The organism is Pseudomonas sp. NPDC090208 (assembly GCF_044746785.1).
Lineage (GTDB): Bacteria > Pseudomonadota > Gammaproteobacteria > Pseudomonadales > Pseudomonadaceae > Aquipseudomonas.
Genome location: NZ_JBIVCU010000006.1, coordinates 144,974 through 202,644, shown reverse-complemented (window position 1 = coordinate 202,644; position 57,671 = coordinate 144,974). Strand labels below are relative to the sequence as shown.

Annotated in this window: 22 protein-coding genes (1 of these 22 cut by a window edge); 15 read left to right on the top strand and 7 right to left on the bottom strand. The window is 63.9% G+C overall.

The annotated features are described in order from the left end of the window. From ACIPL0_RS12860 to ACIPL0_RS12850, 3 genes are all read left to right on the top strand, one after another. Nucleotides 1-1,843 carry the 3' portion of a MacB family efflux pump subunit gene (locus ACIPL0_RS12860; protein ID WP_400597020.1) on the top strand. Its footprint begins 128 nt before the window's first position, so 1,843 of the gene's 1,971 nt are visible here — the last part of the coding sequence; the start codon falls outside the window, past its left edge; its stop codon occupies nt 1,841-1,843. Nucleotides 1,844-1,850: 7 nt separating this feature from the next. Further along, the gene (locus ACIPL0_RS12855) at nt 1,851-3,257 is read left to right on the top strand and encodes an efflux transporter outer membrane subunit (RefSeq protein WP_400597019.1); all 1,407 of its coding nucleotides are present in this window, start codon (nt 1,851-1,853) and stop codon (nt 3,255-3,257) included. A 263-nt stretch (nt 3,258-3,520) separates the two neighbouring features. Beyond that, entirely contained in the window at nt 3,521-3,982 is a 462-nt protein-coding gene (locus ACIPL0_RS12850; protein WP_400597018.1) for an REP-associated tyrosine transposase, read from the top strand. A 271-nt stretch (nt 3,983-4,253) separates the two neighbouring features. Here the strand turns inward: ACIPL0_RS12850 and ACIPL0_RS12845 are convergent, their stop codons facing one another. Next, nucleotides 4,254-6,407 carry a TonB-dependent siderophore receptor gene (locus ACIPL0_RS12845; RefSeq protein ID WP_400597017.1) on the bottom strand — a complete coding sequence of 718 codons (2,154 nt, stop codon included), beginning with the start codon at nt 6,405-6,407 and terminating at the stop codon, nt 4,254-4,256. Nucleotides 6,408-6,676: 269 nt separating this feature from the next. Further along, on the bottom strand, nt 6,677-8,302 hold the full coding sequence (locus ACIPL0_RS12840) for a PvdJ/PvdD/PvdP-like protein (protein WP_400597016.1): 1,626 nt from the start codon (nt 8,300-8,302) through the stop codon (nt 6,677-6,679). A gap of 376 nt (nt 8,303-8,678) precedes the next feature. Between ACIPL0_RS12840 and pvdM the strand changes: the two genes are divergently transcribed. The 7 genes from pvdM (at nt 8,679) to ACIPL0_RS12805 (ending at nt 31,802) form a co-directional block, all read left to right on the top strand. After that, on the top strand, nt 8,679-10,052 hold the full coding sequence (gene pvdM, locus ACIPL0_RS12835) for a pyoverdine-tailoring dipeptidase-like protein PvdM (RefSeq protein ID WP_400597015.1): 1,374 nt from the start codon (nt 8,679-8,681) through the stop codon (nt 10,050-10,052). A 31-nt stretch (nt 10,053-10,083) separates the two neighbouring features. Then, on the top strand, nt 10,084-11,379 hold the full coding sequence (locus ACIPL0_RS12830; protein ID WP_400597014.1) for an aminotransferase class V-fold PLP-dependent enzyme: 1,296 nt from the start codon (nt 10,084-10,086) through the stop codon (nt 11,377-11,379). A 25-nt stretch (nt 11,380-11,404) separates the two neighbouring features. Then, nucleotides 11,405-12,292, top strand: coding sequence for a formylglycine-generating enzyme family protein (locus tag ACIPL0_RS12825; RefSeq protein ID WP_400597013.1), 888 nt, complete (start codon nt 11,405-11,407; stop codon nt 12,290-12,292). 499 nt (nt 12,293-12,791) lie between these two features. Continuing rightward, entirely contained in the window at nt 12,792-14,441 is a 1,650-nt protein-coding gene (locus ACIPL0_RS12820; protein ID WP_400597012.1) for a cyclic peptide export ABC transporter, read from the top strand. A gap of 236 nt (nt 14,442-14,677) precedes the next feature. Further along, nucleotides 14,678-18,022 carry an amino acid adenylation domain-containing protein gene (locus ACIPL0_RS12815; RefSeq protein WP_400597011.1) on the top strand — a complete coding sequence of 1,115 codons (3,345 nt, stop codon included), beginning with the start codon at nt 14,678-14,680 and terminating at the stop codon, nt 18,020-18,022. Between the two features lie 486 nt (nt 18,023-18,508). After that, a complete protein-coding gene (locus ACIPL0_RS12810) occupies nt 18,509-30,769 on the top strand; it encodes an amino acid adenylation domain-containing protein (protein WP_400597010.1) in 12,261 nt (4,086 codons plus the stop codon). Between the two features lie 61 nt (nt 30,770-30,830). Beyond that, nucleotides 30,831-31,802: an alpha/beta hydrolase gene (locus tag ACIPL0_RS12805; RefSeq protein WP_400597009.1), complete on the top strand. Its 972-nt coding sequence runs from the start codon at nt 30,831-30,833 to the stop codon at nt 31,800-31,802. Between the two features lie 580 nt (nt 31,803-32,382). Here the strand turns inward: ACIPL0_RS12805 and ACIPL0_RS12800 are convergent. The 3 genes from ACIPL0_RS12800 to ACIPL0_RS12790 form a co-directional block, all read right to left on the bottom strand. Further along, nucleotides 32,383-34,911, bottom strand: coding sequence for a TonB-dependent siderophore receptor (locus tag ACIPL0_RS12800; RefSeq protein WP_400597008.1), 2,529 nt, complete (start codon nt 34,909-34,911; stop codon nt 32,383-32,385). A 559-nt stretch (nt 34,912-35,470) separates the two neighbouring features. Beyond that, a complete protein-coding gene (locus ACIPL0_RS12795) occupies nt 35,471-38,668 on the bottom strand; it encodes an amino acid adenylation domain-containing protein (RefSeq protein ID WP_400597007.1) in 3,198 nt (1,065 codons plus the stop codon). Continuing rightward, nucleotides 38,665-49,014 carry an amino acid adenylation domain-containing protein gene (locus ACIPL0_RS12790; protein ID WP_400597006.1) on the bottom strand — a complete coding sequence of 3,450 codons (10,350 nt, stop codon included), beginning with the start codon at nt 49,012-49,014 and terminating at the stop codon, nt 38,665-38,667. Before ACIPL0_RS12790 ends, ACIPL0_RS12795 begins: the two co-directional genes overlap by 4 nt. A 1,603-nt stretch (nt 49,015-50,617) precedes the next feature. On the opposite strand from ACIPL0_RS12790, the gene ACIPL0_RS12785 reads away from it, so the two are divergent. From ACIPL0_RS12785 to ACIPL0_RS12765, 5 genes are all read left to right on the top strand, one after another. Next, nucleotides 50,618-51,583 (top strand): siderophore-interacting protein, encoded by a 966-nt coding sequence (locus ACIPL0_RS12785; protein ID WP_400597005.1) that lies wholly within the window; start codon nt 50,618-50,620, stop codon nt 51,581-51,583. Between the two features lie 99 nt (nt 51,584-51,682). Further along, nucleotides 51,683-52,885, top strand: a complete 1,203-nt coding sequence (locus ACIPL0_RS12780) for a PepSY-associated TM helix domain-containing protein (RefSeq protein WP_400597004.1) — start codon at nt 51,683-51,685, stop codon at nt 52,883-52,885. Next, nucleotides 52,882-53,430: a thiamine pyrophosphate-binding protein gene (locus tag ACIPL0_RS12775; RefSeq protein WP_400597003.1), complete on the top strand. Its 549-nt coding sequence runs from the start codon at nt 52,882-52,884 to the stop codon at nt 53,428-53,430. Before ACIPL0_RS12780 ends, ACIPL0_RS12775 begins: the two co-directional genes overlap by 4 nt. After that, entirely contained in the window at nt 53,427-53,762 is a 336-nt protein-coding gene (locus tag ACIPL0_RS12770) for a hypothetical protein (protein WP_400597002.1), read from the top strand. The genes ACIPL0_RS12775 and ACIPL0_RS12770 overlap by 4 nt, the downstream gene beginning before the upstream one ends. A gap of 244 nt (nt 53,763-54,006) precedes the next feature. Beyond that, complete coding sequence (locus tag ACIPL0_RS12765) at nt 54,007-55,140, top strand: cupin-like domain-containing protein (RefSeq protein ID WP_400597001.1); 1,134 nt, start codon at nt 54,007-54,009, stop codon at nt 55,138-55,140. A gap of 215 nt (nt 55,141-55,355) precedes the next feature. Here ACIPL0_RS12765 and ACIPL0_RS12760 read toward each other — a convergent pair whose 3' ends face one another. Both ACIPL0_RS12760 and ACIPL0_RS12755 read right to left on the bottom strand, forming a co-directional pair. Further along, on the bottom strand, nt 55,356-55,577 hold the full coding sequence (locus tag ACIPL0_RS12760) for an MbtH family protein (protein WP_400597000.1): 222 nt from the start codon (nt 55,575-55,577) through the stop codon (nt 55,356-55,358). Between the two features lie 71 nt (nt 55,578-55,648). Next, the gene (locus ACIPL0_RS12755) at nt 55,649-57,061 is read right to left on the bottom strand and encodes an aspartate aminotransferase family protein (protein ID WP_400596999.1); all 1,413 of its coding nucleotides are present in this window, start codon (nt 57,059-57,061) and stop codon (nt 55,649-55,651) included. Nucleotides 57,062-57,671 lie beyond the last annotated feature (610 nt).

Genomic DNA, 57,671 nt, shown 5'->3' with positions numbered 1-57,671 from the left:
CGCGTCGGGCTCGGGCAAATCGACGCTGATGAACATCCTTGGCTGCCTCGACCGCCCTACTTCTGGCAGCTATCGCTTTGCCGGCGAAGACGTGGCGCATCTGGGCAGCGACGAGCTGGCGTGGTTGCGCCGTGAGGCGTTCGGCTTCGTGTTTCAGGGCTATCACCTGATTCCGTCGGGCTCGGCCCAGGAAAACGTCGAGATGCCGGCCATCTACGCCGGCATTCCCGCTGACCAACGTCATGCCCGCGCCGCCGCCTTGCTGCAGCGGCTGGGCCTGGCCGAACGTACCGGCAACCGACCGCATCAACTATCCGGTGGTCAGCAGCAGCGGGTGTCGATTGCCCGCGCCTTGATGAACGGCGGCCATATCATCCTCGCCGACGAACCCACCGGCGCCCTAGACAGCAAGAGCGGCGCCGAGGTGATGACGCTGCTCGACGAGCTGGCCAGTCAGGGCCATGTGGTGATTCTGATCACCCACGACCGTAACGTGGCGGCGCGGGCCAAGCGCATCATTGAAGTGCGCGACGGCCTGATCATCAGCGACAGCGCCGACGGCAATCCGCAGGTGCAAGCGACCGACAACCCCAAGGCGCTGAATGCCGACGACCTGCGCCAGCGCCTCAACGAGGGCAGCCTTCACAGTGGCGCATGGAAAGGCGAGCTGGTCGACGCAGTGAAAGCGGCATGGCGGGTGATGTGGATCAACCGCTTCCGCACTGCGCTGACCCTGCTCGGCATCATCATCGGCGTGGCGTCGGTGGTGGTGATGCTGGCGGTGGGTGAAGGCAGCAAGCGCCAGGTCATGGCGCAGATGGGAGCGTTCGGCTCGAACATCATTTTCCTCAACGGCACCGCGCCCAACCCGCGCGCGCCGCAGGGCATCGTCAGCCTCAGCGATGTTGCCGCGCTGTCGACACTGCCTCAGGTGACGCGGATCATGCCGCTGATCGGCGACTACGCGACGATCCGTTCCGGCAGCAACGACTACAAGGTCTACGTCGGCGGCGCCAACACGCTGTTCCCGAGCATCTTCAACTGGCCGCTGTCCCACGGTGCGTTTTTCACCCGCAGCGACGAAGAAACCGCCGCCTCGGTGGCAGTCATCGGCGACAAGGTGCGCGAGAAGTTCTTCAGCAACCGCAACCCCATCGGCCAGTACATCCTTATCGAGAACGTGCCGTTCCAGGTGATCGGCGTGCTCGCCGCCAAGGGCGCCAGCTCCGGGGAAAAGGACAGCGACGTGCGGGTGATGATCCCCTACTCCTCGGCCAGCATCCGCCTGTTCGGCACCCATGACCCGGAGTACGTGGTGATCGCCGCCAACGACTCGCGCAACGTCAAGGAAACCGAGCAGGCCATCCACGAATTGATGCTCAAACTGCACCACGGCAAGCACGATTACGAACTGACCAACAACGCGGCGATGATCCAGGCCGAAGCCAGAACCCAGACCACCCTGTCGCTGATGCTCGGCGCGATTGCCGCGATTTCGCTGCTGGTCGGCGGCATCGGCGTGATGAACATCATGCTGATGACCGTGCGCGAACGGACCCGCGAGATCGGCATTCGCATGGCCACCGGCGCCCGTCAGCGCGACATCCTGCGCCAGTTTCTCACCGAGGCGGTGCTGCTCTCGGTGGTCGGCGGCCTGACCGGCATCGTCCTGGCCCTGTTGGTCGGCGGCGGATTGCTGCTCGCCCAGGTGGCGGTGGCTTTCTCGCTGGCGGCGGTGCTCGGCGCCTTTGCCTGCGCGCTGGTCACCGGTGTCGTCTTCGGCTTCATGCCGGCTCGCAAAGCTGCCCGGCTCGACCCGGTCACGGCCCTTACCAGTGAATGATTCGTCGATGAAGCCCACCCTCAGCCTGCTCACCCTCTGCCTGCTGCTCACCGCCTGCAATTCACCCGCGCCACGCCCCGACAGCGGCATCGTCGCCCCTGCCACGTGGCAGTCGGCGCTGGCCACGCAGACCGTTCAGGACAACCGTCAGTGGTGGACGCGCTTTGCCGATCCGCAACTCGACGCGCTGATCGAACAGGCGCGACTGGGCAGCCATGACCTCGCCGCCGCCGTCGCCCGGGTGCGTCAGGCCCGCGCGGCCGTGACCGTGGCCGGCGGGCCGCTGCTGCCGGAGGTACAGGCTGCCGGCAATGCCAGCCGCGAAAAACTGCTGCGCGGCAGCGGCTACACACAACTGGACGCCGACAGCGACAACAAGGCCGTGGACTATTTCGACGCCAGCCTGACCGCCAGCTACGAAGTGGATTTCTGGGGCGGTCGCGCGGCGGCCTACAACAGCGCGCGGGAAAGCCTGCGCGCTTCGGAGTTCGATCAGGCCACGGTGGAGTTGACCCTGCTCAGCGCGGTCGCCAGCAGCTATGTGCAGGTGCTGGCATTGCAGGAGCAAAGCCGGATCGCCGAACTGAATCTGGCCAACGCGCAGCATGTGCTGGCGCTGGTGCAGACCCGTTTCGATGCGGGTTCGGCCACGGCGCTGGAACTGGCTCAACAGAAAAGCCTGGTCGCCAGCCAGCAACGTCAGCTGCCGCTGATTCGTCAGCAGGCGCAGGAGGCGCTGATCGGTCTGGCGTTGCTGCTGGGTCAACCGGTGCAGCAGGTGAAGATCGACCGCGATGGCTTCGACCGTCTGCACTGGCCGCAGATCGGCAGCGGCGTGCCCAGCGAGCTGCTCAGCCGACGTCCGGACATCGCCCGCGCCGAAGCGCAACTGGCCGCGGCCGACGCCGACGTCAAAGTCGCCCGCGCGGCGATGCTGCCGACGCTAACCCTCAGCGTCAGACTGGGCTCCGGCGCCGACACGGCCAGCGACACCCTGCGCAGCCCGTTCTACAACCTCACCGCCGGGCTGGTCGCGCCGATCTTCAACAACGGCCGCCTGGGCGCCGAACGCGATCGCGCCAGAGGCCGTCAGGAAGAGCTGCTGAGCACCTATCGCGGCGCCATCGTCAGCGGTTTCGCTGACGTCGAAAAAGCCCTCAACGGTATTGACGGCATCGACCATCAACGGCAGTGGCAGGACGAAGAACTGCAACAGGCCCAACGCGCCTTCGACATCGCCGAAAGCCGCTACCGCGCCGGCGCCGAAGACCTGCTCACCGTGCTGGAAACCCAGCGCACGCTGTATGCGGCGCAGGATCTGAACGTGCAATTGCGACTGGCTCGGTTGCAGGCGAGTGTGGCGTTGTACAAGGCGTTGGGGGGTGGGTGGCAGATCGATGCGCCTGTTCGTTAACACCTCCGCCCTGCCGAAAAGCGGCCTGTCTGTAGGAGCTGGCTTGCCCTGCGAGCGGCTGCGAAGCAGTCGTAAATCCATACGCATTGGGAGTGTCAGACATACCGCGTGCACAGGTTTTACGACGGGTTCCCCGCCGCTCGCAGGACAAGCCAGCTCCTACACATAACGCGGTGTTCTTACACGCCTTGTAAAACTCCAGACTGATTCATCACGACCCCAGCTCCTAACGTTGTTCATTCATAGACAAATGAGGAATCGGGATGTCGGGAATATCCGCGTTAAGCCACCACCTGCGTGAAGGCCGCTTCTCTGAATCTGGCCGTATCTACCTGCTGACCAGCGTCACACTGAATCGCCAGCCATTCTTCTCGGATTGGCGAATGGGTCGGCTGGTGGTCCAGACCTTTCGCCTCGCCGAGGAGGAAGTCGCTGCCCGATCACTGGCCTGGGTGGTCATGCCGGATCACTTTCATTGGCTGATCGAACTGCAGAACACCTCGCTGCCAGTGCTGATGTGCCGAGCAAAATCACGCAGCGTGCGCTCGGTCAATGCGGCGATGGGGAATCAGAGCCGACTGTGGCAGCGCGGCTATCACGACCGGGCGATTCGGAAGGAAGAAGATTTGCAGGCGGTGGCACGGTATATCGTCGCCAATCCGATCCGCGCAGGATTGGTCAAACGTTGCCACGATTATCCGTTGTGGGATGCGATCTGGATCTGACTGCACGCCACCATTGAACCCAACGCGGGACGTGTAGGAGCTGGCTTGCCCTGCGAGCGGCTGCGCAGCAGTCGTAAATCCATACGCATTGGGAGTGTCAGACATATCGCGTGCACAGGTTTTACGACGGGTTCCCCGCCGCTCGCAGGGCAAGCCAGCTCCTACAGAGTCATGTGCAAGACAAGCCATTCGGATGATGCCCGGATCATTAAAACCCCGCCAGGCTTACACCGGGCGGGGTTTTGCTTTGCAGCGTTATCCGGTCAACCGATCAGAACTTCCACTTGGCGTTGAGCATCAGGTTGCGCGGTTCGCCGTAGGAGCCGGAGCTGAAAGTACCCAAACCGTCGTAATACTTCTTGTCGAACACGTTGTTGAAGTTGGCGCCAACGCTCAGGTGCTCATCGACTTTGTAGTTGGCCAACAAACCCACCACGGCGAACGGATCCTGCTTGGCCTTGGTGCCGGTATCAAAGTTGGTGGCGTAGATTTCGCTTTGCCAGATCACGTTACCGCCAATCGTCAGGCGGTTCCAGGCGCCCGGCAGGCGATAGGTGGTGCCCAGCTTGAACAGGTTCATCGCCTGGTTGGCCTCTACGCGATTACCATCTTTGTCGTGGGATTCGCGGTAGGTATAGCCACCGAGCACATTCCAGCCTTCGAGCACTTCACCGGAAACCTCAGTCTCGACACCCTTGGTACTGGTACCACTGATCGCGCGATAGGCTTCGCGACCAGAGCCGTCATCCGGCAGCAACTCCGGGGTGTTTTTCTGCTCGACGTCGAACAGTGCAATGCTGGTATTCAGCGCACCGCCGAAGAACTCGCCCTTCAAGCCGATCTCATAGTTGTCGCCTTCCAGCGGCTTCAGCGACGTTCCACTGGCTGTCTTGTAGAAAGTCTGTGGCAGGAAGATATCGGTATAGCTGGCGTAGACCGAGAAGTTATCGTTGATGTCATAGATGATCCCCGCATATGGAGTCACCACACCCGTCTTCTTGGTGTTATCAGTGGATTCGCTATAGGGTTCATCGTCTGTCGCAAAGCTGCTGCTGAAATCCTTCTGTTTCCAGTTGCTCAGTCGTGCACCAATGATGATCGACAGCGGATCGAATGGCTTGAAGTTCGCCGTGGCATAGAAACCGGTCTGAGTCAGCGTGGTGACGTTCTCACCCAGCTTGGCCAGGTGCGGCTTGCCGATTTCGTCACCATTCCAGTCGTTGATGTCCGGCACGGCCACCAGCGGCGAGAAACGATCATAAGTCGGATAGTTCAAGTGGGTATGGCTAGTGCTTGCCCCCAGCACCAGCTGATGTTCACGCCCGCCCAGCGTAAACGGGCCGGTGGCGTAGACATCGAGAGTGTCCTGGTCCTGGTAGCTGTCCAGACGGTTGACGAACATCGATACACCACTGCCATCCGGATTCACCGCACCGGCACTCGCGGAACCTACCGTCGCCCGGCGATACGAGTACTGGTGGGTGTAGGCGGCCTTCAGACTCCAGTCATTGGCCAGCTTGTGCTCCAGCATGGTGGTGAAGTCATAGCCGGTGTTGTCCATGTAGCTCCAGCGCGCAGCCGGGTTAAATGAACGGGAGAAATGTGCCTGTGAACCGTCGCTGTTGAACAGCGGGATATGACCGAAGCTTGCACCATCCGAGTCGTTGTTCTGATAACCCAGATTGAAACGCAGGAGCGTGTCTTCGCTCAGATCGACATCAAGGGCACCGTACAGAACCTTCTTCTCGGTCTTGTACCAATCGACGAACGAGTTGGATTTCTCATAGGCGCCGACCACACGACCACGAATGGTGCCTTCGGAGTTGAGTGGACCGGAGACATCGGCCTCGGTGCGGTACTTGTCCCAGGCACCCGCCTCGCCGGATACATAACCCTGAAACTCTCGTGTCGGGCGTTTGCGCACCAGGTTGATGGTCGCCGAAGGCGTACCGGCGCCGCTCATCAGGCCGGTTGCACCGCGTACGACTTCCAGCCGGTCATAGATGGCCAGATCCTGCAGCGTGCTGACGTACTGCTGGGATTCGTTGGCCACCTGCGACGGAATGCCGTCATACATGAAGTTCTGAATCTGGAAGCCGCGGGAGTACAGGGTGAAGCGATCGCTGTCGCGGTGGTTGCTACTGATCCCTGGCGTCAGCAACAGAGCATCATTGATCGTGTTGAGGTTCTGATCATCCATGAACTGCCGGGTGATCACCGTCACCGACTGCGGCGTCTCACGCAGCGACAGCGGCAACTTGGTCGCGGTCGAGGTCGCGCCGGTGGTGTAGGAGCCGGTGTTCTCGGTGGTCAGCCCCAGGCCCTGGCTGTTGATGTTGGTGGCGTCCAGTTGCAGTGCCGAGCCGTTGCCGGTCTTGGCCGCTTCCTCCGCGAATGCCGAACCCGAATACAGGGCGATGCCCACGGGAGCCGCCACGGCCGCGCCAAGCGCGATGGAACGAACAGCACGCGGCAAAGCCTGCAGCGCAAAGACCCTGGTAGGGGAAGAGCGAAACGCGGTGGACATCGTGAATGATCCTTTTGATATGAAGTGATGGTCGGCGTCTTTTCGCGCCTCTGGTAACTGAGACGGATCACAAATAAAAACCAGACGCATTTGCGTGAAAAATGCTGCAAATGTCGTCCGGTGTCGGTTCATGTCCCTCTCTTTTTGTCCATGCATGCGGCTCGCTCTCAGGCCCAGGGCACCGCATTGCGCAGGTGGCGCGCGTACCACGGGCGACGTGGCACGCGCTTGAACAGCCCGGCGATCTTGTCTTCGTCCTCGAAGGTGATGCGCAGGGCCAGCTTCATGGTTTCCGGGTCCATCTCCATCGTCTTGCCCGGCAACACACCGGGCGTGGTGCTGCAACCGTGGGTCAGCGGCCCCAGCCACGGGTCGGCCACTTCGACCCAACGCCCCGGCGCAAACCACGGCACGCCACCCAGCGGCTGACGCAGCAGTTCGCCGGGATGGAAACGTTCGTGGGCGCGGAACCAGTCTTCGAGGCGGTCATCGATCCAGCCGTGGAAGTGCCAGAACACCGGGTTGACGTGGGAGGAAAACGGATCGCCGAGAAAGTCGTTTTCCGGCGCGAACCAGCGCGCGGCGAAGTCCGCCGGATCGCGGGCCATCGGCACCGCGCCGCCGTTGGACGGGTCTCGCGGCACCGAGGCCCAGCGCATGTGCAGCCAGTCGTGCAGGCCCAGTTCGATTTCCGAACCGAACTGGCCGAGGGTCAGCGTCGACAGGTAACGCGGGTCGCGATAGCGCGATTCCCACACCTGAAAATTGCTGTGAAAGGTCTCGGCATTCTTGATGTCGCTGACCCACTGGGTGTACTCGTCATCGTCGTGGGCCAGCCAGGTCGGCGGAATCGAGTAGCCATCGTGGTTATCGAAATAACGGGCGAAGCCCTGGCGGTCGCGCTCCAGTTCCGGCTGCGGCAGCGGAAAGTGCTGCCACGACGGCAGGTCCTGCAGGGCGCGGGCGCTCTTGAGCATGTTGCGGTGCATATAGAAGAAGTCGACGCCAGAGCCATTGCGGTCCTTGCGATCACCACGGGCATCGCGCTCCATGTCGCGCGGGCCGGGCTGCCAGCCAATGCCGCGCAGGGCGTCGCGTTTTTTCTCGGAAAGCTTGTGCCACTTGTCCCGCGAGGCATGCCAGAGCTGGTGAACCAGGCGGTGTTCCGGGGCGACCAGCCAGGCCAGCAGCGGTTCATTGAGGCCGATGCGCTGACGGGCTTCGGGAAACAGGCGCTTGACCGCGACAAAGCGATTGTCACGCAACGGCAGGCCAGCGGCGCGATCAAGGCGGGTGACACGACCGCTGAGGGTGGCGCTGCCGGCATTGCCGAAATCGGCCCAGACTTCGTCGAGGGTCACTTCCAGTTCGTAACCGCCATGACGGTCCGCGCTTGAGGTGTCGAACAGGCGCCAGTGCAGCAGCGCGGGGTCGGCTTCGGCCAAATCGCCAACCACCTGATAACGCGGCGTTTCAGGCGAACGCAGGCGCTCGCCGCTGTCGAGGAAACCGCGCACGCCACGGCCGCGCTGGGCGATGTCGATGAACATTTCCAGGCCGCGCTTCGGCAAGCCGTCGAGGCCGGCATCGGCGCCTTCGAACCGGATGTCCCAGACCCCGCGCAAGGTGTCGGCCAGTTGCCGCCCCTTGGTGTCGGGCAGCTCGACTTTGGCCTCCTCGGGCGTGATCGGGAATTCCGGGCGGGTCAACTCACGGTGCGCGTAATACACCGCCGGCACCGCAGCGCCGGTGAGCGCCAGACCGGCGATGAACCCTCGTCGAGAAATCGTCATTGCTCTACCTGTTTCCAGCCCGGAAGCGGGCCTTATCCCAGCTAGAACGTTCATCGCCGCGGCAAATTTAACGAGATGGATACACAGGCTCGCTGCTGCCCCCTGTAGGAGCTGGCTTGTCCTGCGACCTGCCGGGAGCCGGCAGCAAATCCGGTAAACGGGGTGCATCTGAAACACCGTGCGAGCAGGTTTTACGACTGCTTCGCAGCCGGTCGCAGGACAAGCCAGCTCCTACAGGTCGGCGTTGAATGTTCCGGTTTGCCATTGCCTAAATTTGCCGGGCCTGCGCTCGTTCTTCCCAGATAGCCAAGCGCACCGCCCGATCCGGCGATGCGTCCGCTGCCCGATCTGAACGGCGAATCTGACTGAGATGGCAATGACTACACCGCGTTCGAAAAAAGTCCTGTACCTCGGCCTGCCACTGGCCGTCGCGATTGTTGCCGGCGCCGGTTGGCAGGCCTGGGACCTGTGGTTCAAGGACGGCCCCGGCTACCCGCTGAAGGTGATGCAACAGGCTGACGAGTTGCAGGAGCGGATCATTTCCTTCGACAGCCACATCACCGTGCCGCTGGAATTCGGCACCGCCGGTAACGAAGCCGACAAGGACGGCGAAAGCCAGTGGGATCTGGTCAAGGCCGGGCGCGGGCGCTTGTCCGCCGCCGCCCTGACCGTGTTCGGCTGGCCGGAAATCTGGAACGGCCCCGACGCGCCACACAAGCCCACCGCCGGGTTCGTCGAGGAGGCGCGCAACCAGCAGGAGGTCCGCTACAAGATCATCAAGGGCATCGTCCGCGACTTCCCCAATCAGGTCGGTATCGCCTACTCCCCCGACGACATGCGCCGCCTGCACGGCGAAGGCAAGTTCGCGATCTTCATCAGCATGCTCAACGCCTACCCGCTGGGCAACGACCTGACCCAACTCGACACCTGGACCGCGCGCGGCATGCGCATGTTCGGTTTCAGCTACATCGGCAACAACAGCTGGGCCGACTCGTCGCGGCCACTGCCGTTCTTCAACGACTCGCCGGACGCCCTCGACGGCCTGTCCGACATCGGCAAACAGGCGGTACACAGGCTCAACGACCTGGGCGTGATCATCGACGTGTCGCAGATGTCGACCAAGGCCCTGGAGCAGGTCGCGCAGTTGAGCCGCACACCGCTGGTGGCCTCGCACTCGGCGCCGCGGGCGATGGTCGACATCCCGCGCAACCTCAGCGACAAGGAATTGCAACTGATCAAGCACAGCGGCGGCGTGGTGCAAATCGTCGGTTTTGGCGGCTACCTGAAACCGTTGAGTCAGCGCACCCAAGGCAAGCTCAACGACCTGCGTGCGAAATTCGACCTGCCGCCGCTGCCCAACCTGGCGATGGCGCTGATGCCGGGCGACCCGATCATTGCCGCCTGGCCGGAGAAGAAATTCGGCGAATACGCCAGCCAGCTCTACGCCATCCTCGACGAAGAACCCAAGGCCACGCTCAAGGACCTGGGTGACGCCATCGACTACACGGTGCGCAAGATCGGCATCGACCACGTCGGCATCAGTTCGGACTTCAACGAAGGCGGCGGCCTGAAAGGCTGGAAGGATGTCAGCGAGGTGCGCAACGTCACCGCCGAACTGCTCCAGCGTGGCTACTCGGAAGCCGACATTGCCAAGCTGTGGGGCGGCAATTTCCTGCGTGTCTGGGACGACGTGCAGAAAGCGGCCAAGCCTGCCGCCCCCCAAACGACCACGCCCGTCGTCAACCGTTAATTCCACTTTTTCCTGCCGGATGAATCGTCCCATGACCGACCGCAGAACCTTTCTCAAGCAGGCAGGCCTGCTCGCCGCCGCCCTACCCCTCGGCGCTGGCCTGAACCACAGCGCCTTTGCTGCCGACAGCAGTGCCAAGGCTGCGCCGGTCACTTCCGCTGACAAGTGGCTGCAACTGCGCCAGCAGTTTCTGCTCGACCCGGACTACATCCATTTCTCCAATTTTCTGGTCACCGCACACCCGCAAGTCGTGCGCGAGGCGATCACCCGACACCGCGCCTGGCTCGACCGCAATCCCGGCCTGGCGATGGACTGGGACCGCGAGGAAACCTGGCAACACGAAGGCGAAGTGCGCGAGCAGGCCGGTCGTTACTTGCAGGTCAAGCCGGGGCAGATCGCCCTCACCGGCAGCACCACCCAAGGCCTGTCGCTGATCTACGGCGGCGTGCATGTGCGCCCGGACCAGGAAATCCTCACCACCGAGCACGAGCATTTCTCCACCCACAGCATCCTTGAGTTCCGCACCCGCAAGCAGGGCACCCAGGTACGGCAGATCCGCCTGTTCAAGGAGCCACAGCAAGTGTCCACCGACGAAGTGCTGGGCAATATCGCCCGCAACATCCGCCCCAACACCCGCGTGCTGGGCATGACCTGGGTGCAATCGGGCAGCGGCGTGAAACTGCCGGTCGGCGAGATCGGCAAGCTGGTGCAGGAGCACAACCGCAACCGCGACGAGAAAGACCGGATCATCTACGTGATCGACGGCGTACATGGCTTCGGCGTGGAGAACGCCAACTTCGCCGACTTCCACTGCGACTACTTCATCGCCGGCACCCATAAATGGCTGTTCGGCCCACGCGGCACCGGCATCGTCTGTGCACGCAGCGAAAAGGTCGAGGACCTGACGCCCAACGAGCCGACCTTCTCCCAGGACGACAACTTCGCCACCAGCATGTCCCCCGGCGGCTACCACGCCTTTGAACACCGCTGGGCACTGAACGAGGCCTTCAAGCTGCACATGGCACTGGGCAAGGCCGATGTGCAGTCGCGCATCCACGAACTGAACAGCTACCTGAAAGCGCGCTTGCAGGAGCACCGCCAGATCGAGCTGGTGACGCCGCTGAGTCCTGAGTACTCCGCCGGTTTCACCTTCTTCCGCGTGCGCGATCGCGACAGCGACGAAGTGGCCGCGCACCTGATGAAAAACAAGGTCATCACCGACGCCGTCGACCGCGACGTCGGCCCGGTGATCCGCACCGCTCCGGGCCTGCTCAACAACGAGCAGGAGGTCGACCGTTTTATGGCTCTGCTGAGCCAGTCGTTTTAATGAAGTCGAAGTGCTGAGAGGACCTATGACGCTCAAACTGCTGACCGGCCTGACCCTGGCCGTCCTGATCAACCTGCTGCCGGGCCTGGCGCAAGCGGCCAAACACGACGCCCACGCCAGCCATGCGGCCGAACATCCGGGTCTGGTGTTCAAGGACTGCAAGGATTGCCCGGAGATGGTCGTGCTGCCTGAGGGCAAATTCATGATGGGCACGCCGGACGATGAGGTCGGTCGCCAGCAGGACGAAGGGCCGATACATGAAGTGACCTTCGCCAAACCGTTCGCCATCAGCCGTTTCTATGTCACCGACCGGGAATGGAAGGTGTACCTCAAGGCCACCGGCTACAAGATGCCTGACGGCGACACCCGCCCCGGCCGCGAGTGCATTGCCGGGGCGCCGCGCTACCCGGTCGGCCCGACGCAGCCGGCGGTGTGCATGGACATGGCCGAGGTGCAGGCTTACATCGCCTGGCTGTCGAAGCGGACCCACCAGCACTACCACATGATGACCGAGGCGATCCGCGAATACGCCGCCCGCGCCGGCAGCACAGGGCCGTTCCCCTTCCCGTTCGATGAAGGCAAGACCTACAGCATCGCCCAGCACGCCAACACCTACGGCCCGGAAGACGGTTACAGCTACACCAACCCGATGGGCGCCTTCCCGGCCAACGCTTTTGGTGTCTATGACATGAACGGCAACGTCTCGGAGTTCCTCGAAGACTGCGCCCACGACAACTACGTGGGAGCGCCGACCGACGGCAGCGCCTGGACCGAGCCGAACTGCCAGTTGCAACAGATGCGCGGCAACGACTGGACCGAAGCGCCGATCTGGTCGCGCTCCGGCAACCGCAACAACATCTACGCCACGGATCGTGGTGACTGGCTGGGCTTTCGCGTGGTGCGGGATCTCTGATCCGTGAACACCCGTTGTAGACGCTGGCTTGTCTGTAGGAGCTGGCTTGTCCTGCGACCGGCGACGCAGTCGTCGTAAAACCTGCACATGCGGTCTGTCTGACCCACCGTGTTCACCGATTTTACGACGGGTTCCCCGCCGGTCGCAGGACAAGCCAGCTCCTACAGGGATAGCGTTCGTCGCAGCTGCGGCTTCTGGCCGAAGGCCGTAGGTGTGCCAGCGGGATTGCGATGGTCGCAAGCCGATGCTGCTGCTTCTGGCCGAAGGCCGTGGGAGGGAGCCCTGCTCGCGAAGGCGTCGGGTCAGACACATTGATATCGGTCGGCACACCTTTGTCGCGGGCAAGCGCGCTCCTGCGGCCAGCATCACAACCGCGTTCTGCCCTAAATCCCCACCCACTCGACTCGTCTTCCTACCAACGATTCGCCGACCGCGAATCCGCAACACCCATTCGCCATCAGCACGTCGCCCGATCCCGCGCCGCGACGGAGGTAGTTTCATGACCGCAAAACCGCGTAGCGCCCTTCGCGACATCCTCAGCCTGCTCAAGCCGTACCGCTACATCGTCGGCGGGTCCATTCTGTTCGGCATTGTCGGCGGCCTGAGCGTCACCGCGCTGCTGGCGACGGTCAACAGCGGCCTGCACAGCGCCGACGGCCTCAACCGCGCGGTGGTGCTGGCCTTCGCCGGGCTGTGCCTGCTGGCCCTGCTGAGCAGCATCGCCGCCGACATCGGCAGCAACTACGTCGGCCAGAAAGTCATCGCCAGCCTGCGCAAGGACCTCGGCGCCAAAGTGCTCGGCGCCCCCATCGAACAGATCGAGCGCTACCGCACCCACCGCCTGATCCCGGTGCTGACCCACGACGTCGACACCATCAGCGACTTCGCCTTCGCCTTTGCGCCGCTGGCGATTTCCATGACCGTGATCCTCGGCTGCCTGGGCTATCTGGCGACCCTGTCGCTGCCGATCTTCGCCATGACCCTGATCGCCATCGGCATCGGCTCGGCGGTGCAATACGTCGCCCAGGGCAAGGGCATCCAGGGTTTCTACGCCGCCCGTGACGCCGAAGACAGCCTGCAAAAGCACTATCAGGCCATCGCCGAGGGCGCCAAGGAACTGCGCATTCACCGCCCGCGCCGCCACACCATGCTGACCCGCAACATCCAGGGCACTGCCGACCATATCTGCGACACCCACGTGCGTTCGATCACCATTTTCGTCATGGCGAAAAGCTTCGGCTCGATGCTGTTTTTCGTGGTCATCGGCCTGGCCCTGGCCCTGCAAGCCTTCTGGCCGGCGGCCAACCCGGCGGTGATGAGCGGCTTCGTGCTGGTGCTGCTGTACATGAAGGGCCCGCTGGAAAACCTGCTGTCCAACCTGCCGATCATCAGCCGCGCGCAGATCGCCTTCCGCCGCATCGCCGATCTGGCCGAGCGCTTTTCTTCGCCGGAGCCGCACCTGCTGCTGACCCACGCCGAACACCACGTGCCGGCCATGCACGGCCTGGAACTGCGCAACGTGCAATACGCCTTCCCGCCGGTGCCGGGCAGCGAACCGTTCAAACTGGGGCCGGTAAACCTGAGCATCGAGCCGGGGGAAATCCTGTTCATCGTCGGCGAGAACGGCTGCGGCAAGACCACCCTGATCAAGCTGCTGCTGGGCCTGTACACCCCGCAACAGGGCGAAATCCGCCTCAACGGCCAGACCGTCGATGCCCGTGGCCTGGACGATTACCGGCAGATGTTCACCACCATCTTTGCCGACTACTACCTGTTCGACGACCTGCCGGAACAGGAAAAGGCCCTGCCGGAAAACGTCGGCCAGTACCTGGAACGCATGGAACTGGCGCACAAGGTCAGCGTGGTCGACGGCGCCTTCACCACCACTGACCTGTCTACCGGCCAGCGCAAGCGTCTGGCCCTGATCAACGCCTGGCTGGACGAACGCCCGGTGCTGGTGTTCGACGAATGGGCCGCCGACCAGGACCCGACCTTCCGCCGCGTCTTCTACACCGAACTGCTGCCGGACCTGAAACGCCTGGGCAAGACCATCATCGTCATCTCCCACGATGACCGCTATTTCGATGTTGCCGACCAGTTGGTGCGCTTGAGTGCCGGACAGGTGATGATCGAGCGGGCTTGCGCTTGAATCTGCATTCCGGTTGATATGACGCGGGACCAATGTGGGAGCGAATTCATTCGCGATGCGGCGTTTTGGACGACAAATCTGTGTCTGCTGAAATGCCGTCTCGCGAATGAATTCGCTCCCACAAGGTCAATTCGCGAACGACCGAACCACACGCTTATTCCCCGCTAAATCTCCCTCGCCGCCTTTCGTTCTCCTAACAACGCTTATTCACCCCGCGCACGGCGACGAGACCGATCATGACCTCTGCTAACACTTCCCTGGACGACGACCTGCTGGCCCTGCTGATAGCGGAAGAACACGACGCCGCACCGGGCATTCCCGTTCAGGCCGGATCGGGGCCAAGCGAGCTGTCGTTCGCCCAGCAACGTCTGTGGCTACTGCAGCAATTCTCCACACAAAGTTCGGCCTACAACCTGCCCAGCGCCCTGCGCCTGCACGGCAAGGTGAATGCCGAAGCGCTGGAGCAGGCGCTGCAACGGGTCATCGAGCGCCACGACATCCTGCGTACCCGCTTCGGTGAAAATGCCGGGATCGCTTTTCAGCAGGTCGACACTGAGGCACGCATTCACTTGGGTCGCGAAGACCTCGGCGCGCTGCCGGAATCAACGCGCAATCAAATCCTGCAGCAACGGGTGGCTGCCGAATCCGCCCACGCCTTCGACCTGACTCTGGCGCCATTGATACGCGCCACGCTGATCAGCCTGGCCGCCGACGAGCACGTCCTGCTGCTGAACATGCACCACATCGTCTCGGATGCCTGGTCCAACCCGATTCTGCTGGGCGACCTGAATCGCGCCTATCAGGCTGCAATCAACGGCGACCACTCGCCCCTGCCGCGCCCGGCGATTCAGTACGCCGACTACGCCCACTGGCAGCGCCAGACCTACATCGACAGCGGCAAACACCAGCGCGCCGCCGATTACTGGAAACAGTACCTGGGCGATGAAATCCAGCCGCTGGAACTGCCCACCGATCAGCCGCGCAGCGCCGCGTCGTTCCATGGCGCCGGCAATCATTCCATCGCCCTGCCCGAGCGCCTGACCCGACAGATTCATCAGCTGTGCAACGAGCGCGGCCTGACCCCGTTCGTGCTCCTGCTCGGTGCCTGGCAATTGCTGTTGGGGCGCTACAGCGGTCAGCGCGATTTCACCGTGGGCGTGCCCAGCGCCACTCGCAGCCAGAGCGAAACCCAAGAGCTGGTCGGCTATTTCGTCAGCAGCCTGATCTACCGCGCACAACTGGAGCCGGACCTGAGCACCAACGCCTTTCTGCAACGCCTGCGTCAACAGAGTCTGGCCGTTTTCGAGCACGGCGATTACCCGGTCGAGCTGATCATGGAGCACCTGCAACTACAACGCGGTGTTCAGGGCAATCCGCTGTTCCAGTCCCTGTTCGACTGGCACGTCAGCGGCCAGCAGCCAGGCCGCTTGCAACTGGGTGATGTGGCGCTGGAACTGCTGCCGGTCAGCCAGCAAGAAGCCAAATTCGACCTGTCGCTGGACGTCGATTACAGCCGCGAGCGAATCGCGGCCAACCTTGAATACAGCACCGCGCTGTTCAGCCAAAACACTGTCGCCCGCCTCGCTCGACACTGGCAAAACCTGGTGCAGGCACTGGTGGACAACCCGCAGAGCCGTCTCAGCGAACTGCAAATGCTGGACGCCGACGAGTATCGGCAGATCGTCCGCGACTGGAGCACCGCGACCCTCGATTACCCGAGCGAACAGCCGGCGCATCTGTTGTTTGAAGCCCAGGCGGCGCGTCAGCCGGATGCCCCCGCGTTGCTGTTCGGCGACACGGTGTTGAGCTATGGGCAGCTCAACGCTCGCGCCAATCAGTTGGCTCGCCATCTGCGTAATTTAGGTGTGGGCGCGGATGTGCTGGTCGGCATCGCCGTGGAGCGCGGGCTGGACATGATCATTGGCCTGCTGGCGGTGCTCAAAGCAGGCGGCGGCTATGTGCCGCTGGACCCGGAATATCCGCAGGACCGCCTGCAGTGCATGATCGAGGACAGCGGCACCAGGCTGTTGCTGACTCATAGCCATCTGGTCGAGCGTTTGGTGATTCCAGCCGGGGTTGCGCATTTGAGTCTGGACCAAAACACAGCCTGGTCCGGCTTGAGCGCTGACAATCTGCCAAATCAGACCGATCCACAGAACCTCTCCTATGTGATGTTCACCTCGGGTTCGACGGGGCGGCCCAAGGGCGTCGGCATCAGCCAGTTGGCGCTGACCCGCCATGCTTATGTGTCGTTGCAGTTTTTCAACATGAATGGCAGCGACCGCATCTTGCAGTTCTCGACCTTCAACTTCGACGGCTTTGTCGAGCAGCTGTATCCGGCGTTGATCTGCGGCGCTTCGGTGGTATTGCGTGGCACGGATATCTGGGACAGCGAGACGTTTTATCGCGAGCTGATCGACAAGCAAATCAGCGTCGTTGACCTGACGACGGCCTATTGGAACCTGTTGGCTCGCGATTTCGCTGCTGCCGGTCCGCGTGACTACGGGCGCCTCAAGCAAGTCCATGCCGGGGGCGAAGCCATGCCGCCGGAAGGGTTGGCGGCATGGAATCAAGCGGGTCTGGGCCATGTGCGCTTGCTCAACACCTACGGACCGACCGAGGCCACCGTCACGGTCACCGCACTGGACTGCACCGATTACGTGACCGGCGCCAAGCCAACGCCTTCAACCATGCCAATTGGCAACGTGTTGCCCGGTCGCAGCATCTACTTGCTGGACGACAGCGGCTCTCCAGCGCCGGTCGGCGTGGTGGGTGAACTGGTGATCGGCGGCGAGTTGCTGGCCCGCGGTTATTTCAATCGCCCTGACCTGAGTGCCGAACGTTTCCTGCCCGACCCGTTCAGCAGCACGGGCGGTCGTCTGTACCGCACTGGCGATCTGGCCCGTTACAACACAGACGGTGTCATTGAGTACGTTGGCCGCATCGACCATCAGGTGAAGATCCGTGGTTTCCGCATCGAACTGGGTGAGATCGAAGCTCGGCTAGCGGAGCAGGACGTGGTGCGCGACGCCCTGGTGGTCGCGCAACCGGCCACTAAAGGCCTGCAACTGGTCGCCTACGTGGTGCCAAGCGACACGTCCAAAGCCGGCGCCAACGCCGAACAACAGGCCGAACTGCGCGAAAGCATCAAGGCCCAACTGCGGGAAAACCTGCCGGACTACATGATCCCGGCCTATCTCCTGTTCCTCGACAAGATGCCACTGAGCCCCAACGGCAAGATCGACCGCAAGGCCCTGCCGAAAGCAGACGCCAGCCAGCTGCAACACGGCTACGTCGCGCCGCAAACCGAGCTGGAACAACAGCTCGCGGCGATCTGGCAGGACGTGCTGGAACTGCAGCAGGTCGGCCTCAACGATCACTTCTTCGAGCTGGGCGGGCATTCGTTGTTGGTGATGCAAGTTGTCTCCAGGGTGCAACTGGAAGCCGGCCTGCCCATGGCCCCACAGCACCTGTTCCAACACCCGACCCTCAAATCCCTGGCCGATCATTTGCAACAACACGCCAGCCCCATCGATGCCGACAAGCTGAGCACGCTGGAAGCGATGTTCGACGATCTATAACACCCCGCAATCCCTGCCGCCGCCCACGCCTCGTCGACACACGCGATCCCGTGTAGGAGCTGGCTTGCCCTGCGAGCGGCGACGAAGTCGTCGTAAAGTCGGCGAATGCGGTGTATCAGACATATCGCGTCCACAGGTTTTACGACGGGTTCCCCGCCGGTCGCAGGGCAAGCCAGCTCCTACAGGGATCGCGGCGCAGCAGCCTTTGATTCTGGCCGAAGGCCGTGGGAGGGAGCTCTGCTCGCGAAGGCGTCGGCCCGGTCAATGCTGCGCTGGCTGATACACCGCTTTCGCGAGCAGGGCTCCCTCCCACAGGTTTGTGTACCGCCAGACGGCTGCGGCAACTCCCCCGCTAAATCTCGCCCGCCACGCTTCGTTCTTTTGAGAACGCTTATTTTCTCCGTACACGGCGACGAGATCGATCATGACTCCATTGACCCCCACCTTTGACCGCGACCTGCTGATCAACCCACGGGGGGCTGTGTGATGGACCGGATCGCTGCCGCACGGATTGCCCGTCGTTTCATCACCCTGCCGCTGGACAAGCGTCGTCAGTTCCTCGACAAGATGCTCGCCGAGGGCGTGTCACCGGCCAATCTGCCGATTCCGGAGGTGCAGTCGGAGTACACCGACCTGCCGTTGTCGTTCGCTCAGGAGCGGCAGTTCTTCCTCTGGCAACTGGACCCGAACAGCGTCGCCTACCACATCCCCAGCGCTTTGCGTCTGCGCGGGCCTCTGGATGTGCCGGCGCTGCAGCATGCTTTCAATCGCCTGATCGCTCGCCACCAGAGCCTGCGCACCACCTTCGCCCAGACCGACAGTGGCGTGTATCAGCGCATCGCCGCCGAACAGACGCTGCAGATCAATATCGATGAATTGATGCAGCCGGACGCCGATGTCGAGGCGCAGATCAAAGCCTATGTCGAGCAGGCCGTCGGCGAGTTGTTCGACCTGCAGCACGGCCCGCTGCTGCGGGTGAAACTGCTGCGCATCGACCACGACGAGCATGTGCTGGTGCTGACTCAGCACCACATCGTCTCTGACGGCGCATCGATGCAGGTCATGGTCGGCGAGCTGGTCGAGCTGTACGCCGCCGCGTGCCTGAATCAGCCGGATGCCCTGCCCGAGCTGAGCATTCAGTACGCCGACTACGCGATCTGGCAGCGCCACTGGATGGAAGCCGGAGAGCGCGAACGGCAACTGACCTACTGGACCCGGCGGCTGGCCGGCGAACAACAGGTGCTGGAACTGCCGCTGGACCGCCCGCGCCCAGCGACGCAAAGCCATCGCGGCGCCAGCCTTGAAATCGAGCTGGACGGCGCCCTCAACCGCGTGCTCAAACAACTGGCGCAGCGGGAAAACGTCACGCCGTTCATGTTGTTGCTGGCGGCGTTCCAGACCCTGCTGCACCGCTACAGCCGCCAGAACGAGATCAGCGTCGGCGTGCCCAACGCCAACCGCAATCGGGTGGAAACCGAGCGCCTGTTGGGCTTCTTCGTCAACACCCAGGTGCTGCGCAGCAGCTTCGACAGTCAGGCAAGCTTCCGCGACCTGCTGCAACAGGTGCGTCAGCACGCGCTGGACGCCCAGGCCCATCAGGACCTGCCCTTCGAGCAACTGGTCGAGGCGCTGCACCCGGAACGCAGCCTGAGCTACAACCCGCTGTTCCAGGTGATGTACAACCACCAGAGCGCGGGCAAGGCCGAGGCGACGCAGGGCATGCCGCTGCAGGTCGAGGACCTGAACTGGGACAACCCGACCTCGCAGTTCGACCTGACCCTCAACACCTTCGATTCCGACGACGGCCTGATCGCCTCCTGGACCTGGGCCACCGACCTGTTCGAGGCCGATACCATCCAGCGCATGGCCCGGCATTTCCACCATCTGCTGCAGGCCATCGTTGCCGACCCGACACAGCGCATCGGCGAACTGCCGCTGCAGGATGCCGCCGAACAACAAAGCCATATCCGGCAATGGAACCCGCAGCCGGTCGAGCGCCATTGCACGGGCAGCCTGCATCAAAGGATCGAAGCCCAGGCCGAACGCACACCCGAGGTCATTGCGCTGACCCTGGGCGATGAGCACCTGAGTTACGACCAGCTCAACCGCCGTGCCAACCGTCTGGCCCATCGTTTGATAGCCGAGGGCGTCGGCCCCGACGTGCGCGTGGGCCTGGCCAGCGAACGCAGCCTGGAGCTGATCGTCGGCCTGCTGGCGATCCTCAAGGCCGGCGGCGCCTATGTGCCGCTGGACCCGAGCTATCCCGAAGATCGCCTGGCGTTTCTGATGCAGGACAGCGGTATTGGTTTGTTGCTGGCGGAGGATCGTGTGGTGGGGCGGTTGCCGGTGCCGGAAGGTGTGCGGGTTCTTTCGCTATCTACACAAACCTGTAGGAGTGAGCTTGCTCGCGATAAGGTCAGTACATCCACAACATTTGTAACGTCTGAAATTCTGCTATCGCGAGCAAGCTCACTCCTACAGGGTGAGGCTCGGCCCGATACATCGGTGGCGCAAGACAATCCGCCATCGCGGGCAAGCGCGCTCCTACGGGATGACGAGCGCAACCCGAATGTCGAGGTAGACCCGCAAAACCTCGCCTACGTCATCTACACCTCTGGCTCCACCGGCCAGCCCAAGGGCGCGTTGCTGACCCACCACAACGTGCTGCGCCTGTTCAAGAGCACCGAAGCCTGGTTCGATTTCGGCGTGGATGACGTCTGGAGCCTGTTCCACTCCTACGCCTTCGACTTCTCGGTGTGGGAGATTTTCGGCGCGCTGCTGTACGGCGGCCGGCTGGTCATCGTGCCCCATGCGGTCAGTCGTTCCACCGAAGACTTCTACGCCCTGCTCTGCGAGCAAGGCGTCACCGTGCTCAACCAGACGCCGTCGGCGTTCAAGCCGCTGCAACAGGTGGCCTGCCGCGAACAGCGCGCGGAGCTGGCATTGCGTTACGTGGTGTTCGGCGGTGAGGCGCTGGAAGTGCAGAGCCTGCGCCCGTGGCTGGAGCTGTTCAGCGGCGCGCACACCGCCAGAAACACGCCACAACTGATCAACATGTATGGCATCACCGAAACCACGGTGCACGTGACCTGGCGGCCGATCACGCTGGCCGATCTGCAACAGGACGCCGCCAGCCCCATCGGCGCGCCCATCGAGGATTTGTCCTGGTACGTGCTCGACAGCCAGCTCAACCCGGTGCCGAAAGGCTGCATCGGCGAACTGCACGTCGGCCATCAAGGCGCCGCCGAGGCCGGTCTGGCTCGGGGTTATCACAACCGCAGCGACCTGACCGCCACGCGCTTCATCCCCGATCCGTTCAGCAGCAGCGGCGGACGTCTGTACCGCACCGGCGACCTGGCCCGCTACCGCAACGACGGCAGCATCGAGTACGTCGGCCGCATCGACCAGCAGGTGAAGATTCGCGGGTTCCGCATCGAGCTGGGCGAGATCGAAGCCCGCCTGCTGCTGCACCCGGCGATCCGCGAAGCCGCAGTGCTGGCCGTGGACGGCGCCAGCGGCGCGCAACTGGTGGCGTATCTGGTCGCCGCACAGGCAGATGACGCCGAGTTGCGCGAGTCGATCAAGACGCACCTGAAAGCCCGCCTGCCGGATTACATGGTCCCGGCGCAGCTGCTGTTCCTCGACCAGTTGCCGCTGACCGGCAACGGCAAGCTCGACCGCAAGGCCCTGCCCGCCCCCGACGCGCGCCAGCAACAAACAACCTATCGAGCGCCGCGTACGGTCTTTGAACAGCAGGTCGCCGACATCTGGTGCGAAGTGCTCAAGGTCGAGCGCGTCGGGCTCGGCGACAACTTCTTCGAACTCGGCGGGCATTCGCTGCTGGCAACGCAGATCGTCTCGCGCCTGCGTCAGTCGCTGGACGTGCAGGTGCCGTTGCAGACCCTGTTTGCCCACAACACTCTGCAAGCCTTCGTCGAGGCGCTGGACGTCAAACCGGCCACTGTTTCGGACATTCCGCTGGCCGACCGCAGCCAGCCGCTGGCCTTGTCCTACGCTCAGGAACGCCAGTGGTTCCTCTGGCAACTGGACCCGCTGAGCAGCGCCTACAACATCCCCACTGCCCTGCGTCTGCGCGGTGCACTGGACATCGCGGCGCTGGAGCGTAGCTTCAACCGCCTGATCGCCCGCCACGAAACCTTGCGCACCACCTTTACCCAGGTCGACGACCGAAGCGTGCAGGTGATCCATGCCGAGCAGCGTCTGCGCATCGGGCGGGAAAGCCTCGATCAGATGGACGATGAAGCAACCCGTCAGCTGCACATCGAAGCCTTTATCCAGCGTGCCAACCGTGGCCTGTTCGATCTGGAACACGGTCCGCTGCTGCGGGTGAAGCTGCTCAACGTCGCCACTGACGACCACGTACTGGTGCTGACCCAGCACCACATCGTCTCGGACTTCTGGTCGATGCAGGTGATGGTCAATGAACTGATCGCGCTGTACGCCGCTGAAACTCAGAACCGCGAGCCCGCGCTACCGTCGATGGCGCTGCAATACGCCGACTACGCGGTCTGGCAGCGGCAGTGGATGGAGGCCGGCGAACGAGAAAAACAACTGGCCTACTGGTCGGCGCAACTGGGCGACGAGCAACCGGTACTGGAACTGCCGCTGGACCGTCCGCGTCCGGCGCAGCGCAGCTACCGTGGCGCGCATCTGGATATCGAGCTGAGTAGCGACACCGCCGCCGCGCTCAAGCGTCTGGCTCAGCAGCACAACGTCACGCCGTTCATGGTCTTGCTGGCTTCGTTCCAGACCCTGCTGCACCGCTACAGCGGCCAGTCCGACATCCGCGTCGGCGTGCCGATTGCCAACCGCAACCGGGTGGAAACCGAAGGCCTGATTGGTTTCTTCGTCAACACCCAGGTGCTCAAGGCCGAGTTCAGCCAGCGCCTGAGTTTCAGCGAGCTGCTGCAACAGGTTCGGCAAACCGCCCTCGATGCCCAGGCCCATCAGGACCTGCCGTTCGAGCAACTGGTGGACGCCCTGCAACCGGAGCGCAGCCTCAGCCACAGCCCGCTGTTTCAGGTGATGTACAACCACCAGAACGGCGCGAAAGGCGACCGGCAGCCGGCGAAAAGCTTGCCAGGGCTAAGCATTGAAGGGCTGATGACCGAGGATGCGAGCGCGCAGTTCGACCTGACCCTCAACACCTTCGAATCGGACACCGCGCTGGCCGCCAGCTTCACCTACGCCACCGACCTGTTCGACGCCGAATCCATCGCGCGCATGGCCCGTCACTGGCAGGCGCTGCTGCACAGCCTGATCGCCAATGCGCAACAGCCGGTGGCCGAGCTGCCCGTGCTCGACAGCGCCGAACAAAACACGCTGATCAACGGCTGGAACGACACCGCCACCCGCTACGACCTGCACACCCCGGTGCAGCGCCTGATCGAAGCTCAAGTGCAAGCCACGCCAGATGCTGTTGCGCTGATTTTCGGCGAGCAACAACTGAGCTATCGCCAGCTCAATCAGCGCGCCAATGCCTTGGCCCACAGGCTGATCGCACTGGGCGTCGGCCCGGATGTGCTGGTGGGCATCGCCGTCGAGCGCTCGGTGGAAATGGTCGTTGGCCTGCTGGCGATTCTCAAGGCCGGTGGCGCCTATGTGCCGCTGGACCCGGAATACCCCCGCGAGCGCCTGGCCTACATGATCGAGGACAGCGCGATCGGCCTGCTTTTGACTCAAAGCCATCTGCAAGCGCAATTGCCGGTGCCGGAGCATGTGCAAATCCTGTCCCTCAGCACGCACACCTGTAGGAGCGAGCTTGCTCGCGATAACAATGTGTCAGCCAACACTGATGTGACAGGTGATCCGCCATCGCGAGCAAGCGAAGGCCTACGGAACGACGTTCAGCCTGACACACCTGTGGAGAATGCAGCGCCGCAACACCGTAGGAGCGAGCTTGCTCGCGATAGCAATGTGTCGGCCAACACGGATGTGACAGGTGATCCGCCATCGCGAGCGAGCGAAGGCCTACAAGTGGACGGAAACGGCGGAGGTGCCAGTGACGAGCACAACCCGAATGTCGAGGTAGACCCGGAAAACCTCGCCTACGTGATCTACACCTCGGGCTCCACTGGCAAACCGAAAGGCGCCGGCAACCGTCACAACGCGCTGGTCAACCGTCTGCACTGGATGCAACAGGCCTACGGCCTGACGGCGGGCGACACGGTGTTGCAGAAAACCCCGTTCAGCTTCGACGTGTCGGTGTGGGAGTTCTTCTGGCCGCTGATGACCGGCGCCCGTCTGGCCGTGGCAGCACCGGGCGATCACCGCGATCCGGCGAAGCTGGTCGAGCTGATCCGCCAGCACCAGGTCACCACCCTGCACTTCGTGCCGTCGATGCTGCAGGCCTTCCTGCTCGACCCGGATGTGGCGAGCTGCACCGGCCTGGCCCGCATCGTCTGCAGCGGTGAAGCGCTGCCGGTGGATGCCCAACAGCAGGTGTTCGCCAAACTGCCCAATGCCGGGCTGTTCAACCTGTACGGCCCGACCGAAGCGGCCATCGACGTCACCCACTGGACCTGCCGCGATGAAGGCCGCGATGCGGTGCCGATCGGTCAACCGATTGCCAACCTGCGCACCTACATCCTCGACGCCGAGCTGCAGCCGGTGCCGGTCGGCGTGATCGGCGAGCTGTATCTCGGTGGCATCGGTCTGGCCCGTGGTTATCACCGACGTCCGGCGCTGACCGCCGAGCGTTTCGTCACCAGCCCGTTCGGCGACGGCGAACGCCTGTACCGCACCGGCGACCTCGCCAGCTTCCGTGTCGATGGCGTGATCGACTATCGCGGGCGCATCGACCATCAGGTGAAGATCCGTGGCCTGCGCATCGAACTGGGCGAAATCGAAACCCGCCTGATGGAGCTGGATCTGGTGCGCGAAGCGGTGGTGATCGCCGCCGCAGGGCCGAGCGGCCAGCAACTGGTCGGCTACGTGGTGCCCGGCGACAGTGCTGTCGGCATGACCCATGACGAACTGCGCAACCAACTGAAAACCCGCCTGCTGGCGAACCTCGCCGATTACATGGTGCCGAGCCAGTGGCTGTTCCTCGACCGACTGCCGCTGAGCCCCAACGGCAAGCTCGACCGCAAGGCCCTGCCGGCGCCGGATTTCAGCCAGTCGAGCAAGGCGTATGAGGCGCCGCGCAGCGCCACCGAACAGGCGCTGGCGAGCATCTGGCAGGACGTGCTGAAAATCGAACGGGTCGGCCTTACCGACAACTTCTTCGAACTGGGCGGCGACTCCATCGTCTCGATCCAGGTGGTCAGCCGCGCGCGGCTGGTCGGCATTGGCATCACACCGAAAGACCTGTTCCAGCACCAGACCGTGCAGGCACTGGCGACCGTGGCCCGCAGCGGTGATGCGGCACAGGCGGATCAGGGCCTGTCGGTCGGTTCGATGCCGCTGCTGCCGATCCACCGGGTGTTCTTCTACAGCGACATTCCCGAGCGCCAGCACTGGAACCAGTCGGTGCTGCTGGAGCCGCGCCAGCCCCTCGACGCCAAGGTGCTGGAGCAGGCCTTGCGCGCCATGGTCGAGCATCACGACGCCCTGCGCCTGACCTTCAGCGAGCACGGCGGCGAATGGTTCGCCGATTACCGTCCGTTGGACACCCTACAAGCCGACTGGCAACAGGCGCCCCTGCTGCAACGGGCCAGCGGCACCCTGGACGACATAGACAGCTTCGCCAACCAGACCCAGCGCAGCCTCGACCTGAGCCACGGCCCGCTGCTGCGTGCCCTGCTGGTCGATCTGCAAGACGGCGGTCAGCGCCTGCTGCTGGTGATTCATCACCTGGCGGTGGACGGCGTGTCGTGGCGGATTCTGTTTGAAGACATGCAAGCGGCCTATCAACAACTGCAAAACCGCCAGCCGCTGCATTTGCCGAGCAAGACCAGCGCCATCCAGGCCTTCGCCGAACGCCTGCAAGACCACGCCCGCGCCGGCGCGCTGCAACAGGAACTCGCTGACTGGCAACAGCAACTCGATGGCGCACCCCTCGACCTGCCGGTGGACAACCCGCAGGGCAGCTGGAGCAACCGCCACGGCCGCAGCCTGCAAACCCGCTTGAGCAAGGAACTGACCCGGCAACTGCTGCAGGACGCCCCGGCGACCTACCGCACGCAGATCAACGACCTGCTGCTGACCGCGCTGAGCCGCGTCATCACCCGCTGGACCGGGCACGCCAGCAGCCTGATCGAATTCGAGGGCCATGGTCGTGAAGAGCTGTTCGATGGCATTGACCTGACCCGCACCCTTGGCTGGTTCAGCAGCCTGTACCCGGTGCAACTGACCCCGGCTGCCGACCTCGGCGAGTCGGTCAGACAGATCAAGGAGCAACTGCGCGCGGTGCCGAATCGCGGCATCGGCTACGGCGCCCTGCGTTATCTGGGCGACGATCAGGCCCGACAGGCGTTGAGCGCCCTGCCAACGCCGCGCCTGACCTTCAACTATCTCGGCCAATTCGACAACAGCTTCGGCGCCAGCTTTGACAACGATGATGACGCTGCAATGTTCATCCCGGCCCATGAAAGCACCGGCCAGGAGCAACACCCGGACGCGCCGCTGGGCAACTGGCTGACCCTGACCGGTCAGGTGTTCGGCGGCGAGCTGAGCCTGAACTGGGGTTACAGCGAAGACCTGCACCGCGCCGAGACCATTCAGGCGCTGGCCGATGACCTGCAACAGGAACTGGCCGCGCTGATCGCCCATTGCTGCGGCAGCCAGCAGACTGGCGTCACGCCGTCGGACTTCCCGCTGGCCAACCTGACCCAGGCGCAACTGGACCGTCTGCCGGTCAACCCGGCGCTGATCGAAGACCTCTACCCACTGTCGCCGATGCAGCAAGGCATGCTGTTCCACACCCTGGAAGCTGCCGAGGCCGCGCTGTACGTCAATCAGATGGCGGTGCCGGTGCAGGGTCTGGACAGCGAACGTTTCGTCGCTGCGTGGAACAGCGTGATCCAGCGTCACGAAATCCTCCGTACCGGCTTCTGGGCCGACAACGCCCTGAGCGAGCCGCTGCAACTGGTCTACCGGCAGGCGCCGCTGACGGCGCGGGTGCTGGATTGGCAGGATCGCGAGGTCAGCGCTGACGATCTTGAAGCACTGGCCGCCGCTGACTGCGCCGAAGGCTTCGACCTGCTGACCGCGCCGCTGACCCGCCTGATCCTGGTCAAGCTGGGCGAGGACCGTCTGCACCTGATCTGGACCAGCCACCACATCCTCATGGACGGCTGGTCCAACTCGCGGCTGCTGGGTGAAGTGTTTGCGCTGTACAACGGTCAGCTTCACGCTGAAAAACGTGGTCAGTATCGCGATTACATTCAGTGGCTGAGCGAGCAACCGAGCGACCACCTGCAGACGTTCTGGCAGAGCAAGCTGCGCGATCTGGAAGGTCCGACCACCCTGGCGTCGAGCTTCGCCCCGCGCCCTGACGCCCACCTGCAAGGCCACGCTGCGCTGTACCTGAACTGGGACACCGAGCAAACCGGGCGCCTGCGTGAACGGGCACAGCAACTGCGGGTCACCGCCAACACGCTGATTCAGGCGACCTGGCTGTTGCTGCTGCAACGCTACACCGGTCAGCAAAGCCTGTGCTTCGGCGCCACGGTGGCTGGGCGTCCGGCCAGCCTGCCGGGGTCGGAAGACATGCTCGGGCTGTTCATCAACACCCTGCCGATCATCCAGAGCCCGCAGCCGCAACAGCGTCTGGCCGACTGGCTGCAACAGTTGCAGAACTACAACCTGGAAGTGCGCGACCACGAACACGCCTCGCTGGCCGATGTGCAACGCTGGGCCGGCCAGGGCGGGCAGGCGCTGTTCGACAGCATCATCGTCTTTGAAAACTACCCGGTGGACGAGCGCCTGCAGGAAGCCGGGCAGGACCGCCTGCACTTCGGCGAGGTCAACAACCGCGACGTCACCCACTTCGCCATGGACCTGGCGATCCAGCTCGGCGACAGCCTGCAGATCGAGTTCCTGTACCTGCGCAACCGCTTCACCGAAGCCGCCACCGCACAGATCCGCCGCAGCTTCGAGCAGTTGCTGACAGCGATGCTCGACAACCCGGAGGCGACGCTCGGCAGCCTGAACATGCTGAGCACCGACGAGCAGGCGCAACTGGCGGCACGCAACCGCATGCAGGCAGCACCGGCAACGCCGAAGCTGCTGGCCGAGATCATTCAGCATCACGCGGTTGAACGCCCTGATGCGGCGGCCGTGGTCTGCGCCGAGCGGCAACTGACGTACGCCGAACTGGATGCGTGCGCCAACCGCTTGGCTCATCACCTGATCGCCCAGGGCGTCGGCCCGGAAGTCTGCGTCGGCATCGCGCTGGAGCGTTCGGTGGAGGTGATCGTCGCCTTCCTCGCCGTGATGAAAGCCGGGGGCGCCTATGTGCCGCTGGACATCGACTACCCGCGTGAACGGGTGAAGTGGATCGTCGAGGATTCGAAGATGGCCGTGCTGCTGACCCAACACAGCCTGCGCGAACGCTTCGAAGACGCCGGCAATGCAACGCTGATCGAGCTGGACCGTCTGGCGCTGTCAGACTTACCGACCGCCTGCCCGGCTGCTCGTGCGCTGGGCGACAACCTCGCTTACCTGATCTACACCTCGGGCTCCACCGGCATGCCCAAGGGCGTGGCGGTGTCCCACGAACAGATCCGCATGCACTGCCTGGCCATCGCCGAACGCTACGAGATGAACGCCGACACCTGCGAGCTGCTGTTCATGTCGTTCGCCTTCGACGGCGCCCAGGAGCGCTGGCTGTCGACCCTGCTCAGCGGCGCGCGGCTGGTGGTGCGCGAGAACCGCCTGTGGACGCCGGAAGAAACCTGGCACGCACTGCACGCCCACGGCATCAGCATCGCCTGCTTCCCGCCGGCCTATCTGCAGCAACTGGCCGAGTTCGGCGAGAGCCTGGCTCAGGAACCGCCGCCGGTACGCATCTATTGCTTCGGCGGTGATGCGGTGGCCGAGGCCAACTTTGAGTTGGTCAAACGCACGCTCAAGCCGCAGTACCTGACCAACGGCTACGGCCCGACCGAAACCGTGGTCACGCCACTGCTGTGGAAAGTCGCCGCCGACGAGACCTGCGGCGCGGTGTACGCGCCAATCGGCACGCGCATCGGCGAACGCACCTTGTACGTGCTCGACGAACAACTCAACCCGGTGCCGGACGGCGTGGCCGGCGAGCTGTACATCGGCGGTCAGGGCGTCGCCCGTGGCTATCACCAACGACCAGGGCTGAGCGCCGAGCGCTTCGTCGCTGATCCGTTCAGCAGCGACGGCGGGCGGCTGTACCGCACCGGCGACCTGGTGCGTCAGCGCACCGACGGGGTGATCGATTACCTCGGGCGCCTGGACAATCAGGTGAAGATTCGCGGTTTCCGCATCGAGCTGGGCGAGATCGAATCGCGCCTGCGCGCTTGCGACGAGGTGCAGGATGCGGTGGTCGTGGCCCGTGACACCGCTGGTGGCAAGCAGTTGATCGGCTACGTGGCTGCGGCAATGCGCAGCAGCCTCGGCGAACGCTTGCGCGCGGTGTTGCAGGCCGACCTGCCGGATTACATGGTGCCGGCGCAGATCCTCGTGCTCGACACGCTGCCGCTCAACCCCAACGGCAAGATCGACCGCAAGGCTTTGCCCGACCCGGACTTCAAGGGCCGCGCCTTTGTCGCCCCGCGCAACGCCGTGGAGCAGACGCTGGCGGCGATCTGGCAGGAGGTGCTGGAAATCGAAAGGATCGGCGTCACCGACAACTTCTTCGAGCTCGGCGGTGATTCGCTGCGGGTGCTCAAGGTGCTGTCGAAGGTGCGCGCTCAGGCCGATCTGGGCATCGAGCTGAAACTGCGCGACATGATCGGCAAGCCGACCATCGCCGAGCTGTCTGGCTACGAAGAAGCGTCCACCCGCCTCGATCCGCTGTTGCTGCTCAACAGTGCGGTGAGCGATCAGCGCCCGCTGTTCTGCCTGCACGCCGGCTTCGGCACGGTATTCGACTATGAGCCGCTGGCCCGCCGCCTTGACGGCCAGCGCAGCGTCTACGGCCTGCAATGCCGCATGCTGCTGGACCGCCAGTGGGACGATGAATCGCTGGAGGCCATGGCCATCGACTACGCGCAGTACATCCGCCACAAACAGGCCCACGGCCCGTATCAACTGCTCGGCTGGTCGCTGGGCGGCACCCTCGCGGTGCTGGTCGCGGCGGAGCTGGAGCAACAGGGTCAGGACGTGGAGTTCCTCGGGCTGGTCGACAGCTACATGCCGTCACCGGGTGGCGCCGATGAAGCCCTGGACTGGAGCGCCGATCTTCGCGGTTTCCTCGCGGTGATGTTTGGCGTCGAGGCCGCGGCGCTGCCGTCGTTTGAGGTGGCTGCCGAGACGTCTTCGGCGGCACTGGAAAAGCTGATCGATGAGGTGCGCGGTGAATTCGCGCAGGGCTCGGTTTTCGCCCAGATCGGCAGCGAGGAACTGGCTCACACCTTCCGCGTCGCCATGCGCCTGAAAGCCCTGTCGCTGCAACTCGAAAGCCTGCCGCTGACCCGCCAGACGCCGCATTGCTGGTGGGCACGGGAAAGCGCGGGCGACGAGGCCAATAGCCTGGCGTCGGCGCAGCTCAACGTACAGATCGCCGCCGGGCACTACGACATGCTCAAGCATCCGGCCTTGCTGCACGGGCTGATTCAGGCCCTGCCATATCCGGAGCCGGTCGCCGGTTGATTGAGCGCCGCTGTCGGCTATCGGCAGCGGCTTACCCGTGATTCAGAACAAGGAATAGATGATGCCCCTGGACCCCGATCTCGAAGGTTTTCTGGAACTGGCGCAAATGGGTCGCCTGACCGGCAAGAGTCAGGCCATGCACGAACTGAGCGTCGAACAGGCCCGCGCGCAGTTCGAAGCTACCTCGCAGATTCTCGACCCGGCGCCGCCGAGCAGCGTCGAGGTGACTGCCCTGGCGTTCACCACCCGCGACGGCCGTCGCCTGATGGCACGGCTGTACCGTTGCAACAACGCGGCTGCTGCTGAGCTGCCGGTAATTCTGTATTTCCACGGTGGCGGTTACGTGGTCGGCAGCCTCGACTCCCATGATTCGATCTGCCGTCGTCTGGCCGCCGCCGGCACCCATGCGGTGCTCGCGCCCGAATATCGACTGGCTCCGGAAGCGCCCTTCCCCACCGCCGTCAACGACGCCCTCGACGCGGCCAACTGGCTGGCGGAACAGGCAGCGGCGCTGGGCCTGGACAATCGTCAGGTGAGCCTGGCCGGTGACAGCGTCGGCGCGACGCTGGCGACGGTGCTGGCGATCACCGCCGTGCGTGAGCCGGTGCAACTGGCGTTCAAGCCGGCGGCGCAGTTGCTGTTTTACCCGGTCACCGACTGCTCGCGGATTCGTGATTCGCACCGGCGTTTTGCCGAGGATTACCTGCTGGAAAGCCAGACGCTGCAGTGGTTCTACCAGCATTACTGCCGCGACCCGCAACAGCGCCACGACTGGCGCGCTTCGCCATTGCTGACGCCGGATCTGAACGCCCTGGCCCCGGCATACGTCAGCCTCGCTGAATACGACCCGCTGTACGACGAAGGCCTGGCCTATGCGAAATTGCTGGAGTCCACCGGCACCCGCGTGACGCTGGACGTGCAGGAAGGCCTGACCCACGACTTCCTACGCATGAACGGCATCAGCGCCGGCATCGCCGGGGTGTATGCGGGGATTGCCGAGTGGTTGGCGAAGGGCAGTCACGGCACCCATTGATCGCCGCCGATCTGTATGACAGATTGCCGTCCCTGTAGGAGCTGGCTTGTCCTGCGAGCGGCGACGCAGTCGTCGTAAAACCTATACACCCGGTTTATCTGGTACGGCCAGTGCGTATGGATTTACGACTGCTTCGCAGCCGCTCGCAGGACAAGCCAGCTCCTACAACGACCGCGTCAGACACACACCGGGACGTAACACATGCCGCACGCCTACCGATTGGCGGCATCCTGCTGAATGGGCGCCAAACATGGAACCCGTGGGAGCGGTGTTCACGGCTTCACCAGACGACGCCGACCTGTAGGAGCTGGCTTGCCCTGCGACCGGTGAGGCACTCGCCGTAAAACCTGCGCCTGCGGTCTGTCTGATCCACCGTGTGTGCTGACTTTACTGCCGCTTCGCGGCAGGTCGCGGGACAAGCCAGCTCCTACACGGATCCGTGCAAGCCCACCCGCGGCCAGAATCAAATGCGCAGGCCTACACCATCCCCGTAGCAGCCCGGCTTGCCGGCGGTGACACCCGAAAGATCGCAACCGCCGGCAAGCCGGGCTGCTACGGGGTGGTGTACGCCAGCTTTGCCTTACCAGAACCGCCCACGCAAGGTCAGCATCTGGCTGCGGGGTTCGCCGTAGTAGTTGCCGCCGTCCGAGGCGCCGACGGTGAAGTAGTAGGTCTTGTCGAAGACGTTGTTGGCGTTGTAGGTCAGGCTCCAGTGCTCGTCCAGACGGTATTCGAGCATCATGTTCCAGATCCCGTAACCGGCCTGTTTGTAGTCGTAGGCCCGGGTCACCGGTGAACCCGTGCCGTCCACCACCACGTTGCCGTCGGCACCGCGCACCGCCGCCGTGCCGCTGACGAACGTGGCGCTCTGGAAATTGACCCCGCCGCCCACCCGGAAATCGTTCAGCACACCCGGCAACCGGTAGGTCGACCACAGCTTCAGCGTATGACGCGGGGTGATACTGCTGAACGCCGCATCCTGAGTCCGGTCGCGATTGAGGTTGAAGGTGTAGCCCGCCGAGACATTCCAGTCCGGCAGCACCTCGCCGCTGACTTCCATGTCCACGCCACGGCTGACCACCTCGCCCTGAGTCACGTAGCAGCAGTTGCCGCCAAACAGCACCGAGGTCGGCGGGTACGCCGGATCGAGCAGGGCCTGGTTATCCTGCTCGGTGTAATAGAGCGCCAGCGACGTATTCAACCGGCCGTCGAGCAGCCCGCCCTTGAGACCGACTTCATAGGTGCGCCCGGTGGTCGGGTCGATGGGTTTGCCCGGCAACGGTCCGCGCAGTTTGTCCTGCTGCGGCTTGAAGATTTCCGAGTAGCTGAAGTAGGTCGACCACTGATCGTCGAGGTCATAGACCAGCCCGCCGAACGGCACCAGTTTGGTCGGCTCGCGCACGGCGATGTCCGACTGCACTTCCCAGGCATTGCGGGTTTCGTTGAGCGCACGGTAGGTCTGGGCGAACTCATAACGCTGGGCGCGGGCGCCGACGATCAGGTGCAGCGGCTCGGCCAATTGCAGGCGCAGGGTCGAATAGGCGCCGTACTGCTTCTGCGTGTTGGGCGAGTAGTCGCGGGTGTAATGCTTGTCGGTGGGCGGGTTGGCCCATGGCGTGGCGTCCGGGTCGAATACATCCACCGGCTGATCGATGCCGTCCAGCGGCTGAGTGCCGCGCCAGCGACTGGTGATCTTCTGGTAATCCACCCCGAACAGCCATTGGTGCTCCAGCCCGAACGCGCTGAACGGCCCGGAAATGTTGGCGTCCCACAGCGTCTGGTCACTGCGGTAGCGGCTGACCGCGCCGTACCACAACGAACCTTGACCGCTGACCGGATCGACCGCGCCGAACGCCGACGAGGCCTTGGAAAAACCGCTGTCCAGGGTACGGGTATAGGACAGGTTGAGTTTCCAGTCGTTGCCCAGCTCCTGATCGAGCTTGGCGAACGCCTCCTGAGAACGGCCGTCCAGATAGGCCCATTTCGAGGTCAGGTTGGTGTGCCGCGGCAGGCCGAGGTCTTCGCCGGTGCTGTAACGCGGCAGCTCCGAGCCGTTGCCGTTTTCATGGATTTCTTCGGAGCGCCCGCCCAGGGTCAGCCGCGTGTCCGGCAGGACGTCGGCCTCCAGCACGCCATAGACCAGCGGCTTTTCCGTGCGGCTGATGTCGGTGAAGTACTGCTTGTTGGTGTACGCCGTGACCAGCCGCCCGCGCAGCTTGCCGTCGAAGCCCAGAGGGCCGGTGACGTCGAGCTGGCTGTGATGGTTGTCCCAACTGCCGGTGGAGGCGTCGAAGGTCAGTTGATAAGTATCGAGCGGTCGCTTGCGCACCAGATTGATGATGCCGCCGGGGTCGCCGGTGCCGCCGAACAACCCCGAGGCGCCGCGCAGCACTTCGATGTGATCGAACTCGGCCAACTCGTAGGTCTTGTTCGAATAGAAACTGCCCGCAGTGGTGCCGAGGGCCATGGGTGCCGCGCCGTCGATCTGGATGTTTTCGATGCTGAAGCCCCGGGAATAAAAGCCTGGCAGCCGGTAGTTGCCCTTCTGCACAGTGACACCGGGGGCGCTGAGCATGGCGTCGGCCAGGTCGACCATGTGGCGGTCCTGAAACGCCTGCTGGGTCACCACCGACACCGACTGCGGCACTTGGCGCAGGCTGGTCGGGGTCTTCGAGCCGACGCTGGTCAGGTCGGTGGTGTAGGAGCCTGAATTCTCGGTCATCTCGCCCATGCCCTGACCCTTGATGGTCAGCAGGCCGATTTCCAGAGGCTCGGGCGGCGCGACCTGAGCGCTGAGGTAAATGGTGCCGCCCTCGATTCGCGACACGATGCCGGCGCCACGCAGCAGCGTGTTCAGCGCCTTGGCCGGGTCCGACTCATGCTGCACGCCAGGTGCGCGCTTGCCCGTGACCAGATCTGCGCGATACAGCACCTGCAGGCCGCTCTGATTGCTCAGCGCCGCCAGCGCCTTGTCCAGCGCCTGCGGTGGAATATCGATGTCCGCTGGCTGTGCACAGACATCCAGCGTCAGGCCGGTGAGCAACAGGCCCACACAGCCACGCGCCAGACGCTGTTGCAGCAACAGCCACCGGTTGTCGTCGGGTTTCATGGAATGGGAAGCACCCCTGCGGAATCGGCATAGAGTAGCCAGCGCGGGGGAGCGAGTAAATAGGAAGGTTTCGCATTCACGAATTCAAGCCGAGTGAAACACGTTTCAGCGATCGGGCGGTGTGGAACACCGGATCGCTAAGCAACGATTTTCTTGTGGGAGGGAGCTCTGCTCGCGATGGCGTCAGTCCGGGTGTTGCGATGTTGTCTGATCCATCGCCATCGCGAGCAGAGCTCCCTCCCACGGCCTTCGGCCAGAAGCACAATGACCCTGACAGATGCGATGACCTGTAGGAGATGGCTTGCTGGCGGTGGCGGTTTCGCAGACGCCACCGGCGGCAAGCCGGACTGCTACAGAAAGATCACGCCGTACCTGTAGGAGCTGGCTTGTCCTGCGAGCGGCGACGGAGTCGTCGTAAAACCGGTGAACGCGTTGTGTCAGAAATGCATAGTCGTCAGGATTTACGACTGCTTCGGTCGAGCGCGACCCCGGTCCGCTCGCAGGGCAAGCCAGCTCCTACAGAGGATCGGCAACAGAAGCATCGCCAATTCCCATAAAGTCAGTTCTGCGCCCTAGCCTTCTCCAGCAACGCCGCCTTTTGCTCCGGCGTCATCGCATCCAGCCGCAGTCGGGCGTTGGCGAGTTTTTCCAGTTGCCCTGCGGTGCCTTCCTGGGCGCGCAGCACCTGCGCCAGCGCCGCCGGGCTTGGGTGGTCGAAGACCACGCCGGGGTGGATGTCGCATTGCAGCAGTTTGCGGATGCCGGCCACCAGTTTGATCACCAGCAGTGAATGCCCGCCCGCTGCGAAGAAGTCCTGGGTCACGCTCAGGCGCTCGATGCCGAGCAATTGCGCCATGCGCGTGGCCAGCAATTCCTCCAGGGCATCGCGCGGTGCGACGTAGTCTTGCAGCGGCGCCGCCACTTGATAACCCCGCAGTGCCTTGCGGTCGGCCTTGCCGTTGGGCAGTCGCGGCATGGCCGGCAGTACCTGAATGCTGCGAGGCTGCATCACCGCCGGCAGGCGCAAGGCCAGTTCCGCCTTCAGCTCTTGCGCCGACACCAGCGCTCCTTGCCGTGCGACCACGAACCCTTGCACCTCGGCAGACTCGTTCAGCACCACCACCGCTTCGCTGATATCCGTCAGCGCCGCCAGTTGCGCTTCGATCTCGGCCAGTTCGATGCGGAAGCCGCGAATCTTCACCTGATCGTCGCGCCGCCCCTGCAATTGCACCCCGCCCTGCAGGCGATAACGGGCCAGGTCGCCCGTGCGATACAGGCGCTCATCGGCCTGGAACGGGCTGTCGACAAAGGCTTCACGTCCGGCATTCAGATACCCCCGGCAAACCTGACGCCCGCCGATGTACAGCTCGCCCAGCTCACCCGGCGCCACCAATTGCAGGCGCTCGTTGAGCACGTAGACCTCATTGCCCGGCAGCACCTGGGTCAGTGGCACGCCGTGAGCCTGCTCCGTGGTGATTTCATGGACCAGCACGCCCACCGTGGTTTCGGTCGGGCCGTAGTGGTTGAACACGCGGCTCTGGCGGTTGACCTCACGCAAGCGCTGAATCAGCGACGGCGCTGGCGCTTCACCGCCGAGGATCACCGTGTTTGGCAGCGCCGCGTTCGGCGAGTCGAGCAACGCGGCCAGATGCGAAGGCACGATTTTCAGGCAGTCGATGCTTTGCTCGCGGACAAAAGCGGCGAACGCCTGGGGATCCTGCATCGTCGCTTCATCGGCCACATGCAGCGCCGCACCGTTGAACAGCGCGCCGAACAACGTGGTGTTGCCCAGATCCGCCGCCACCGTGGAGCTGAGCGCGAAGTGACGGCAATCCTGCAGCGCGAGGGTCTGGCTGACACCCGCGGTGTAATTGAGCAAATGCCGCTGCTCGATGACCACGCCTTTGGGCACGCCGGTCGAGCCCGACGTAAACAGCAGATACGCGACATCGCGGCCCTGGCTGGCAAAGGGCGTCAGCGCCGGCAATGCCGCGCCGTCCGCGATGGCCTGTTCGACGCCAAGCACCTGAATGGCTTCGCCGAAACCCTCTGGCAGCGCGTGGTCATCGGCCAACAGCAGCACCGCGCCAGCCTGCTCCAGCACCTGAGCCTGACGCGCCGGGGGCCATTGCGGGTCAAGCGGCACGTACGCGGCGCCGACTTTCCAACTGGCAAGCATCGCCACGATCAGTGCTGCCGAGCGTGGCAAGGCCAAACCGACAATGCTGCCCGCCGCCACGCCGGACTGCGCCAGTTGCGCGGCCAGTTGTGCGGCACGCAGGTCCAGCTCGGCATAGTTCAGGGACTGCGCGCCATCGACCAGCGCCAGCGCATCCGGCGTGCGCCGCGCCCAGTCGGCGATGCGCTGCGGCAGCAGCGGGCTGTCAGCCAGTTCACCGGTCGGATTGAATGCCAGCAGGCGCGCCAGTGCCGATTCGCTGAGCAGATCCAGCTCGGCGATCGGCAGGTCGATCTGCCGGGGCAGGTGTTGCAGCAGGGTCTGATACTGCTCCAGCAACGCCTGCGCAGCCTGCACCGAGTAACGCCCAGCGTCGTATTGCAGATTCAGCGCCTGCACTGCGCCATCGGTCGCTTGCTCGACCTCCAGCAATAATTCAAACGCTGCGCGACCCTGGCTGACGCCCTGCGCCGACCACAACAGCCCGGTGCCCTCTTCAACCGTCAACGCTTGACGCAGGGCAAAGCCATACGCCGGGCTGGCCAGTTCCGGATAAGCCTGAGCCGACCAGTATTCCTGCCAGGTGGCGTGCTGTTCGAGGCTGTCATTCAGCCCGTTCAGCCACTGACCGAAAGCCTGGTCGGTGGCGACGTGCAGCACCAGCGGCAAGGTCTTTTCGAACAGCCCGGCCGACTCGGCGAAAAACTCGTAATCGCGACGGGCATCGTGACGCCAGCCCACGGCAAACACCTCGCGCCCGCTGATCCGCGCCAGCAGCGCCCACCATGCGCCTTGCAGCAGGCGATCCACAGAAATGCCGCGTTGCTCGGCCAGCGCGACCAACGCGGCACTGACACCCGCGCTCAGGTCAACGCGCAGCGCCGTCGCCTCACCACTGGCCACTTGCGTCAGGCGATACGGCATCTCTGGCGCAGCCGGCACTGCACCGTCCACCAGCACATGCTGTTGCCAGTATTGCCGCGCTGTTTCGGCGTCTTCGTCGAACAGCACTTCGCTGCGCCAGTCCAGGTACTGACTGAACTGACCGGCGTCTTCGTCCAGCGCCAACGGGCCATTGGCGTAGGCAGCACGCAGCTCCTCCGCCAGCAGTTTCAGGCTGCCGACGTCGCCCAGGTGCGCCGCCAGACTCAGGCGCAGTTGCCAGTGTTCCGCTGTGCAACGCTGCAGTAGCGCCTGCAATCCGGCATCAGCCAGGCTGGCTGGCTGTTGCTGCCAGGCATCGGCGCGCAGTTCGACCACCGTCGCGTCGGCAATCTCGTCGTGTACGGTCAGCTCGACTGCCCGCGCCGCTGCGCCCTGCACCTGACGCAGGCCGTGATAGCCCGGCACGCTGACGAAGCCGCTGGTCAACAGCGGATGGCGTGACGCCAGGCTGTCCAGCGCCTGTTGCAGACGCGCCACCTGCAACGGGCCGCGAATCTCCAGCCGCAGGCCGTGGCTGACGTCCGCCCGGCGCGCGCCCTGTTCGATGGCGCTCAGGTGTTGTTGCTGTTCGGCGAGCAGGGCCTGGCCGATGTCGACGCTGTTCTGTTCTGCGCTGTTCATGATCGTGCTCATGCCCCTGCGGTTTCCTTGTCTGTGGTGCTGTGGAGGGCGGCGTATGGCGCGTCCAGCTGGCTGCGCTCGATCATTTCGCCCATGGCCACGACGATCTTGCGCGGGCCTTCGTACGGGTCGCGGGCGTGGGCCGCGAGCATGTTGTCGAGCAGGATCACATCGCCCTTCTGCCAGTCGAAACGCACGGCGCAGGCTTCGTAGAGGTCGCCGATCAGCTGCATCACCTCGTCTTCGATCGGCGAGCCGTCGCCGTAGTAGACGTGGCGCGGCATGCGCGTTTCGCCGAACAGCGCCAGCAGGTCTTCGCGCACATCCGGGTCCAGGCAATGGATGTGGTGCAGCTGCACCTGATTGAAGAAGCTCTTTTCGCCGGTCAGCGGATGACGAATCACCGCCGGGCACGGCGTGCGGATCTGCAACTCGTCGTTGTCCAGCCAGGTCCACTGAATCCCGGCCAGCTGGCAACGGGCCTCGACGTCGGCGCGCACGTCGGTCTTGAAGAAGTGTTGCCAAGACACGTCGAGCTTGTCGGCAAAGGTGCGCACGTACAGCAGGCCCTTGCTCTCGAAACGCTGCTGCAGCTCGACGGGCAGGCGCTGGTACATCAGGCGGCAATCGACCACCGGGGTCGCGCCGCCCACCGGCGACGGCTGCTCGCAATAGAACATCTGCTTGCGCGGCCAGCGGTCCTGATGAGAGCTCTCGTTATGGAAAAGAATCATCTTCTTCTCCGGGTACGGCGTGGAGCGGTAGGTGTTCTTGCCGCCCTCCTTCTTCGGCAGGTCGCCGTACTGGCCGTACAGGCCCGGCTGCACCGCTTCGGCGAAGGCTTCAAAACCGTGGATGTCGCGCAGGTTGAAGCCCCGGAAGAGGATACCGGCGTGGTGCGAGAGTTTTTCCTCGATCAACGGACGGTTGGCCTTGACCCACTCCACCAGGTCCAGCCCCGGATCGGTCGGCTCCATCAGCAGCGGGAACACTTGCCCCGGCACCAGCGGCGTTTCACGCATCAGCGCCACGGCCGGTCGGGCAGCGCCCTGGGCCTTTTTCAGGAACTTGCCGAGTTTGTCGGCCTTGCCAGCGGGCGCCAAGAGCGCTGCAGCGGCCTGGGATACGGCTTGAGGTGTAGACACGTCGATCTCCCCTAGAGTGATGTTTGCCTGAGCCGTGATGCGTCCGAGCATCGTGGTCCAGTCCTTGACCAGCGCGGCGATGCGCTCACGCTTGAACAGGTCGGTCGCGAACTGCCAGGTGCCGAGCAGCCGGTCCGCCTCTTCGTCGATGAACAGCGCCATGTCGAACTTCGAGTAACCGCCGTTGGTGTGCAGCACCTCGACCTCCAGGCCGTTGAGCGAGGCGCCTTGCAGCGGCAGGTTGTTCATCACGAACAACGCCTGCACCAGCGGGTTGTGGCCCTTGTGCCGTGGCGCGCCAGCGGCCTCGACGATCATGTCGAACGGCAAGTCCTGGCGCTCGAAACCGTTGATCAGCGCCTGCTGCACGCTGCCGAGGTAATCGGGCAACGACTGACCAGCATCCAACCGTGAACGCAGGGGCAGGATGTTGACGAAGAAGCCGATCAGCCCCTCCAGCTCCGGCTGCGAACGGCCGGCGACGTCGGCGCCGACCAGCACGTCGTCGCTGCCGGTGACGCGGTGCAGCAGCAACTGGAAGCTGCCTAGCAAGGTGCTGTAGAGGGTGACGCCGGCTTGCCGCGACAGCGCTTTGAGCTGCTGATACAGGGTCGGATCGAGGGCGAAGCTGAAATCCTCACCGGCCTGGCTTGGCGTCGGCGGACGTGGAAAGTCAGTGGGCAGGCGCAGCAAACCGTCGTGACCGGCCAGCGCTTCGCGCCAGTAATCGGCCTGTTCGCGCAGAATGCCGGCGTCCTGCAGTGCCAGTTGCCAGTGGGCGTAGTCGGCGTATTGCACCGGCAACGCTGGCAGCGGCTTGGCATCGCCGGCCTGCAAGCGGGCGTAGATCTCCATGGTTTCGTTGACCAGCACCGACATCGACCAGCCATCGGAAATGATGTGGTGCATCGAGTACAGCAGCACGTGTTCGTCGGCCGCCAGCCGCAGCACCCGACCGCGCAGCAGCGGCGCCTGCAACAGGCTGATCGGCTGGCGGGCGTTGTCTTCAACGGCTTCGCTGACGCGGCGCTCCTGCACTGTGTGCTCCAGGCCTGACAGATCTTCCAGCGGCAGATCGACCGTCAGTTCAGCACTGATCAGCGCCAGCGGATCGCCCTCGTCATCGCTGACGTAGGCGGTGCGCAACACCTCATGGCGACGCACCACTTCGTTCAGCGCGCTCACCAGCTGCGGCACGTGCAGCTCACCTTTCAGGCGCACCGCCAGCGGCATGCCGTAAGCGCCGGAGGCCGACGACAGTTGCTCGACCACCCACAAACGGCGCTGCACCAGCGACAGGCTGGCTTCGCTTCGCGGACCGACGGCGACCAGTTTCGGCACGGCCTTGCGCGGTGCGCCTTCGGCGATCCGGGCAGTCAGCAATGCGCTGAAGGCGTTCAGGGTCGGCGCAGCGAACAGGTCACGCAGACTCAGTTCACAGGACAGCAACGGTTTGATCCGCGCCACGGCCTGGGTCGCCAGCAGCGAATGCCCGCCCAGCTCAAAGAAGTGATCGTTGAGGCCGACCTGCTGCAGGTCCAGCACGTCCTGCCAGATCGCGGCGATCTGTTGCTGCAGCTCGGTTTGCGGCGCGATGTAGGCGTGCTGCAACTGGCTGGCATCGGCTTTCGGCAGGGCCTTGCGGTCGATCTTGCCGTTGGGGCTGAGTGGCATTTTGTCGAGGAAGAGGATGTAGGCCGGGATCATGTAGCCCGGCAGGTTCTCGCGCAGTTGGGCCTTGATTGATTCGCGCAGTTCGGCCTGTTGCTCGGCGTCGGTGCCGGCTTTGGACGTGTCGCTTGGCACCACGTAGGCGACCAGTTGCAGGCCGTTAGTGGCCGGTTGTGCGACCACCAGGGTGTCACGCACCGCCTCCTGCTCCGCCAGCCGAGCTTCGATCTCGCCCAGCTCGATACGGAAGCCGCGAATCTTCACCTGATGGTCGATGCGGCCAACGTATTCGATCACGCCGTCTGTGTTGTAACGGGCCAGATCGCCGGTGCGGTACAGACGACCGCCCGTGCTGCTAAACGGGTCAGGCAGGAAACGTTCGGCACTCAGGCCAGGGCGATTGAAATAACCGCGGGCCAGCAACTCGCCGCCGATCACCAGTTCACCGACCACACCAATCGGCGCTGGAGAGCCGCTGTCGTCCAGCAGATAGATGCTGCGGCCTGCGAGCACGTTGCCAATTGGCATGGTTGAAGGCGTTGGCTTGGCGCCGGTGACGTAATCGGTGCAGTCCAGCGCGGTCACGGTGACTGTGGCTTCAGTCGGGCCGTAGGTGTTGAGCAACCGAACATGACCCAATCCTGCCTGGTTCCAGGCGGCTAGACCTTCCGGCGGCATGGCCTCACCACCTGCGTGGACTTGCTTGAGGCGACCATAGTCACGCGGGCCGGCAGCAGCAAAGTCGCGAGCCAACAGGTTCCAATAAGCCGTGGTCAGGTCCACCACACTGATCTGCTTGTCGATCAGCTCGCGGTAGAAGGTTTCGCTGTCCCAGATATCCGTGCCACGCAGCACCACCGATGCACCGCAGATCAACGCCGGATACAGCTGCTCGACAAAGCCGTCGAAGTTGAAGGTCGAGAACTGCAAGATCCGGTCGCCACCGTCCATGTTGAAGAACTGCAACGACACATAGGCATGACGAGTCAGCGCCAGTTGACTGATGCCCACGCCTTTCGGGCGCCCCGTTGAACCCGAGGTGAACATCACATAGGCGAGGTTCTGCGGATCGGTCTGATTCGGCAGGTTGTCAGCGCTCAAGCCAGACCACGCCGCGTTGTGATCCAGGCTGAGATGCGCAACCCCGGCAGGAATCGCCAGACGCTCGACCAGATGACTGTGAGTCAGCAACAGCTTCGTGCCGCTGTCCTCGATCATGCACTGCAGCCGGTCCTGCGGATATTCGGGGTCCAACGGCACATAGCCGCCGCCCGCTTTGAGCACGGCGAGCAGGCCAATGATCATGTCCAGCCCGCGCTCCACGGCGATACCGACCAGCACATCCGGGCCGATACCCAAAGTACGCAGATGGCGAGCCAACTGGTTAGCGCGAGCGTTGAGCTGTGCATAGCTCAACACTGTGTCGCCAAACAGCAGCGCCGGCGCATCCGGCTGACGCGCGGTCTGGGCTTCAAACAACACATGCGCCGGCACACGCTCCGTAGCAGTCCGGCTTGCCGGCGGAGGCGTCAACGCCGTACTCCACTCCTCAACCAGTTGCCGCCGCTCGACAACGCCCAGCAAATCGAGCTCGCCCAGCGAACGCTCGGCATCTTCAGCCATGGCCAACAGCAGGTTTTCCAGGTGCCCGGCCATGCGCGCCATGCCATCAGCGCTGAAGTGCCCACGGGCGTAGCTGAATTGCAGGTCCAGCACCTCACCGAGATTGACCGTCAAGGTCAGCGGGTAGTGGGTCTGCTCGACGTTTTCGATCTCGCCGAAACGCAGGCCCTGCGGGGCGCCGCGTTGCAGCACTTCGGACACCGGGTAGTTCTCGAACACCAGAATGTTGTCGAACAGCGCCTCGCCACCGTGGCCGGCCCAGCGCTGGATGTCGAACAGCGGCGTGTGTTCGTGTTCGCGCAGGCTCAAGTTGAGCGCCTGCACCGTCTGCAGCCAATCGCCGACGCTGAGTTCGCCACGCGGGCTGGCGATCACCGGCAGGGTGTTGATGAACAGGCCGACCTGCTCCTCGACGCCGACCAGCTCGGCCGGACGCCCCGCCACCGTGGCGCCGAAGGCCACCGTCGCCTGACTGGTGTAGCGCTGCAACAGCAGCAGCCACGCGGCCTGCACCAGGGTGTTAAGGGTGACTTTCTGCTGACGGGCGAACTGGTTCAGGTGCTGGGTGCGTGCGCCGTCCAGCCGCTGAACCTGCTCGCCGTAGCCCGTTTCCCCCTGGGCTTCGCCCTGAGCCAGTCGGATCGGTTCCTGCAATTCAGCCAGTTGTCCGCGCCAGAAGGCTTCGTCGCGGACGGCGTCCTGACGTTGCAGCCAGCCGATGTAATCGCGGTAACGCCCGGCGGACGCGGCGACGTGCTGGCCGTTGTAGCGTTGCAGCACCTCTCCCAGCAGCCGCGAGTTGCTCCAGCCGTCCATGAGGATGTGGTGGCTGGTGTAGATCAGGTGATGGCGGTTATCCGCAGTGCGCACCAGTTGCAGGCGCAGCAGCGGCGCTTCGGCCAGATCGAAACCACGGCGATAGTCGGCAGCGGCCAGGGTTTTCAGGGCATCGGCGAGGTCGGCGTGTTCACGCCAGTCATGCAGGCTGAATTCCAGCGCGGCCTGCTTGAGCACCACTTGCAGCGGCTGCTTGCCCTGCCAGAGGAAGGCGCTGCGCAGCACCGGATGGGCGTCCACCGCCGCCTGCCAGGCGGCGCGGAAACGCTCGGGGTCGAGGCCGTCGACGTCGATGCGCAGTTGGTTTACGTAGCCCTTGTCGACAAGCTCGCCATTGCTTTGCTCGTAGAGGCTGTGGAACAGCATGCCCTGTTGCATCGGCGACAGCGGGTAGATGTCTTCGATGCGGGCGGCATCGACCGGCAATGCGTCGAGTTGCGCCTGATCCAGCCCGCACAGGGCGAAATCGCTGGGCGTGGCGCAGGCGCGCGGCAGGTTCACGCAATGTTCGATCAGTTGCGTCAGTTCGGCGCTGAAGGCGTCGGCCAGCACCTGCATGGCGGCTTCAGCGAACACTTCGCGGCTGAAGGTCCAGGCCACGCTCAGTTCGCCGTTATAGACCTGGCCGTCGAGGCTCAGCCAGTTGCCCAGCGGCGCATCGAGGCTCCGCTCGCGACCGGCCGGCTCACGGGCCGGCGCAAACAGCGCGTCCTCGGCAAAGCTGGCGTCGAACTGGCCCAGGTAGTTGAAGGTGATCCGCGGTTGCGGCAACGCGGCCAGCGCGGCGCGACTGTCGGCATCGCCCAGATAACGCAGGGCGCCGAAGCCGATGCCTTTTTCCGGGATGGCGCGCAGTTGCTCCTTGATGATCTTGACCGAGGCATCGAGGCTGGCAGCCGGGCTCAGGCGCACCGGAAACAGGCTGGTGAACCAACCGACCGTGCGGCTCAGGTCCAGCTCATCGAACAGCGTTTCGCGGCCATGCCCTTCCAGTTGCAGCAGCACCGAATCCTGTCCGGTCCAGCGCGCGACGACTCGCGCCAGCGCGGTCAGCAAAAGGTCGTTGACTTGGGTGCGGTAAGCCGTCGGGGCGCTGTGCAGCAGTTGCGAAGTGAGGGATTTGTCCAGCCGCGAATGCACTTTCAAGGCATGGCGGTTCAGTTGCGCGCCATGGGGATTGGCGCACGGCAAGGCGACGTCGGCACCCTGCAAGCGCTGTTGCCAGCCCGCCACTTCGGCAGCGCGTTCCGGCACGTTCGCCCAGCCTTGCAGGCGTTCGGCCCAGGCCTTGATCGAGCTGGACTTGGCGGGCAGCGCCACGGTGTGACCCTGAACAAGCTGCTGATAGGCCGCTTGCAGGTCTTCAAACAGAATCCGCCACGACACGCCATCCACCGCCAGGTGATGGATCACCAGCAGCAGGCGCTGCTCGCCGCTCGGCAAGCTGACCAGCACGGCGCGCAGCAGCGGGCCGTGTTGCAGATCGAGGCTGCGCTGGGCTTCTTCACCCAGTGCGGCGAGTTGGTCGAGGTCACTGATTTCACTGCACCACAGCAACGCTTGCGTGGTGTTGTCGCGGACGCTCGCGGTCCACACGCCGTCCTGCCGGGCAAAGCTCAGACGCAAGGCATCGTGCTGGGCGACCAGCGCATTCACTGCCTGCTCCAGCAGCTCGGCGTCCAGCGCTTGCGCCGGTTTGAGCAGCACCGACTGGTTCCACTGCTGCCGCTGGGGAATCTCGCTGTCGAAGAACATCTGCTGGATCGGCAACAGCGGCGTAGTGCCCGTCACAGCGCCCTGCTCGCTGGCCGGTTGCTCAGTCACCGTCCGCGCCACCGCCGCCAGACTGCGCACGCTCTGGTACTGGAACAGGTCGCGGGGATTCAGGCCAATGCCGGCCTGACGCGCGCGGCTGACCACCTGAATCGAGATGATCGAGTCGCCGCCCAGTTCAAAGAAGTTGTCGTCCAGACCGACCTGCTCAGTGCCCAGCAGGTCGCTCCAGATCGCGGCCAGAGCCTTTTCCATGGCGCTGACCGGGGCGCTAAAGGCTTGCCGCGCAGTGGCTTCCGGCAGCGGCAAAGCCTTGCGATCGAGCTTGCCGTTGGCGGTGACCGGCAGTTTTTCCAGGGTCACGAACAGGCTCGGCACCATGAATTCCGGCAGCGCTTGCAGCAGCCAGGCTTTCAGTCCGGCCTGCCAGTCGTCCGCCGTTTGAGGGTCGTTCAGCACCAGCCAGGCCACTAACTGCTTGCCGTTGGGCACCAGCACCACGGCTTCACGTACAAGCCCATGCTGCATCAGACGGGTTTCGATTTCGCCCAGTTCGATACGCAGGCCGCGCAGCTTGACCTGATGGTCGAAGCGGCCGAGGTATTCGATCACCCCGTCGTTGCGCTGGCGCACGCGGTCGCCGGTGCGGTACAGGCGTTCGCCGTCATGGAACGGGCACGGCACGAAGCGCTCGGCGGTCAGCCCCGGACGACGGTGATAACTGCGCGCAAGGCCCACACCACCGAGGTACAACTCGCCAGCCACACCGGCCGGCACCGGTTGCAGTTGCGCGTCCAGCACCAGGGTGCGCAGGTTGCCGATGGGCCGACCGATCGGCACCTGATCGGCGCCTTCGTCGATGCAGGTCCAGTGGGTGACGTCGATGGCCGCTTCGGTCGGGCCATACAGGTTGTAGAGGCCGGCCTTGGGCAGTTTGGCGAACACCTGCACTTGCGCATCCAGCGGCAAGGCTTCACCGCTGCAGACAATGCGTTTCAGGCTCTTGCACGCCTCGACGCCGCTTTCGTGGATGAAGGCCTGCAACATCGACGGCACGAAATGCAGGGTGCTGATGCAGTGATCGACGAGGGTACGGATCAGTTGCGCCGGTTCGCGATGCACGCCGGGCGCCGCCACCACCAGCCGTGCGCCGGTCATCAGCGGCCAGAAGAACTCCCACACCGAGACGTCGAAGCTGAACGGGGTTTTCTGCAACACCGCGTCGCTGCCATCGATGGCGTAGGCCTGCTGCATCCAGCACAGGCGGTTGACCAGCGCGGCATGGCTGTTGCCCGCGCCTTTCGGGCGCCCGGTGGAGCCGGAGGTGTAGATGACGTAGGCGAGGTTGCGGCTGTCGCTGGTCTGCAGCGGGCAACGTTCGCTGTAGCCGTCGAGCCAGTCGGCTTGCTGATCGAGTACCAGCGTGGTGACGTCATCCACCGGCAGCGTCGGCAGCAGCGCACTTTGCGTCAGCAGCAGGCCGATGCCGCTGTCTTCGATCATGTAGGCCAGGCGTTCACGCGGGTATTCCGGGTCCAGCGGCACGTAGGCGCCACCGGCCTTGAGGATGGCCAAAAGGCCGATGACCATCTCCAGCGAACGGTGTACCGAAATGCCCACCAGCACATCCGGGCCGACGCCCTGGTCACGCAGCAGATGGGCGAGCTGGTTGGCCCGCGCATCGAGTTGCGCGTAACTCAGTTGCTGGCTGCCGAACACCAGCGCGGTGGCGTCCGGCGTGCGCAGGGCCTGGGCGTGGATCAGTTCGTGGATGCACACGCCGGTCGGATAGCGTTCGGCGGTGGCGTTCCAGTCATGCACCAGCACCTGCTGTTCGGCGGCGTCGAGCATCGGCAGCTCACCGATGCGCTGGTCATCATCTTTGACCAATGCGTGCAACAGCGCAGTGAAATGCCGGGCCATGCGCGCGATGGTCGGCGCTTCGAACAGGTCGTTGGCGTAGGTGAAGGCAGCGAGCAGACGCCCGCCCTTCTCCCAGGTGTCGAGGGTCAGGTCGAACTGGGTGGTGCGGCTTTGCCAGTCCACCGCGCCAAGGGTCAGGCCCGAGGCGGTTTTCAGGGTCGTGACGTCGGCCACTTGCGGCTGGTGGTTGTACATCACCTGGAACAGCGGATTGTGGCTGATGCTGCGTTCCAGCTTGAGCGCTTCGACCAGTTGCTCGAAGGGCAAATCCTGATGGGCCTGGGCGCCGAGGGCGGTTTCCTTGATGTCGCGCAGCAGCTCGCTGACCCGGGTCTGACCGTTGAGTTGCGTGCGCAGCACCTGGGTGTTGACGAAGAAGCCGATCAGCCCTTCGATCTCGCTGCGGTTGCGATTGGCGATGGGCACGCCGACACGCAGGTCGTCCTGGCCGGTGTAGCGGTGCAACAGGATGTTGAAAGCCCCGAGCAACAGCATGAACAGAGTCACCTGATTGGTGCGCGCCAAGGCCCGCAGTTGCTCGGCCAACTGCGGGTCGATGCTGAACTCGTGACGGGTACCGCGGTAGCTCGGCATCGGCGGGCGGACGTGGTCGGTGGGCAGTTCGATGACGTCGTGTACGTCGCCGAGCTTCCCCTGCCAGTACTGCAACTGCCGCGCCTGCTCGCCGGCCTCCAGCCAGCGCCGCTGCCACAGCGCGTAGTCGCTGTACTGGATCGGCAGCGCCGGCAATTGCGGCTGGTCGCCTCGGGCGTGGGCGTCGTAGCAGCGGGTGAATTCGTCGATCAGCACGTTCATCGACCATCCATCGGAGACGATGTGGTGCAGGGTCAGCAGCAGCACGTGTTCGTCCGGCGCCAGCTTGAGCAGCTTGACCCGCAGCAGCGGGCCGCTGCCCAGGTCGAACGGCAACAGCGATTGCTGCTGCGCCTGGGCGATCACCGCCTGTTCGCGCTCGGCGTCGGGCAAGGCGCTGAGGTCTTGCTGTTCGACGTTCAGGGGTTGAGTCAGCGGGACTTGTTCGAGGCGGTCGTCGGCGTGGCGCTTGAATACGGTGCGCAGGGTTTCATGGCGAGCCACCAGACTGGCGAAGGCCTGCTCCAGTGCCGGCACATTCAGCACTCCGTTCAGACATACCGCGCCAGGCAGGTTATAGGCGCCACTTTGCGGGTCCAGTTGCCAGAGAAACCACATGCGCTGCTGGGCGTAGGACAGCGCCTGACGGTCCTCGGCATCGACACCGGCAGGAATCGGGAACACTGAAAAATCGATCTTCTCCGCCCGCAACCCATCAAGAAACGCCCGGCGCTTCTCCACGGGCAGCTCAATGAACCGGCGGGCCAGTTTCAGGGACTTTTCAGCATTCATCCGGGGTTCTTCCGTACATGTTGGGTCACGAGCTGGGCTCTGCTATCCCTGTGGAACGGATGACGGGATTGGAAAATTAGCGGCCCCCCAAGCCGCCCGGCACGGCCTCGCATCTGACGACAACGCAAACTTGTAGGAGCTGGCTTGTCCTGCGACCTGCCGGGAACCGGCAGCAAACCCGGCTGATGCGGTATGGCTGACACACCGCGTTTACCGGTTTCACGACTGCTGCGCAGTCGGTCGCAGGGCAAGCCAGCTCCTACAGGTACAGCGCTCGAACGCGGACTTGTGTTGTCCGACGGATTGCGGCTCCCCGTAGGATCTGGATTTGTCGGCAGTCCTGCGAATGCCCCGAATCCTGTAGAACGCGAACTTGTGGGAGCGGGCTTGCCCGCGAAAGCGGTGGGTCAGGCGATGCGGCATTGTCTGTACTGACGCCTTCGCGAGCAGAGCTCCCTCCCACAGAATTTGTGTTGTCCGATGGATTGCGGCCCCCCGGCAGGATCTGGATTTGTCGGCAGTCCTGCGAATGCCCCGAATCCTGTAGAACGCGAACTTGTAGGAGCTGGCTTGCCCTGCGACCTGCCGGGAACCGGCAGTAGACCCGGCTGACGCGGCATGTCTGATACACCGTGCTTACCGGTCTTACGACTGCCGCGCAGTCGGTCGCGGGGCAAGCCAGCTCCTACAGGTACAGCGCTCGAACACGGATTTGTGGGAGCGGGCTTGCCCGCGAAAGCGGTGGGTCAGGCGGTGCGGCATTGTCTGTACTGACGCCTTCGCGAGCAGAGCTCCCTCCCACAGGATTTGTGTTGTCCGACGGATTGCGGCTCCCCGTAGGATCTGGATTTGTCGGCAGTCCTGCGAATGCCCCGAATCCTGTAGAACGCGAACTTGTAGGAGCTGGCTTGCCCTGCGACCTGCCGGGAACCGGCAGTAAATCCGGCTGACGCGGCATGTCTGATACACCGTGCTTACCGGTCTTACGACTGCCGCGCAGTCGGTCGCGGGGCAAGCCAGCTCCTACAGGTACAGCGCTCGAACACGGATTTGTGGGAGCGGGCTTGCCCGCGAAAGCGGTGGGTCAGGCGGTGCGGCATTGTCTGTACTGACGCCTTCGCGAGCAGAGCTCCCTCCCACAGGATTTGTGTTGTCCGACGGATTGCGGCTCCCCGTAGGATCTGGATTTGTCGGCAGTCCTGCGAATGCCCCGAATCCTGTAGAACGCGAACTTGTAGGAGCTGGCTTGCCCTGCGACCTGCCGGGAACCGGCAGTAAATCCGGCTGACGCGGTATGTCTGATACACCGTGCTTACCGGTCTTACGACTGCTTCGCAGTCGGTCGCAGGGCAAGCCAGCTCCTACAGGTACAGCGCTCGAACGCGGATTTGTGGGAGCGGGCTTGCCCGCGAAAGCGGTGGGTCAGGCGGTGCGGCATTGTCTGTACTGACGCCTTCGCGAGCAGGGCTCCCTCCCACAGGATTTGTGTTGTCCGACGGGTTTCCGCACGCCGTGCCCATTGGGCGGCGTTATGCAGCTGGGTAAATCCCGCCCACTTCCACCCGTCTATCAGGCATCTCCCTTTCACAACAGGTGCCGCCCCATGAATGCCGCTGTCGCGCTGGTTTCATCCCTTGCCCTCAACCTGCGCAAACTGACCGGCGGCAAGGTGAAGGTGCGGCCGTATCAGTTGTTCGATATCGAGCTCAAACAGCGGATCACTATCAGCCCGTCGCTAACGCGCTTTGTCTTCAGCGGGCCGGATGTCGCGTCGATGCAGACCCTGGCACCGGACCAACGAATCAAGCTGTTCTTCCCCGCCGCCGATGGCAGCCTGCCGAAGCTGGTCAATGACGGCGACTGGCATGCCGCGCGTCGCGCCCTGCCCGCGCACCAGCGGCCGCCGATGCGCACGTACACCATTCGCGCCTTGCGTGCCGAGCGTGCGGAGGTGGATGTCGAGTTCGTCCTGCATGGCGAAACCGGCCCGGCGTCGACCTGGGCCACCCACGCCAAACCCGGGGACCGTCTGCAGATGGTCGCGCCGCACAAGAACGCCACGGAAAACCCCGGCGGTTACGAATGGCAGCCCCCGGCCAATATCCGTCGTGTGCTGCTGATCGGTGATGAAACCGCGCTGCCGGCCATCGCCGGAATTCTCGAAACACTGGCCGAACAGCGTGACGGTCCGCAGGTGCAGGCGTTTATCGAAGTGCCCCATGAAAGCGACTGCCAACACCTACGCTGCGCTCCCGGCACGCAACTGACCTGGCTGCCCCGCGACGTGATCGGCAGCCTGCACGGCGAAGGCATGCTGCACGCCGCTCGAGAGCTGGCCTGGTTGCCGCCGCGAGCTCTGCAGGCGGGCAAGCCGGTCAAGGATGTCGATCTGGAGAAGAAAATCCTCTGGGAAAAGGCCGACTCCATCCGCGAGGACTTTTATGCCTGGGTGGCCGGTGAGTCGGCAGCGGTCATGGCGATCCGCAAACACTTGATCAATGAGCGCGGGCTCGACCGCAAGACACTCACTTTAATGGGCTACTGGAAACTTGGCCGGGCCCTGGACTGAGCCCTTCATCGGTCCGAAACATTTTCTTGCATCTTCGCTTTCGGGATTTCCCACGCTCATCCGTCTTTATGGATAACCCGCCCTCAAGACGCGCATGCCATGTCGAAGAAGTCCCGCTCGAAAATCTGGTTTCTGGTCCACAGCTGGCTGGCGTTGCCCATCTGGTTCTTCGTGCTGATCGTCTGCGTGACCGGCACTTTGGCCGTGGTCAGCCAGGAAATCGCCTGGCTGGCCAACCCCGACGTGCGCGCCAACCCGCCGTCGGACGACGCGCGGCGCCTGGGTTACGACCAGATCATCGCCCACATGAAACAGGCCCAGCCGCAATTGATCGTCGAATCCATCAGCCGCCACGACGAGGCGCATTTCGCCCTGACCGTCGGCGTGTCCTACCCGGACGGGCGCGCCATCGACGTCTACGTCAACCCGTACACCGGGGCGATTCAGGGTGAGAGTCCGGCGTTCAACTTCGAGCGTTTCACCCGCGCCCTGCACGGCTGGTGGCTGGTGCCGTTCACCAACGGCTACAGCTGGGGCTGGTATCTGGTGTCGGCGCTGGGCCTGCCGCTGCTGGCGTCGCTGGTCACCGGGCTGGTGGTCTACAAACGCTTCTGGAAAGGCTTCTTCAAGCTGCCGCGCCTGGCCCAGGGCGCGCGGATTTTCTGGGGGGATTTCCATCGTCTGGCCGGGCTCTGGTCGATCTGGTTCATCGCGGTGATCTCCATCACCGGCACCTGGTTTCTGATTCAGGCGATTCTCGGCGACAACCACATCAGCATCTCCACGCAGGCAGAAGCGCCGGTGATTGCCCGCGAAGAAGTGCCGCGTGCCGCCGACAGTGAGTCGGTGCGCAAGGTCGGGCTGGATCAGGCGATCCGTATCGCCAGCCAGCAGATTCCGGGGCTTGAAGCCAGCTACATCGCCTTGCCCGCCACGGCCTATGCGCTGCTGGAAATCGGCGGGCGCGGCTGGTATCCGCTGATGTACCAGTCCGCCGAGGTCAACCCGTACACCGGCACCATCGCCGCCGCGCACCTGCTCGCCGAGCGCTCGGTGCTGGAGTTCGTCACCGAGTCCATGCGCCCGCTGCACACCGGCGATTTCGGCGGGTTGTGGATCAAGCTGATCTGGTTCTTCTTCGGCCTGCTGCTGAGCATGATGGTCTTGAGCGGCCTGCTGATCTGGAGCAAACGCACCGCCCAGGCCACCCTCGCCGCGCTCAAGCGCAGCGCCAGGGCCGAACACAAGGCCAGCGCCACTCTCACCAAGCGCCCCCTTGAAACGCCGGAGGTCAGCCTGTGAACCAGTCAGTCAGCAATCCCGTACTGGCGCCTTCGAAGCTGAGCCGCTGGTGGCACAGGTGGCGTTTCCACCTGAACATCCTGCTGTTGCTGATTCCGCTGGGCTTCATTCCCCGGTATTTCGCCGATGTCGCACTGTTTCGCGGTGACAGTGGTCTGGGCGAACGGGAAATCGGTGAAATCCAGATCGGCCCGTGGAGCCTGAAACTCGCCGAGTTCCGCGATCAGGCGCCATTGCTGGAAGGCCCTGCCGGGTACATGAAGGTCTTCACCGGGGCGCTGTGCGAGCGCTGCATCCATGAGGTCAAGGCCACCTATCTGCGTGTCGGCAAACCGCGCAGCCTGCGCGCGGCCGGCGCGCTGTTCGAAGGTACGCCCCATCGCATGGCGGCCGATGTGCCGATTCCGAAACGCGCCACCGGCGACGGTGAGCTGTGGATCACCCTGGAAGGCTGGGACGGCTCGGTGCATCAGGCGGCCGTGCCGCTGACGCAGGCTTCGCCGGCCACCGTGACCTGGCTGGACAAACAAGGAGCGAAACGATGAGCAGCGCCAGGCTACAGAGCGGATTGCGTGCGTGGTTGCTGGTAGCCTGCACCGGGTTTGCCGTTGCGGCCCAAGCCCACAGCCCATACTGCGACTGCAAGGAAATCGCCGAAGGACAGATTCGCTGCAGCGGCGGTTTTTCCGATGGTGGAGACGCGGTGGGCGTGACGCTGGACGTGATCGGTTACGACGAGAGCATTCTGTTCCACGGCCAGCTCGGCAGCGATTCGAGCCTGACATTCGCCAGACCTGCTGGCGAGTTCTATGTGCTGTTCGATGCCGGGCCCGGCAATGTGGTCGAGGTCGATCATCTGGATATCGAGCGGCGCTGAGGCGCACGCAGCGGTAAATTTCCTCGGTGAATTCTCGTTTTCCTCTCAATGACATGCGGTCCGGCGCCCGACTCGATGACCTGACCGGACACGGACCTGTGGGAGGGAGCCCTGCTCGCGAAGCGGTACGCCAGTCGACACAGCAGTGCCTGAGCTGACGTCTTCGCGAGCAGGGCTCCCTCCCACAAGGTCCGGCGTTGTGCCCGTGTGCGCATTTCAAACCTGAGAACAAAGAGGAAACGCCGTGGACCTGCAGACTGTCCTGACCCAGCTGTTCGCCAACGCCGGCTCGGTCGGTATCGAGGGTGTGTTTCAGTTTGTCTTCGGCCCCGATCAGGCGGTCTGGTCCGAGGTCAGCGACACCACCCGCACCACCGCCGGGCGCCATGCTGCGGCTGACGTGACGATTTCCGTGGCGCCGCAGGACTTTGCCGGGATCATGTCCGGCCAGGCCAACGTCGAAGAGCTGTTCGCCAGTGGCCGGTTGAAGATCGACGGCAACATGGGCCTGGCGACGCTGCTGCCGCAGATCATCGACAGCGCGCGTCAGGGTGGGGCCAAGGCCGCGAAGGTCGACATGAACAAGCGCTACCCGACGCCGCCGCGCTTCAGTGAGCGGGTGTCAGCAGCGCAACCGGTGCAACGGGTGGTCGAACGGCGTGCCCGTGACGACCTGTCGGTGGCTGAATTTCGCGACCTCTACCTGCCCGGCGGCATCCCGGTGGTGATCAGCAACGCGCTGCAGGACTGGCCGCTGTTCAACCTCAGCCGCGAAGAAACCCTGGTGCATTTCGCCGAGCTGCAAGGCATCACTCGCCACGGCGACTACGTGAAGAAAACCTTCTCCACCGAGCGTGATTTCCGCTCCACCTCGATGGCGGATTTCATCGCTTCGCTGGACAAGCCCGCCGAGAAAGGCGCCGACGGCGCACCGCCTGCCTACATGGGCAACAACATCCTGCCGGCGCAGTTGATGGATCTGATCCGCTATCCGGCGTATTTCGACAAGTCGCTGTTCATCGCCCCGCGCATCTGGATCGGCCCGAAAGGCACGCTGACCCCGCTGCACCGCGACGACACCGACAATCTGTTCGCTCAGGTCTGGGGGCAGAAGTCGTTCATCCTCGCCGCACCCCATCACCGCGAGGCGCTGGGCACCTGGTCCACCGCGCCCCAGGGCGGGCTGGATGGTTGCGATTTCAACCCCGACGCGCCGGATTACCAACGCTTCCCCGCCGCCCGCAACGTGCCGTTCCTGCGCGTGACATTGCACGCCGGCGACCTGCTGTTCTTGCCGGAGGGCTGGTTCCATCAGGTGGAATCGGTGAGCACGTCGTTGTCGGTGAATTTCTGGGTGGATTCGGCCAGAGGGTGGTGAGGCCGAAAACGCTTACCTGTAGGAGCTGGCTTGCCCTGCGACCGGCGGGGAACCCGTCGTAAACCCTGACGATTATGCCTTCCTGACACACCGCATTCACAGGTTTTACGACGACTCCGTCGCCGGTCGCAGGGCAAGCCAGCTCCTACAGGGGATCGCAAACGTTGAACACAAAAAAGGGCATCTCTCGATGCCCTTTTCTCATTTCCCAAGACTCAACCGGCAACTGCCGCATCCATCTTCTGGCGCAGGCTCAGCGGGCGCATGTCGGTCCAGGTTTCTTCGATGTAGGCCAGGCATTCTTTCTTGAAGCCGCTCTTGCCAACGGTGCGCCAGCCTTGGGGCACGGCCTTGTAGTCAGGCCAGATCGAGTATTGCTCTTCGTGGTTGACCACTACCTGGAACAGGATGTCGTCGCGATCGAATACTGAGGTCATTGCGGTTCTCCGTTGTTGGGGGGCGGCTGCGCCGTTCTCATAACGAAAGAACGGGCGGCGGCCGGAAAAAATTAGAGCGCGGCGATGGCCGCCGGCACGGCCTGGGCGAAGATGTGCGCCACTTCGTCAATCTGCGCGGCGGTGATCACCAGCGGCGGCAGGAAGCGCACAACGCAGCCGTGACGGCCGCCCAGCTCGATGATCAGCCCGCGCTTGAGGCATTCGCGCTGGATCAGCGAGGCCAGTTTGCCGAACGCCGGGGGATGGCCCAGCGCATCCGCTTCACCACTCGGATCGACGATCTCGACGCCGAGCATCAGCCCGCGCCCGCGAATGTCGCCCATCTGCGGATACTGCTGCTGAAGTTCACGCAACTGCTTGCACAGGCGCTCGCCCATGGCGGTGGCGTGCTCGGCGATGTTGTGTTCCTTGAGGTAGCGCATCACCGCAGAACCGGTGGCCATGGCCATCTGGTTGCCACGGAAGGTGCCGGCGTGGGCACCCGGCGCCCAGCTGTCGAGCCAGTCGCGATAAACCATCACCGCCAGCGGCAGGCTGCCGCCGATGGCCTTGGACATCACCACCACGTCGGGAATGATGTCGGCGTGCTCGAAGGCGAACATCTTGCCGGTGCGGGCGAAACCGCTCTGGATTTCATCGACGATCAGCGCCACCCCGGCCTTCTCGGTGATGCGGCGCAGGCCGCGCAGCCATTCGACATCCGCCGGAATCATGCCGCCCTCGCCCTGCACCGCTTCGACGATGATCGCCGCCGGCAACGGCACGCCGCCTTCAGGGTCGTTGAGCAGGTTTTCCAGGTAATGCAGGTTGACCTTCATGCCCTGCTCGCCACCGAGGCCGAACGGGCAACGGTAGTCATACGGATACGGCAGGAATTGCACGCCATTGCCAAGCAACGCACCCAGCGGCCTTTTCGGCCCGAGGCTGCCCATCAGGCTCAGCGCGCCCTGGCTCATGCCGTGGTAAGCGCCCTGGAACGACAGCACGGTGCTGCGACCGGTGGCGGTGCGCACCAGTTTCAGCGCGGCTTCGACGGCGTCGGTGCCGGTCGGGCCGCAGAACTGGATTTTCGCTTCTTTTGCCAGGCCCTCAGGCAGCAGGCCGAACAGGTCCTGGACGAACTGGTCCTTGACCGGCGTGGTCAGGTCCAGGGTGTGCAGCGGCAGTTCGTCGGCCAGCACCTGCTGAATGGCTTCGACGATCACCGGGTGGTTGTGCCCCAGCGCCAGCGTGCCCGCGCCCGCCAGGCAGTCGATGAAGCGCCGGCCTTCGACGTCTTCGACATGGATGCCCTTGGCACGCTTGAGCGCCAGCGGGATGCGCCGCGGGTAGCTGCGTGCATTGGATTCCTGCCGGGCCTGACGCGCCAGCAGCGGCGACTCGTTGAACTGGTACAGCGTCTCGACCACGGTCGGTACGACGCGAGCCGGTTGCTCGGGGTTAAGGCGGGTAGCGACTGACATGACTCGATCCCTCAATACGCGGGCGATAGTGAGCAAAACCTCGATCCGCCGCAGGGACTGCGCGCGGATTTCCTGTTTGTGGAAACGCTTTGGGCGGGGTGGGATTTAGGGTTGGAGACAAGAATATTGAGAGATACCTGTAAGCGCTGGCTTGCCCTGCGAGCGGCTGCGCAGCAGTCGTAAACCCTGGCGGCTATGCAGTCCTGATACACCGCGTGCACAGGATTTACGACGGGTTCCCCGCCGGTCGCAGGCAAGCCAGCTCCTACAGGGATGGCGCCCGTCAGCTGGTCTCGTGGTGCCGCTGAATACCCTGTAGCAACACCCATCCTGTAGGAGCGTGGCTTGTCCCGCGAGCGGCTGCGAAGCAGTCGTAAACCCTGGCGACTATGCAGTCCTGATACACCGCGTGCGCAGGATTTACGACGGGTTCCCCGCCGGTCGCAGGACAAGCCAGCTCCTACAGAGAAAGCGCCAGCTACCTCGATCTCGTGGCGCTGCTGAATTTCCTGTAGCAACACCCATCCTGTAGGAGCGTGGCTTGTCCCGCGAGCGGCTGCGAAGCAGTCGTAAACCCTGGCGACTATGCAGTCCTGATACACCGCGTGCG

Excerpts from the sequence above, each read along its gene's own strand:
- ACIPL0_RS12855 (WP_400597019.1), top strand. The coding sequence starts at position 1,851 with ATGAAGCCCACCCTCAGCCTGCTCACCCTCTGCCTGCTGCTCACCGCC.
- ACIPL0_RS12850 (WP_400597018.1), top strand. The coding sequence starts at position 3,521 with ATGTCGGGAATATCCGCGTTAAGCCACCACCTGCGTGAAGGCCGCTTC.
- ACIPL0_RS12840 (WP_400597016.1), bottom strand. The coding sequence starts at position 8,302 with ATGACGATTTCTCGACGAGGGTTCATCGCCGGTCTGGCGCTCACCGGC.
- pvdM (WP_400597015.1), top strand. The coding sequence starts at position 8,679 with ATGACTACACCGCGTTCGAAAAAAGTCCTGTACCTCGGCCTGCCACTG.
- ACIPL0_RS12830 (WP_400597014.1), top strand. The coding sequence starts at position 10,084 with ATGACCGACCGCAGAACCTTTCTCAAGCAGGCAGGCCTGCTCGCCGCC.
- ACIPL0_RS12825 (WP_400597013.1), top strand. The coding sequence starts at position 11,405 with ATGACGCTCAAACTGCTGACCGGCCTGACCCTGGCCGTCCTGATCAAC.
- ACIPL0_RS12820 (WP_400597012.1), top strand. The coding sequence starts at position 12,792 with ATGACCGCAAAACCGCGTAGCGCCCTTCGCGACATCCTCAGCCTGCTC.
- ACIPL0_RS12815 (WP_400597011.1), top strand. The coding sequence starts at position 14,678 with ATGACCTCTGCTAACACTTCCCTGGACGACGACCTGCTGGCCCTGCTG.
- ACIPL0_RS12810 (WP_400597010.1), top strand. The coding sequence starts at position 18,509 with ATGGACCGGATCGCTGCCGCACGGATTGCCCGTCGTTTCATCACCCTG.
- ACIPL0_RS12805 (WP_400597009.1), top strand. The coding sequence starts at position 30,831 with ATGCCCCTGGACCCCGATCTCGAAGGTTTTCTGGAACTGGCGCAAATG.
- ACIPL0_RS12800 (WP_400597008.1), bottom strand. The coding sequence starts at position 34,911 with ATGAAACCCGACGACAACCGGTGGCTGTTGCTGCAACAGCGTCTGGCG.
- ACIPL0_RS12795 (WP_400597007.1), bottom strand. The coding sequence starts at position 38,668 with ATGAGCACGATCATGAACAGCGCAGAACAGAACAGCGTCGACATCGGC.
- ACIPL0_RS12790 (WP_400597006.1), bottom strand. The coding sequence starts at position 49,014 with ATGAATGCTGAAAAGTCCCTGAAACTGGCCCGCCGGTTCATTGAGCTG.
- ACIPL0_RS12785 (WP_400597005.1), top strand. The coding sequence starts at position 50,618 with ATGAATGCCGCTGTCGCGCTGGTTTCATCCCTTGCCCTCAACCTGCGC.
- ACIPL0_RS12780 (WP_400597004.1), top strand. The coding sequence starts at position 51,683 with ATGTCGAAGAAGTCCCGCTCGAAAATCTGGTTTCTGGTCCACAGCTGG.
- ACIPL0_RS12770 (WP_400597002.1), top strand. The coding sequence starts at position 53,427 with ATGAGCAGCGCCAGGCTACAGAGCGGATTGCGTGCGTGGTTGCTGGTA.
- ACIPL0_RS12760 (WP_400597000.1), bottom strand. The coding sequence starts at position 55,577 with ATGACCTCAGTATTCGATCGCGACGACATCCTGTTCCAGGTAGTGGTC.
- ACIPL0_RS12755 (WP_400596999.1), bottom strand. The coding sequence starts at position 57,061 with ATGTCAGTCGCTACCCGCCTTAACCCCGAGCAACCGGCTCGCGTCGTA.